Source organism: Huintestinicola butyrica (assembly GCF_025567215.1).
In the GTDB taxonomy this organism is placed as follows: Bacteria; Bacillota; Clostridia; order Oscillospirales; family Ruminococcaceae; genus Huintestinicola; species Huintestinicola butyrica.
In genome coordinates, this window is sequence record NZ_JAOQKB010000004.1 from 1 (window position 1) to 53,512 (window position 53,512).

General features: G+C 47.6%; 44 protein-coding genes, 1 tRNA gene and 1 pseudogene. 13 read left to right on the top strand and 33 right to left on the bottom strand.

What is annotated here, in order from left to right; all coding sequences use genetic code 11:
• Nucleotides 1–156: 156 nt before the first annotated feature.
• The 27 genes from rpoC to OCV68_RS05660 all read right to left on the bottom strand — a co-directional run bounded on the left by rpoC (nt 157) and on the right by OCV68_RS05660 (nt 31,066).
• Nucleotides 157–4,044 carry a DNA-directed RNA polymerase subunit beta' gene (gene rpoC / locus OCV68_RS05530; RefSeq protein WP_022475522.1) on the bottom strand — a complete coding sequence of 1,296 codons (3,888 nt, stop codon included), beginning with the start codon at nt 4,042–4,044 and terminating at the stop codon, nt 157–159.
• A 97-nt stretch (nt 4,045–4,141) separates the two neighbouring features.
• Nucleotides 4,142–7,936 (bottom strand): DNA-directed RNA polymerase subunit beta, encoded by a 3,795-nt coding sequence (gene rpoB / locus OCV68_RS05535; RefSeq protein WP_022475521.1) that lies wholly within the window; start codon nt 7,934–7,936, stop codon nt 4,142–4,144.
• Between the two features lie 383 nt (nt 7,937–8,319).
• Nucleotides 8,320–8,922, bottom strand: a complete 603-nt coding sequence (locus OCV68_RS05540; RefSeq protein ID WP_262571332.1) for a Fic/DOC family protein — start codon at nt 8,920–8,922, stop codon at nt 8,320–8,322.
• On the bottom strand, nt 8,912–9,142 hold the full coding sequence (locus OCV68_RS05545) for a hypothetical protein (protein ID WP_147622471.1): 231 nt from the start codon (nt 9,140–9,142) through the stop codon (nt 8,912–8,914). The genes OCV68_RS05540 and OCV68_RS05545 overlap by 11 nt, the downstream gene beginning before the upstream one ends.
• Nucleotides 9,139–10,665 (bottom strand): YifB family Mg chelatase-like AAA ATPase, encoded by a 1,527-nt coding sequence (locus OCV68_RS05550; RefSeq protein ID WP_147622472.1) that lies wholly within the window; start codon nt 10,663–10,665, stop codon nt 9,139–9,141. The genes OCV68_RS05545 and OCV68_RS05550 overlap by 4 nt, the downstream gene beginning before the upstream one ends.
• A gap of 12 nt (nt 10,666–10,677) precedes the next feature.
• Nucleotides 10,678–11,616 (bottom strand): alpha/beta fold hydrolase, encoded by a 939-nt coding sequence (locus OCV68_RS05555; protein WP_022475517.1) that lies wholly within the window; start codon nt 11,614–11,616, stop codon nt 10,678–10,680.
• A gap of 15 nt (nt 11,617–11,631) precedes the next feature.
• On the bottom strand, nt 11,632–12,606 hold the full coding sequence (locus tag OCV68_RS05560) for a tyrosine recombinase XerC (RefSeq protein WP_022475516.1): 975 nt from the start codon (nt 12,604–12,606) through the stop codon (nt 11,632–11,634).
• Between the two features lie 193 nt (nt 12,607–12,799).
• Nucleotides 12,800–13,438 (bottom strand): hypothetical protein, encoded by a 639-nt coding sequence (locus tag OCV68_RS05565; protein WP_147622475.1) that lies wholly within the window; start codon nt 13,436–13,438, stop codon nt 12,800–12,802.
• A 100-nt stretch (nt 13,439–13,538) separates the two neighbouring features.
• Nucleotides 13,539–13,994 (bottom strand): hypothetical protein, encoded by a 456-nt coding sequence (locus OCV68_RS05570; protein WP_147622476.1) that lies wholly within the window; start codon nt 13,992–13,994, stop codon nt 13,539–13,541.
• A 389-nt stretch (nt 13,995–14,383) separates the two neighbouring features.
• Complete coding sequence (locus OCV68_RS05575; RefSeq protein WP_262571336.1) at nt 14,384–16,516, bottom strand: polyribonucleotide nucleotidyltransferase; 2,133 nt, start codon at nt 16,514–16,516, stop codon at nt 14,384–14,386.
• Between the two features lie 249 nt (nt 16,517–16,765).
• The gene (gene rpsO / locus OCV68_RS05580; protein WP_022475512.1) at nt 16,766–17,032 is read right to left on the bottom strand and encodes a 30S ribosomal protein S15; all 267 of its coding nucleotides are present in this window, start codon (nt 17,030–17,032) and stop codon (nt 16,766–16,768) included.
• A gap of 167 nt (nt 17,033–17,199) precedes the next feature.
• Nucleotides 17,200–18,072, bottom strand: a complete 873-nt coding sequence (locus OCV68_RS05585) for a DegV family protein (RefSeq protein WP_262571338.1) — start codon at nt 18,070–18,072, stop codon at nt 17,200–17,202.
• A gap of 46 nt (nt 18,073–18,118) precedes the next feature.
• Nucleotides 18,119–18,616, bottom strand: a complete 498-nt coding sequence (gene trmL / locus OCV68_RS05590; protein WP_147622479.1) for a tRNA (uridine(34)/cytosine(34)/5-carboxymethylaminomethyluridine(34)-2'-O)-methyltransferase TrmL — start codon at nt 18,614–18,616, stop codon at nt 18,119–18,121.
• 13 nt (nt 18,617–18,629) lie between these two features.
• Nucleotides 18,630–19,487 (bottom strand): pyridoxamine kinase, encoded by an 858-nt coding sequence (locus OCV68_RS05595; protein WP_022475509.1) that lies wholly within the window; start codon nt 19,485–19,487, stop codon nt 18,630–18,632.
• A gap of 25 nt (nt 19,488–19,512) precedes the next feature.
• Nucleotides 19,513–20,250 (bottom strand): ComF family protein, encoded by a 738-nt coding sequence (locus OCV68_RS05600; protein ID WP_262571340.1) that lies wholly within the window; start codon nt 20,248–20,250, stop codon nt 19,513–19,515.
• A gap of 1 nt (nt 20,251) precedes the next feature.
• Complete coding sequence (recD2, locus tag OCV68_RS05605; protein WP_022475507.1) at nt 20,252–22,462, bottom strand: SF1B family DNA helicase RecD2; 2,211 nt, start codon at nt 22,460–22,462, stop codon at nt 20,252–20,254.
• Nucleotides 22,463–22,629: 167 nt separating this feature from the next.
• On the bottom strand, nt 22,630–23,568 hold the full coding sequence (locus OCV68_RS05610; protein WP_262571343.1) for a conjugal transfer protein TraX: 939 nt from the start codon (nt 23,566–23,568) through the stop codon (nt 22,630–22,632).
• A 121-nt stretch (nt 23,569–23,689) separates the two neighbouring features.
• A complete protein-coding gene (locus tag OCV68_RS05615; RefSeq protein ID WP_262571345.1) occupies nt 23,690–24,151 on the bottom strand; it encodes a VanZ family protein in 462 nt (153 codons plus the stop codon).
• Nucleotides 24,152–24,218: 67 nt separating this feature from the next.
• Entirely contained in the window at nt 24,219–24,851 is a 633-nt protein-coding gene (locus OCV68_RS05620) for a hypothetical protein (protein ID WP_262571347.1), read from the bottom strand.
• Between the two features lie 38 nt (nt 24,852–24,889).
• On the bottom strand, nt 24,890–25,351 hold the full coding sequence (locus tag OCV68_RS05625) for a VanZ family protein (protein WP_262571349.1): 462 nt from the start codon (nt 25,349–25,351) through the stop codon (nt 24,890–24,892).
• Nucleotides 25,352–25,369: 18 nt separating this feature from the next.
• Nucleotides 25,370–26,314 (bottom strand): conjugal transfer protein TraX, encoded by a 945-nt coding sequence (locus OCV68_RS05630; protein WP_262571351.1) that lies wholly within the window; start codon nt 26,312–26,314, stop codon nt 25,370–25,372.
• A gap of 21 nt (nt 26,315–26,335) precedes the next feature.
• Nucleotides 26,336–27,289 carry a hypothetical protein gene (locus tag OCV68_RS05635; protein WP_262571352.1) on the bottom strand — a complete coding sequence of 318 codons (954 nt, stop codon included), beginning with the start codon at nt 27,287–27,289 and terminating at the stop codon, nt 26,336–26,338.
• 36 nt (nt 27,290–27,325) lie between these two features.
• Entirely contained in the window at nt 27,326–28,420 is a 1,095-nt protein-coding gene (locus OCV68_RS05640) for a hypothetical protein (RefSeq protein ID WP_262571354.1), read from the bottom strand.
• A 19-nt stretch (nt 28,421–28,439) separates the two neighbouring features.
• A complete protein-coding gene (locus OCV68_RS05645) occupies nt 28,440–29,177 on the bottom strand; it encodes a papain-like cysteine protease family protein (RefSeq protein ID WP_262571356.1) in 738 nt (245 codons plus the stop codon).
• A 194-nt stretch (nt 29,178–29,371) separates the two neighbouring features.
• Nucleotides 29,372–29,773, bottom strand: coding sequence for a hypothetical protein (locus OCV68_RS05650; protein ID WP_262571358.1), 402 nt, complete (start codon nt 29,771–29,773; stop codon nt 29,372–29,374).
• A gap of 101 nt (nt 29,774–29,874) precedes the next feature.
• Nucleotides 29,875–30,528, bottom strand: a complete 654-nt coding sequence (locus OCV68_RS05655; protein WP_262571360.1) for a DUF4367 domain-containing protein — start codon at nt 30,526–30,528, stop codon at nt 29,875–29,877.
• The gene (locus tag OCV68_RS05660; RefSeq protein ID WP_262571361.1) at nt 30,512–31,066 is read right to left on the bottom strand and encodes an RNA polymerase sigma factor; all 555 of its coding nucleotides are present in this window, start codon (nt 31,064–31,066) and stop codon (nt 30,512–30,514) included. The genes OCV68_RS05655 and OCV68_RS05660 overlap by 17 nt, the downstream gene beginning before the upstream one ends.
• 303 nt (nt 31,067–31,369) lie before the next feature.
• Between OCV68_RS05660 and OCV68_RS05665 the strand changes: the two genes are divergently transcribed.
• The 5 genes from OCV68_RS05665 (at nt 31,370) to OCV68_RS05685 (ending at nt 35,887) form a co-directional block, all read left to right on the top strand.
• The gene (locus OCV68_RS05665) at nt 31,370–31,930 is read left to right on the top strand and encodes a hypothetical protein (RefSeq protein ID WP_147622489.1); all 561 of its coding nucleotides are present in this window, start codon (nt 31,370–31,372) and stop codon (nt 31,928–31,930) included.
• Nucleotides 31,931–32,055: 125 nt separating this feature from the next.
• Nucleotides 32,056–32,781: an N-acetylmuramoyl-L-alanine amidase gene (locus tag OCV68_RS05670; protein WP_022475497.1), complete on the top strand. Its 726-nt coding sequence runs from the start codon at nt 32,056–32,058 to the stop codon at nt 32,779–32,781.
• 111 nt (nt 32,782–32,892) lie between these two features.
• On the top strand, nt 32,893–33,816 hold the full coding sequence (locus OCV68_RS05675; protein WP_262571363.1) for a hypothetical protein: 924 nt from the start codon (nt 32,893–32,895) through the stop codon (nt 33,814–33,816).
• Between the two features lie 295 nt (nt 33,817–34,111).
• Complete coding sequence (locus tag OCV68_RS05680) at nt 34,112–35,359, top strand: 6-phosphofructokinase (protein WP_022475495.1); 1,248 nt, start codon at nt 34,112–34,114, stop codon at nt 35,357–35,359.
• 63 nt (nt 35,360–35,422) lie between these two features.
• On the top strand, nt 35,423–35,887 hold the full coding sequence (locus tag OCV68_RS05685; protein WP_262571365.1) for a superoxide dismutase family protein: 465 nt from the start codon (nt 35,423–35,425) through the stop codon (nt 35,885–35,887).
• Here OCV68_RS05685 and OCV68_RS05690 read toward each other — a convergent pair.
• A complete protein-coding gene (locus tag OCV68_RS05690; protein WP_262571367.1) occupies nt 35,882–36,640 on the bottom strand; it encodes a GNAT family N-acetyltransferase in 759 nt (252 codons plus the stop codon). The genes OCV68_RS05685 and OCV68_RS05690 overlap by 6 nt on opposite strands.
• Before the next feature lie 62 nt (nt 36,641–36,702).
• Nucleotides 36,703–37,509: an AraC family transcriptional regulator gene (locus tag OCV68_RS05695; protein ID WP_262571368.1), complete on the bottom strand. Its 807-nt coding sequence runs from the start codon at nt 37,507–37,509 to the stop codon at nt 36,703–36,705.
• A 112-nt stretch (nt 37,510–37,621) separates the two neighbouring features.
• On the opposite strand from OCV68_RS05695, the gene OCV68_RS05700 reads away from it, so the two are divergent.
• Complete coding sequence (locus OCV68_RS05700; RefSeq protein WP_262571370.1) at nt 37,622–40,621, top strand: glycoside hydrolase family 2 TIM barrel-domain containing protein; 3,000 nt, start codon at nt 37,622–37,624, stop codon at nt 40,619–40,621.
• A gap of 218 nt (nt 40,622–40,839) precedes the next feature.
• On the opposite strand, the gene OCV68_RS05705 is transcribed toward OCV68_RS05700, so the two are convergent.
• Nucleotides 40,840–40,928, bottom strand: a tRNA-Ser gene (locus OCV68_RS05705).
• 192 nt (nt 40,929–41,120) lie between these two features.
• Between OCV68_RS05705 and OCV68_RS05710 the strand changes: the two genes are divergently transcribed.
• The 6 genes from OCV68_RS05710 to OCV68_RS05735 all read left to right on the top strand — a co-directional run bounded on the left by OCV68_RS05710 (nt 41,121) and on the right by OCV68_RS05735 (nt 47,102).
• Nucleotides 41,121–41,537 (top strand): glycoside hydrolase family 3 N-terminal domain-containing protein, encoded by a 417-nt coding sequence (locus OCV68_RS05710; protein ID WP_394803495.1) that lies wholly within the window; start codon nt 41,121–41,123, stop codon nt 41,535–41,537.
• On the top strand, nt 41,494–41,658 hold the full coding sequence (locus OCV68_RS05715; RefSeq protein WP_178086116.1) for a hypothetical protein: 165 nt from the start codon (nt 41,494–41,496) through the stop codon (nt 41,656–41,658). Before OCV68_RS05710 ends, OCV68_RS05715 begins: the two co-directional genes overlap by 44 nt.
• Before the next feature lie 137 nt (nt 41,659–41,795).
• Entirely contained in the window at nt 41,796–42,041 is a 246-nt protein-coding gene (locus OCV68_RS05720) for a hypothetical protein (protein ID WP_022474669.1), read from the top strand.
• Nucleotides 42,042–42,067: 26 nt separating this feature from the next.
• Complete coding sequence (locus OCV68_RS05725) at nt 42,068–42,892, top strand: AraC family transcriptional regulator (RefSeq protein WP_262571372.1); 825 nt, start codon at nt 42,068–42,070, stop codon at nt 42,890–42,892.
• Nucleotides 42,893–43,066: 174 nt separating this feature from the next.
• On the top strand, nt 43,067–45,754 hold the full coding sequence (locus tag OCV68_RS05730) for a glycoside hydrolase family 30 protein (protein WP_262571688.1): 2,688 nt from the start codon (nt 43,067–43,069) through the stop codon (nt 45,752–45,754).
• A 1-nt stretch (nt 45,755) separates the two neighbouring features.
• The gene (locus OCV68_RS05735) at nt 45,756–47,102 is read left to right on the top strand and encodes an MATE family efflux transporter (protein WP_262571373.1); all 1,347 of its coding nucleotides are present in this window, start codon (nt 45,756–45,758) and stop codon (nt 47,100–47,102) included.
• Here the strand turns inward: OCV68_RS05735 and OCV68_RS05740 are convergent.
• Nucleotides 47,053–47,472 (bottom strand): annotated as a pseudogene (locus tag OCV68_RS05740) (DUF3737 family protein). The gene OCV68_RS05735 and the pseudogene OCV68_RS05740 overlap by 50 nt on opposite strands.
• 197 nt (nt 47,473–47,669) lie before the next feature.
• Here OCV68_RS05740 and OCV68_RS05745 point away from each other — a divergent pair.
• The gene (locus OCV68_RS05745; protein WP_262571374.1) at nt 47,670–49,133 is read left to right on the top strand and encodes a glycoside hydrolase family 5 protein; all 1,464 of its coding nucleotides are present in this window, start codon (nt 47,670–47,672) and stop codon (nt 49,131–49,133) included.
• Nucleotides 49,134–49,465: 332 nt separating this feature from the next.
• Here OCV68_RS05745 and OCV68_RS05750 read toward each other — a convergent pair whose 3' ends face one another.
• Both OCV68_RS05750 and OCV68_RS05755 read right to left on the bottom strand, forming a co-directional pair.
• On the bottom strand, nt 49,466–52,585 hold the full coding sequence (locus OCV68_RS05750; protein WP_262571376.1) for a fibronectin type III domain-containing protein: 3,120 nt from the start codon (nt 52,583–52,585) through the stop codon (nt 49,466–49,468).
• Nucleotides 52,582–53,184, bottom strand: coding sequence for a TetR/AcrR family transcriptional regulator (locus OCV68_RS05755; protein WP_262571379.1), 603 nt, complete (start codon nt 53,182–53,184; stop codon nt 52,582–52,584). The genes OCV68_RS05750 and OCV68_RS05755 overlap by 4 nt, the downstream gene beginning before the upstream one ends.
• Between the last annotated feature and the right edge of the window lie 328 nt (nt 53,185–53,512).

Genomic DNA, 53,512 nt, shown 5'->3' on the forward strand with positions numbered 1-53,512 from the left:
TTATAAAAGCACTGTCTGCCTGCTGTCTGCAAAGCCTTGATTTTACTGGTTTTCTACTACCATCCTTATCAAAGCCTTGCTAATGAGGGTAAAATAACGAAAATTCGGAGCAGCATCTCTGCCGCTCCGAACCTTGAACGTTTGTTATTGATGTTATCAGTGAACCGCTGTATGATCAGCATTTTCGGACTTGACGATCTGAACGTTGTTGTAAACATCCATACCGGTACCTGCGGGGATAAGCTTACCGATGATAACATTTTCCTTAAGACCGAGAAGATGGTCGCTCTTGCCCTTGATAGCAGCATCTGTAAGAGCACGGGTGGTCTCCTGGAAGGAAGCTGCGGACAGGAAGCTGTCGGAATTGGAGGAAGCCTTTGTGATACCCTGGATAATAGGCTTGAAGGTAACGAACTTGAGACCTTCTTCTCCTGCTTCCATTCTTGCCTTGATCTTCAGGTTCTCCTCGTAGATCTCCTTGCGGTCAACTACGGAGCCGGGAAGCATGAAGCTGGAGCCTGCCTCCTCAACACGAACCTTCTTGAGCATCTGGCGAACGATTACCTCGATGTGCTTATCGTTGATATCAACACCCTGGAGACGGTAAACCTTCTGAACCTCGGTGATGATGTAGTTCTGAACAGCCTGCTGACCGAGAACCTCGAGGATATCGGAAGGATTAACGGAGCCTTCGGTAAGGGACTCACCCTTTTCAACCACATCGCCCTCACGCACCTTGATCTTGTAGCCGTAAGGAACGGGATAGTACTCTTCAGCGCCTGTTTCCTCATCAGTGATGATAACGTTTCTTGTCTTCTTGATTTCTTCCATACGAACCTTGCCGCCGAACTTGGCAATGATAGCCGCATTCTTGGGACGTCTGCTCTCGAAAAGCTCCTCGACACGGGGAAGACCCTGTGTGATATCTTCTGCGGAAGCGATACCGCCTGTATGGAAGGTTCTCATTGTAAGCTGTGTACCGGGCTCACCGATGGACTGAGCAGCGATTACGCCGACAGCCTCGCCGACAGCAACAAGATTGTTGTTGGACATATTAGCGCCGTAGCACTTAGCGCAAACGCCGTGCTTAGCGTGGCAGTTGAGAACGGAACGGATAGTAACTCTCTCAACGCCTGCGTCAACGATCTTCTTGGCATCGTTCTCGTTGATGAGCTTGTTCTTGCTTACGATAAGGTTGCCTGTCTTGGGATCGTAAAGATCGTCCATAAGGTAACGGCCAAGAAGTCTTTCCTGGAGAGGCTCGATCATCTCGTTGCCGTTCTTGATGGTGTAGATCTCAATACCCTCATCAGTGCCGCAGTCCTCCTCGTGAATGATAACGTCCTGAGAAACGTCAACCAGACGACGTGTGAGGTAACCGGAGTCAGCGGTACGAAGAGCCGTATCTGCCAGACCCTTACGGGCGCCTCGGGAGGAGATGAAGTATTCCAGAATGTTAAGACCTTCACGGTAGTTAGCTCTGATAGGCATCTCGATGGTCGAACCCGATGTATTGGCGATCAGACCTCTCATACCAGCCAGCTGACGGATCTGGTTGATAGATCCACGGGCACCGGAGTCAGCCATCATGAAGATGGGGTTGTACTTGCCAAGGTCATTCTTCAGAGCAGTTGTTACATCATCTGTAGCGCCGTTCCAGATCTGAATGAAGCGCTTGGACTTTTCAGCTGCGGAGATGAAGCCTCTGCGGTACATTGCGTTGATCTTCTCGACCTGCTTGTCGGCATTTGCGAGGATCTCAGCCTTTTCCTTAGGAATTTCGGCATCGCATACTGCAACGGTGATAGCAGCCTTGGTGGAGTATTTGAATCCGAGAGCCTTGATCTTATCAAGAACTTCGGAAGTAGTGGTTGTGCCGTGAGTTCTTATGCAGCGCTCGATGATATCGGAGAGCTGGCCCTTCTTAACAAGGAAGTCGATCTCAAGATCAAACTGCTTATCGGAGTTGGTTCTGTCAACATAGCCCAGGTTCTGGGGAATGTTCTCGTTGAAGATAAGACGGCCGACGGTGCAGTCGATTATCTTGGATACCTTTCTGTCGCCGATATCCTTGGAGATACGGACCTTGATAGCAGCGTGAAGTGTCACTACGCCCTCCTGATAAGCCATGAGAGCCTCGTTAACGTCACGGAATACCTTGCCTTCGCCCTTTTCTCCCTCTTTCTTCATGGTAAGGTAGTAGGAACCCAGTACCATATCCTGTGAAGGAACGGCAACGGGACGGCCATCAGAAGGCTTCAACAGATTGTTTGCAGCCAGCATGAGGAATCTTGCCTCAGTCTGAGCCTCTGCGGAAAGGGGAAGGTGAACAGCCATCTGGTCACCATCGAAGTCGGCGTTGAACGCAGTACAAACCAGAGGGTGAAGCTTGATAGCACGGCCTTCAACGAGGATAGGCTCGAATGCCTGGATACCCAGACGGTGAAGTGTAGGCGCACGGTTCAGAAGTACGGGGTGAGACTTGATAACATTCTCCAGTGCATCCCATACATCGTTCTCCGCTCTGTCAACCTTCTTGCGGGCGGACTTTATATTGGTGGACTTGCCTGTATCAACAAGTCTCTTCATAACGAAAGGCTTGAAAAGCTCGAGAGCCATCTCCTTGGGGAGACCGCACTGATACATTTTCAGCTCAGGGCCAACGACGATAACGGAACGTCCTGAGTAGTCAACACGCTTACCGAGGAGGTTCTGACGGAAACGTCCCTGCTTACCCTTAAGCATATCGGAAAGAGATTTCAGCGCACGGTTGTTGGGGCCTGTTACAGGTCTGCCGTGACGGCCGTTGTCGATAAGTGCATCGACAGCTTCCTGGAGCATTCTCTTTTCGTTTCTGATGATGATGTCGGGAGCTTCCAGCTCCAGCATCTTTTTAAGACGGTTGTTACGGTTGATAACACGTCTGTAAAGGTCGTTCAGGTCGGAGGTAGCATATCTGCCGCCGTCCAGCATTACCATAGGACGAAGATCGGGAGGGATTACGGGAACAACGTCCAGTACCATCCACTCGGGCTTGTTCTCGGAGAGACGGAAGGACTCGATGATGTCCAGTCTCTTGAGGAGCTTTATTCTCTTCTGACCTGCGGGCAGATCCTTCAGCTCGTCTTTCAGCTCGTCGGATACCCATTCAAGGCAGTTGATCCACTTGGACTTGTCAGCGATCTCATCATACTCGCCGTTCTTGTTAGCCTCAGCGATCTTTTCATCAAACAGCTTCTCGATGTACTTGGAGCCGTAGATTACCTTGATGCAGTTGTCGCTTCTCTTTTCCTCTTCCATCCAGTTGTATCTGGTGATGGCGTAGTTATACTCATCTCTGGAAACGAACTGACCAACTTCATATTTCTCATTGTTGCCGTTGTCGGTGATAACGAGAAATCTCTTTGCAAGAGTGTCTCTGATCTGCTGCTCGGTAAGACCTGTTACAGCAGCGAACTGGTCAATGTACTTGACGATGTACTGATTGTATCTCTCAGGGTCATAGTCCTCAAGGAGATCCTTAATAGCCTCCGCACCCATTGCAGCATAGAAATCGTCCTCGTACTTCTCGCACATATCGGAATATTCCTTTTCTGTGAGAAGCTGCTTCTTGACAAGCTCGGTGTTACCAGCGTCAACAACGATATATTTTGTAAAGTAAAGGACCTCTTCAAGACGCTTCTGGGAAACCTCAAGCACCTGACCGATTCTGGAAGGTGTGCCCTTGAAGTACCAGATGTGGGAGCAGGGAGCAGCAAGAGCAATGTGACCCATACGCTCACGTCTTACCTTTGCACGGGTAACTTCAACGCCGCAGCGCTCGCAGACCTTGCCCTTAAAGCGGATCTTCTTATACTTACCGCAGTGACACTCCCAGTCCTTGGTAGGGCCAAAGATCCTTTCGCAGTAAAGACCGTCTCTTTCGGGCTTCTGTGTTCTGTAGTTGATGGTTTCAGGCTTTTCAACAGCGCCGTATGACCAGCTTCTGATTTTTTCGGGGGAAGCAAGACCTATCTTAATAGACTCAAAAGTTTTTAATTCCAAAAGCTTACACTCCTTATCAATAGAGTTTTGGATATCTAATATTTCTTTCCCGCATAAAGCGGGAAAGAAACTCAAAATTGTGCTTTAAACCGGTTTATCAGATAAGATCGTCTGAATCGTCGTGCATGAAGTCGGAATCATCGTCATCGTCCAGACTTCCGAAATCCTCTTCATCGTCGTCAACCAGCGAGAAGCCCTCGTCCAGATCGCCGTCGTTGAGATCGTCCTCGGTGTAATGGCTGTCGTCGGAGGAAGAAAGATCCTCGTAATCGTCAGCATCTGAAACAGGCTGTGGGATAACATCGTCGTCGTCCTCAAATGTGGACTTAAGATCGATCTCCTCGTTGTTTTCATCAAGAACACGGATATCAAGGCAGAGTGACTGGAATTCCTTGATAATAACCTTGAATGCCTCGGGGATACCGGGCTTGGGAACGTTCTGTCCCTTAACGATAGCCTCATAGGTCTTTACACGGCCGACGGTATCATCGGACTTAACGGTAAGGATCTCCTGAAGAGTATAAGCTGCGCCGTAAGCCTCCAGCGCCCAAACTTCCATCTCTCCGAAACGCTGACCGCCGAACTGAGCTTTACCGCCCAGAGGCTGCTGTGTTACGAGAGCGTAAGGACCTACGGAACGTGCGTGGATCTTATCATCAACAAGGTGGTGGAGCTTCAGGTAGTACATGATACCAACGGTAACTCTGTTATCGAAAGGCTCACCTGTACGTCCGTCACGAAGAACGATCTTGCCGTCCTCGTCCATGCCTGCTTCCTTGAAGCACTCACGGATATCCTCCTCGTGTGCGCCGTCGAATACAGGGGTCATTACCTTCCAGCCAAGCTTTCTTGCAGCCATACCGAGATGAACTTCAAGCACCTGACCGATGTTCATACGTGAAGGTACACCCAGAGGGTTAAGAACGATATCCAGAGGAGTACCATCGGGAAGGAATGGCATATCTTCGGACTTAAGGATACGTGAAACGACACCCTTGTTACCGTGACGGCCCGCCATCTTATCGCCGACGGAGATCTTACGCTTCTGTGCGATATAGCATCTTACCAGCTTGTTAACTCCGGGAGAAAGCTCATCGCAGTTCTCACGGGTGAATATCTTGACATCGACAACAACGCCCGATTCGCCGTGGGGGACCTTCAGGGAGTTGTCTCTTACTTCCTTGGCCTTTTCACCGAAAATAGCTCTCAGAAGTCTTTCTTCAGCGGTAAGCTCGGTCTCTCCCTTAGGAGTTACCTTTCCGACGAGGATATCGCCGGCTCTTACCTCTGCACCGATACGAATGATACCACGGTCATCGAGGTCCTTAAGAGCGTCCTCACCAACGTTGGGGATATCTCTTGTGATGGTCTCGGCACCGAGCTTTGTATCTCTTTCCTCGATCTCATACTCTTCAATATGGATAGAAGTGTAAATATCTTCACGGACAACACGCTCGTTAAGAAGAACGGCGTCCTCGTAGTTGTAGCCTTCCCAGGTCATGAAGCCGATAAGAGCATTCTTACCGATAGCAAGCTCGCCGTTGCTGGTTGCGGGACCGTCCGCAAGAACCTGACCAACGTGAACTTCCTCGCCCTTGTCAACGATAGGTCTCTGGTTTACGCAGGTACCCTGGTTGGAGCGCTTGAACTTGGTGAGCTTATAGGTGTGAGTTGCGCCTGTGCCTTCCTTGACAACAACCTCGTCAGCGGAAACACGCTCAACAACACCGTCATGCTTGGAAACGATGCACACGCCTGAGTCAACAGCAGCCTTGTACTCCATACCTGTTCCAACGATAGGAGCTTCGGTCTTGAGAAGAGGCACAGCCTGACGCTGCATGTTCGCACCCATGAGGGCACGGTTAGCATCATCGTTTTCCAGGAAGGGGATCATTGCAGTCGCAATGGAAACGACCATCTTAGGAGAAACGTCCATGTAGTCGATACGTTCTCTCTCGCACTCGAGGATCTGGTCTCTGTAACGGGCATTTACTCTGGGACGTGCAAACTTGCCTTCCTCGGTAAGAGGCTCGTTAGCCTGAGCAACGGTATAATTATCCTCTACATCGGCAGTCATATATACAACTTCATCGGTTACAATACCTGTAGCCTTATCCACCTTTCTGTAAGGTGCTTCGATGAAGCCGTACTCATTTATCCTTGCGAAAGATGCAAGGTAGGAGATCAGACCGATGTTAGGTCCTTCAGGAGTCTCGATGGGGCACATTCTTCCGTAGTGGGAGTAGTGAACATCTCGAACCTCGAATCCTGCACGGTCTCTGGAAAGACCGCCGGGGCCCAGTGCGGAAAGACGTCTCTTATGAGTAAGCTCAGCAAGAGGGTTGTTCTGATCCATGAACTGTGACAGAGGCGAGGAGCCGAAGAACTCCTTGATAGCCGCAGTTATGGGACGGATATTGATAAGGCTCTGAGGTGTAATGGTCTCAACGTCCTGAGCCTGTGTGTTCATTCTTTCACGAATGCTGCGCTCCATACGGGCAAAACCGATCCTGAACTGGTTCTGGAGCAGCTCACCAACGGAACGGATACGTCTGTTGCCAAGGTGGTCGATATCGTCAACAGTACCAACGCCCTCGCAGAGGTTGATGAAGTAGCTGATCGTGGAGAAGATATCGTCAAGTGTGATGTGCTTGGGAACAAGCTCATCAACACGCTTCTTTACCATTTCCTCCAGCTCGTCCTTGTCGGCAGCGCTTTCAAGGATATCCTTCAGGACCTTGAAGGAAACAAGCTCGTTGATGCCGTACTGAGCGGTATCGAAATCAACATAGCCGTTGATATCTACCATGCCGTTGCCGATGACCTTGACTTCCTTTTCCTCAACACGGCTCATAGGCTCGCCGCCTGCAGGATTGGAATAGATCTCCTTGTGAACGACCTTCAGCCATACCTCGCTTACGCCTGCCTGCTGGATCTCCATAGCCTTGTCGTAGGAGAGAAGCTCTCCCTCGTCAGCCATGATCTCGCCTGTCAGGGGGTTAGCGATAGGTCTTGCAACGTAGTGACCTGCGATTCTGGAGCCAACGCCCAGCTTCTTGTTGTACTTATATCTTCCGAAACGGGAAAGATCATATCTCTTTGCATCGAAGAACAGCATATTCAGGTGAGAGATAGCGCTGTCAACTGTAGGAGGCTCGCCGGGGCGGAGCTTCTTATAAACCTCAAGAAGAGCTTCCTCGGTGTTCTTGGTAGCGTCCTTCTGGAGGATAGTCTGGCTAAGTCTCTCATCGTGGCCGAACATTTCCTCGATCTCAGGGTCAGTTCCGACGCCGAGAGCACGGATAAATGTGGTAAGAGGTATCTTTCTGTTCTTATCGATACGAACATAAATAACATCGGCGGAGTCCATCTCGTATTCGAGCCATGCGCCTCTGTTGGGGATAACTGTAGTCTTAAAAAGGTCCTTACCGGTCTTATCCTTTTCAAAGGAATAGTAAACGCCGGGTGAACGGACCAGCTGTGATACGATAACACGCTCGGCGCCGTTGATAACAAAGGTGCCGCTTTCGGTCATAAGCGGGAAATCGCCCATGAACACTTCGTTTTCCTTAACGTCGCCGGTCTCCTTGTTCCAAAGGGTAGCCTTTACTCTGAGCGGAGCGGCGTAGGTAACGTCTCTTTCTTTACACTCCGCAACGGAATACTTAGGTGTTTCATCAAGATGATAATCGACAAAGTTAAGAACTAAGTTGCCGTTATAATCCGTGATAGCGGCAACGTCACGGAATACTTCTTTAAGTCCCTCCTCAAGAAACCATTTGTAGGAATTTTTCTGCACCTCGATAAGGTTTGGCATCTCCAGAGCTTCGTTGATCTTACCGAAGCTCATACGAGTGGTCTTGCCGAGCTGCACCGGCTTTACATTCACCATAGGCGGACTCCTCCTCATAATTTTAGAAGAAATAATGTCTATCTTTGCCCTTACAAAGATTATTGGCTTAAAAAACGATTCTGAAACTGCGCCGCATAACGTTTTTACGCAGCTGCCGCAGTGTCGGCAAAACAAGCCATGATAAGCATAAGCCGCAATTAACTTTAGTAAAACAGGCATAAGTTTACATTATGATACAGTATATTATTATATAACATCTGTCAGCCCTTGTCAAGGGATTTCATTCTCATTTCCTCAGATTTTACATTTTGTACAATTCCGTTGGTATAAATATTAACACCATTGCGCAATTACACATAAACAATAAGAGGACTTCGGACAATTTGTTCCGAAATCCTCTTAAATTTATATGATCTATAAATTCACCTGTCAATTTTTCCAATCAACTCTATATTCTCTGCAAAGAAATCAACAAGGTGATCCATTACCCCCTGAGCTGCAAATATAGTTGCTATGGTCAAATAATCCTTGTCGCAATTATAAAAGTCAATACTATATCCAATGTTTTTAAGCAATGCGGATATAAAAGCTTTTTCAGTCCTTCCATTGCCTTCTCTGAAAGGGTGAAGAATATTGAGACTATCAAAAAGCTCAGCAATACAGCTTGGAAGCTCCCGCTCTGAAACATCTTTATAATAATTATTATGTTTAAGCTTATGAAAAATAGCTTCCCCTGTTTCACGGATAAATTCATAAGGGCAGAAACAAGTCCCCTTTTTGGAAATATTTGTGGTACGTATCTGACCTGCCCAATCATATATATCCTGAAACAAATATTTGTGAATGGATAAATAAAAGTCAAAATCCACATTTTCAAACTTTATACCATTCTCTAATTCCATTAGCCGCATTGCCGAATAGTAGCTTTCCGCCTGCATTAACGTCCGGTCATCACGTAGGCCAAGTTTATTTATAAGAACAGCTGAATTCGGGTAACAATTTGCAGTTGTAGGGTCATAAGGCATTGGCTTTTCTTATCCTTTCCTCAGACATCTTTTTTAGGCTTTCTGCCAGTTCCGACTTTTTAAGTCTGCCGTCAAAAAGCCGCATACATATATCCTTGTCCTTTTCGGAAAAGCAATACCCTTCCATTTCAACTATAGCCACCGCATTATCCAGCAGCTTCCTTTTTTCATCATTGGTCGCCGCTTTCTTTTCAACTACCACAAGAGCACCTCCAGTCATTCACTCCAGTATTTCCTGTCAAGGCTCCTGAACTGAACGGCACGGGCGATATGGCTCTTGCCGATGACCTCTTCACCCTCCATGTCCGCAACAGTTCTTGCCACCTTTAAAATGCGGTCATATGCCCTGGCGGAAAGTCCCATTTTCTCAAAAACATTTTTGAGCATAACGCTTGCCTCATCTGTCATGGGGCAGACATCGTGCAGGATATCGGGAGTGATCATTGCATTGCAGGTGATGTCTGTTCCCGCAAAACGCTTCTGCTGGATCTCTCTTGCCGCCTGAACACGCTCTCTTATGGCTTCAGAGGATTCTTCTTTCGCCCCCGAGGACAGATGCTCATACTCAACAGGAGCCACTTCAACCTGAATATCGAACCGATCGAGCAAGGGGCCGCTTATGCGGTTTATGTAAGCGTGAGCCTGCTTTTTGCCGCAGATGCACTTGCGTGTGGGGTGTCCGAAATATCCGCAGGGACAGGGATTCATGGCAGCCACCAGCATGAACGAGCATGGATATGTCACCGTGCCCGATGCCCTTGAAATAGTAACCTGCTTGTCCTCCAGAGGCTGGCGGAGTATCTCCAACGCCTGACGTGAAAACTCGGGCAGCTCATCAAGAAAAAGTATGCCGTTGTGCGCAAGGGATATCTCACCCGGGCGTGGTATGGTTCCACCGCCTGAAAGTCCCGCACCCGAAATGGTGTGGTGAGGCGAGCGGAAAGGCCTTTTTGTCACCAGCGGGTTTTCCTTTGAAACAAGCCCGCAGACAGAATGTATGTTCGTCGTCTCTATGGACTCCTTAAAAGTCATTGCAGGCATTATGGTGGAAAGCCTTTTTGCCAGCATGGACTTTCCGCTTCCCGGCGGCCCGATCATAATCAAATTATGACCGCCGGCAGCCGCATATTCCATTGCCTTTTTAGCCGTCTGCTGACCCTTTACATCTGCAAAATCCACCGTATCAAAGCGTTTTTCGGGCAGCACCTCATATTTTCTCTGGGGAATAAGCACCGCTTCCCTGTTGAAATGCCCGATAAGCTCGGAAACATTGTCGATGCCGTAAACAGTCACGCCCTCCACAACGCTTGCCTCATAGGCATTGGCAGAGGGAACGAAAACCGTGTCAAAGCCAGATCTTTCAGCGCACAGCACCATAGGCAGAACGCCGTTCACATGGCGCACGTCACCGTTCAGCGAAACCTCTCCGATAAAAGCGGTCTTGTCGATATTTTCCTCTATATTGCCCGTTATTTTGAGCAGTGCCGCAAAAATGGCAAGGTCGTGCATACTTCCCGTCTTTTTAGTGTCCGCAGGAGCAAGGTTCACTATCACCCTTGCCAGAGGAAAGGAAATGCCCGCACTCCTGAAAGCCGCTCTTATTCTTTCACGGCTCTCCTTGACGGAAGTATCCGCCAGACCTACTATATCAAAGCATGGCGTTCCCCTGCTGACCTCCGTTTCGACCTCAACGGGAAAGGCGTTCAGACCGAAAAGCCCCAGACTGTTTACCTTGGCAAACATATTATCCCTCCGTTAGCCCAGCTTTTCTTCCAGCCAGTCGGAAATGTTTTTATAAACCTCCAGGCGGTTTGTCTCGTTGAGCAGCTCATGGCGGCAGCCGTCCCAGAGCTTCAGCTCAACATCATCGAAGCCGTGGCGTTCCATGCTCCTGAATATCTGCATAACTCCCCTGCCGAAGGTTCCCACAGGGTCGTCTGTTCCGCCCATGATAAGCACAGGCAGGTCATGGCGCACCTTTTTGTACCATGAACGGTCGGAGCAGTACTGCACCAGCATGAAAAGATCCCTGAAAGCAGAAGATGTAAAGATAAAGTTGCACTTCTTGTCCGCAACATAGCTTGCCACAACGTTTTCATCACGGGATATCCAGTCAAATTCAGTCCGCTTGTCATCGACCATAACGTTGCTCATGCCGAAAAGCAGATGATTTATCTTTCTTGAACGGCTCTTTACACCGTGGAGCATTATCTCCGAATCAGCCAGAGCGATGCCGAAAGGCAGGGCAGGGTGAATGCCCACAGTTCCCAGCAGAATTGCTCCGTCCGTATCACCGCTGTACTTGCCCAGAACGCAGCGGACGATGATAGAACCCATGGAGTGACCGAGGAAATAGTGAGGTACATCGCCGAATATAGACTTTCCGATAAGCTGTACCTTTCTTACGTCCTTTAGCAGATATATCCAGCCGTCCTCCAAAGCAAAATAGCCCAGATCGTCATTGTCCGAAACGGAATTGCCGTGACCCAGATGGTCGTTTGCGATAACCGCATAGCCCAGTCCGCAAAGGTAGTCGATAAAATGCTCGTATCTGCCGATGTACTCGCACATTCCGTGACAGATCTGGATAAGCGCCTTGGGCTTCCGTGCAGGCTCGGGGGTGTAGATGTAATAAGCTATCCTGTCAACTCCGTTGGAGCTTTTGAAAAAGTGTTCTGATTTATTAAAGTTCATACCGATCCGCCCTTTCTATTTTTTCATTTTAAAGCCCTCGTCCGAAAGAGGGTTTGATTCCATGGCAGTGCGCACGTTATCGTTGGTAAGGTGGGTGTATATCTCCGTGGTGGAAACGCTGGCGTGACCCAGTATTTCTTTGAGCACCATAGGGTCAACGTTGCCGTACTGATACATAAGTGTAGCCGCCGTGTGCCTGAGCTTATGGGTGGAAAGACCCCTGTTGCCCATGCCTATGCGGTCGATAGCGCTCGTAACTATCTGCTCCACACGCCTGTTGCTGATGCGTGTCTTTCGCTTTGAGAGGAAAAGCGCATCTGTGGGAGCCTCGGGGCGGGCTGCAAGATACTGGCGTATAGCCTCTGCACAGCCGTTGTTTATGTGGATTATCCTTTCCTTGTTGCCCTTTCCCAGCAGTCTCATGCTGCGGTCGTCCAGGTCTATGTCGGTGATGTTCAGTCCCACAAGCTCGGAAAGTCTCATGCCGCAGTTAAGGAAAAGCATAAGGATACAGAAATCACGCTCGTAGAAATCTGATGCGGGGCTTACGTTTTCCAGCAGCTTTCTGCTCTCGTCCAGACCCAGATATTTGGGTTGAGCCTTTTTGGGAGAAGGAACGTCCAGCTGTTCCACAGGATTGTTTTCCAGATGAAAGCTTGTGAGCTTGTTGTTGCACAGCGCCTTGTAAAATCCCTTTATGGCAGATATCTTTCTTGCCCTGGTCTTGTCGTTGTTGCCCCTCTCCTCGGCGGAGAAGTTAAGATACTCGTAAACGTCCGCCAGAGTTATCCCTGCCACAGCAGAAAAGGGTACATCTGCTATTATGTCGCAGTTTTCGGCGGATATTATATTTTCCTTGATATATCTGAGAAAAAGCCGCAGGTCGATATAATACGATTCGATAGTTTTTTCCGAACGGTTCCTTATTACTCTCAGATAAAAAATATATTCTCTGAGATAAGGAGGACAGTCCTTCATATCCACAGCCACAGCATTTCACCTCTTCATTGTTTTTATATAATTTTAACATACCTGACCTTTTATGTCAAGCAGCGTGACGGTGTGTCACAGCTTCTTCATCAATGTTTTTTAGAACATTAGCGCCAATATTTTAATTTTTCGGGAGATCTGTAACCAACCCGAATATAAAAACGGCTCATGCCAACGCACAAGCCGTTTTGTATCAGATATTTTCATCGGGGATAGAAAGCTGCATCGACGGGTCGGTGCGGATAACATTGCCCTCCCCCGCTCTGAACGCAGGGGGCATTATATATGCCTTGCCGTCACGGAATGTTACCGAAACGCCGTGGATAACGCTGTATCTGTCCAGCGTTCCGTTCTGCTCCCGTTCCTCGTCGGTGTATTCATGCCACTCGCTGCACAGTATGACACTATCAGCATAATGAAAGGTCACGACCTTGTATTCCCTTTCGCCGCCCCATACACGGTCATCGGAAGCAACACTGCCGTCCTGCCATCTCAGGCAGAATGTGCCGTTCTTTATCTCCATGTAATAATCGGCGTTCCTGTCACCGTTGGGATAATATTTTCCCTCGGGGATAACAGGCTCGGTGAAGCTTTCGTCATGAGTGCAGACGCCGCCCTCTGTCTGTCCCAAATACAGGTCATATATGGAATCAGGCTCCACAAGCCACTTTTCACGAAGCGCAGGGTCAGCCAGCAGTTCTGTACGTGTCGGCGGGTCATCATAATCAAGCCCCTCGGCAGGCTTCGGGTCAAAGGCTGTTCTGAGATAAATGCTTGCGCCCAATGCAGAGCAAAGCAATACCGCAGCGCCGATAATAAATCCCTTTTTCATAAAAATTTCTCCTGCATACTATCCTTCTTAAATCACTTAATGGTAGAATACGCAATATCAGCATAAAAAGCACTTCACTAAACAAAAGAAAAATTTTTCATTAGCTTCTTACATATATTTCGCCATTCGCTAAAATAAAATCTCCTCCACTATATGTTGTTTCAATATATATCCAGTTTGAAGGTCCCGTATGAACCGTTGATTGTCCATAATACGTCCAGCTTGTTAAATAAAACGTAAACGATGGACTTGCTGAATATGTATGTTTACCACTTCCTGACACAAATGAATTTTTTTCAGTCGAATATACATTATTGAAAGTACATGATATTCCATCAGTTGAAATGTTAATATATGAATCAGAGCGACCTGTCGACAGACAATAATAGGTACCCGCAGGCAGTGACACCAAGCCTCTGGGTGTAACTTCTTTCTGTGATAAGCCAGCAGGAATACTCTCAATTGTCTGAGCTGAAACTGTATTTGAAAACAATGATATAGTTCCTATTACAGACAAAAGTACGGCAATAATTCTACTTGTTCCTCTTTTTTTCATAATAATAACCTCCATAGTCACAGACACTTAAGTGATTCCTAAAGTTTCTTTTTTCATTTTATAAACCGTTTAAGCATTAGTCACAGGTGCAACAGCTGTCAGCATCACAGCAGTTGATAGTGCTGCTGCAATCATTCTTTTTAACATTTTTTTTGACTTCATAAAGCGACCTCCTAAACATGTCATATTTGATGAACATTTCATCATTTCTATTATACAATTCAAATTTACAATTGTCAATCATTCCTATTAAAATCGTATATTTGCACAAATGCGCAGCGCTCATATTGTCAAACTGTATGTCGAAAATTGTCGAATTTTTATCATACACACAAAAAGCGCACCCCAAGAAAGCCTTGGAGTGCGCCTCTGAAAATATCGTATTAAACTCAAGCCTGAGAATTCTTCTTTGCCTCAAGGTCAGCAAGAGCGTCCTTGCGGGAAAGATTTATTCTGCCCTGGTTGTCGATCTCCATTACCTTAACAACGATCTCGTCGCCAACGGAAACGATGTCCTCGACCTTTTCAACTCTCTGCTTGTCAAGCTTGGAGATGTGAACAAGTCCGTCCTTGCCGGGAGCAATCTCGACAAATGCACCGAAGTTCATGAGCTTTACTACCTTACCACGGTAGATAGCGCCGATCTCGGGATCGTTTGCAATGGTGTTAACGATCTGGAGAGCCTTGCGTGCGTTGTTGATATCAACACCGCTGATGAATACGTTGCCGTCGTCATTGATATCTATCTTTACCTGGCAGTCAGCGGAGATCTTCTGGATAACCTTTCCGCCCTGACCGATAACTTCTCTTATCTTGTCAACGGGAACCTTGGTCTGGAGCATCTTGGGAGCATACTTGCCAACCTCAGGACGGGGCTCGGGGATAGCCTTGAGCATAACCTCATCAAGGATATAATCTCTTGCCTTGTGAGTCTTTGCAAATGCTTCCTTGATGATATCGTAGGTAAGTCCGTCAACCTTGATATCTACCTGGATAGCGGTGATACCCTTCTTGGTACCGCCTACCTTGAAGTCCATGTCGCCGAAGAAGTCCTCAAGGCCCTGGATATCTACCATAGTCTGGAAGCTTCCGTCGTCACGGGTGATAAGTCCGCAGGAGATACCTGCAACGGGAGCCTTGATGGGCACGCCTGCGTCCATAAGAGCCAGTGTGGAGCCGCAGATAGAACCCTGAGATGTGGAACCGTTGGAGGAAAGAACTTCGGAAACAAGTCTCAGTGCATAGGGGAATTCCTCAACAGGAGGGATAACAGGCTCAAGTGCTCTTTCAGCAAGTGCGCCGTGACCGATTTCACGTCTTCCGGGGCCTCTGGAGGGCTTTGTCTCACCTACGGAGTAGGAGGGGAAGTTGTAGTGGTGCATATATCTCTTGGTATCTTCTTCATCAAGACCGTCGATCTTCTGAGCGTCGCTTACAGGGCCGAGAGTTGCAACTGTAAGAACCTGAGTCTGACCTCTTGTAAACAGACCCGAACCGTGTACTCTGGGAAGAACGCCTACCTCGGCAGCCAGAGGACGGATATCATCGATTCCACGGCCGTCAACACGCTTGCCCTCGTAGAGCCAGTTTCTTACGATCTTCTTCTGGAGCTTGTAGATGCACTCGTCGATTATAGCGGTCTTTTCGGGATAAAGCTCATCAAACTTAGCGTGGATATCGTCCTTGATAGGATTGAGCATTTCCTCACGCTTGTTCTTGTCATCTGTATCGAGAGCAACCTTTACTCTGTCAGCAGCAAATTCCTCGATGGCATCGAACATATCGTGGTCAACTTCCATGGACTCGAACTCGAACTTCTTCTTGCCGATCTGAGCCTGGATATCGCTGATGAAATCGACCAGCTTCTTGATTTCGGTGTGGCCTGCAATGATGGCGTTGAGCATAGTGTCATCGTCAACCTCGTTAGCGCCTGCTTCGATCATAACGACCTTGTCCTTGGTACCTGCAACAGTAAGGTTAAGGTCATTTCTTGCTCTCTGCTCGAGAGTGGGGTTAAGAACGATCTCGCCGTCAACCAGACCAACGCTGATGCCGCCGATAGGGCCGTTCCAGGGAATATCGGAAATTGAAATAGCGATAGATGTTGCGATCATGCCCACGATCTCGGGGGAGTTGTCGGGATCAACAGCAAGAACAGTCATAACAACGGAAACGTCGTTTCTCATGTCCTTGGGGAAAAGAGGACGGATAGGACGGTCAACAACACGGGAAGTAAGGATAGCCTTTTCGGAAGGCTTGCCCTCTCTCTTCATGAAGGAACCGGGGATCCTGCCTACGGAATAAAGTCTTTCCTCGTAGTCAACGGAAAGAGGGAAGAAGTCAACGCCCTCTCTGGGCTTAACGCTTGCGGTAACGTTTGCCATAACTACAGTTTCGCCGTATCTTACCCAGCAGGAACCGTTGGAAAGCTCACAGGTCTTGCCTGTTTCAACAACGAGCTCTCTGCCTGCGAACATGGTCTTGAAAACTCTGTAGTTGTCAAATGTTTTCATCTGATTCATTTAATTTACCTCCGTACATTTTATTTTCCGGCGGCTTTAGCAATAAATCCGAAGCAGGAAAGGGCTTCATGCTCCCGATTTAATGCTAAACGACCGCCTTAGATAACGAGTGAAAAACAAGTTATACCGATTTCAAAATGTTCTATAGACAATTACGGCAAGCTGTCGTATCTGTCTATAGTTCGGTTTGAAATTAGTATTAAAGGCAGAGTAAAGGCAAGGCCTTTACATTCTGCCTTTAAGAAAGAATTACTTACGAAGACCGAGCTTCTCAACGATTGCACGATATCTGTTGATATCCTTCTTCTGAAGGTAAGCAAGCAGATTACGTCTGTGACCTACCATCTTAAGAAGACCTCTTCTGGAGTGGTGGTCGTTGTTGTGAGCCTTGAGGTGAGCGTTAAGGTCGTTGATTCTCTTAGTGAGAATTGCGATCTGAACCTCGGGAGAACCGGTATCGTTCTCGCTCATCTTGTTAGCTTCGATAATAGCGTTCTTTTCTTCCTTGAGCATCATAATAAATACACCTCTTTAAAATATTTCCCCTCACCGGGCATACGGCAGGTATGTTCCCTATCGGGCTTTACCCGTAAGCTTAGTGGAGGGCTGTGTCATGCACATACAGCACAACGGAATTATTATATCATACATTTTTGCATTTGTAAAGTGTTTTTTGAAATTTTTCACTCCTGCTTAGCCTTAAATGCCACAGCTACAACATCGGGGCCGCTGTTTGCCGCAACTGCTCCGCCTACTCTGAACGAAAAATCAACGGGAGGATATCCCAGGCGCTTTGTAAGCAGCTCCGAAAGCTCCTTTGCACGGCTCAGGTCTCTGCCGCCGATAATGATGTAAGGCGAATCCTTTTCTATCCTGCTGCAGGCAACGTCGGCAAGCTTGGGAACAACATTCTGCTCTCCTCTGGGCTTTGCCACTACCTTTGTGCCGGCACCCTTGAGCAGGATAATGGGTTTGAGACCAAGCACCTCTCCCGCAAATGCGGCAGCAGCGCTGATACGTCCCGACTTCTTTACAAATCTGAGGGTATAGGTGGCAAGATAAACTTCGTTCACCTCGAACCAGTCTGTAAGATACTTTTCGATATCATCGGCAGAGCTGCCCTCTTCTGCCATCTGCGCCGCACGGATAACGGGATAGCCGTATGCGCCCGAATAGCTGGTGGAATCAAGCACACGTATCCTCAGGGAGCCCTTCTTTTCGGGGTGAGCCTCAAAGAAATTATCCCTTGCCATGCAGGCATTCTGATATGTAGCGGAACCGTGGGCATTTATGGAAACATAGAAGATATCCCCGTAACCCTCTTCCGCATATTTTTCATAAAGCTCCTCGAACTCAAATGCTGTGAGCTGAGAATGAACGGGAAGCTCAGCGGAAGCGTCGATAAGGTCGTAATATTCGTCGTTGGAAATATCGCCGTCACGGAAGCTCTTGTCGCCTACGGTGATGGGGAAGCCCTGAACGTCAATGCCGTACTTTGCGCTGTCAGCCTTAGCGATATCGGCTGCCGAGTCTGTGATGATCTTTATTTTTGCCATGATTTTCTCCATTCCGCCGCTTTTGCGGCATAATTATGATTATATTTTACCATGAAAATTTTGTGAGCTGACCCTTTGTTTCAAGGTCGGGATAGCCCCACTGCCTCAGCACCTCATAAACCGCAATGGCAGCGGAGTTTGACAGATTAAGGCTTCTCAGCGTGCTTCTCATGGGTATTCTTACACATTCATCGGGGTGGGCATACAAAAGCTCTTCGGGAAGCCCAGCGTCCTCACGTCCGAAAATAAGAAAGCTGTTGTCGGGATATTCTGCATCGGAATGTATCTTCCTGCCCTTGGTGGTGAAGAAGAAATAATTCCCGCCGCTGTTTTTCTCAAAGAAATCATCTGTATTGTCATAGTAGCTTATGTCAAGCTTGTCCCAGTAGTCAAGTCCAGCACGCTTCAGCTTTTTGTCATCTATCTGAAAGCCCATGGGACGGACAAGATGGAGCCTTGCTCCCGTAACAGCACAGGTGCGTGCTATATTTCCCGTGTTCTGAGGTATCTGCGGCTCCACAAGAACTATATTCAAAGAAGGCATAGCATATCCTTTCTCACAGTGTTTCGTAATCGCAGAGATTGGGGTTATCAATAAGAAAGCCCAGGCATCTTTCAAGCATGATGCCTTCTCTGGGGTCGGTGCAGTAGCTGTATGTGGTCTTGATTGCAAGCTCCAGGAATGACGCTGCCCTGTTCATGGCAATGGGCAGGCTGTCCCCTCTCAGAACCGCTCCCGTAAGTACGGAAGCAAACACATCTCCTGTGCCGGGATAGCTTGCGTTCACCTGCACATAGGGCACCTTCCAGAACTTGTTGTGCTCACTGTCATAGCCCACATTGCAGCATTCTCCGCAGATAAATGCGCTGGTGATGACGACTATCTTGGGGCCAAGCTTTGAAAGTCTCACCAGAATGCTTTTCATCTCCGAAGCGGAGCGGGGAAGCAGATTGGGATCCTCGCCCAGAAGTATGGCTGCCTCGGTCATGTTGGGCGTGATGATATCCGCCACAGCAACAAGCTCTCCCATTCTGCGGCGCAGCTCGGCGGTGCAGGTCTTATAGGGCTTTCCGTGGTCTGCCATAACGGGATCCACCACTTTGAGCGCCTTGGGATAGTCCGCAAAAAACTCCAGGCAGTGATCTATCTGGTCGGTAGAAGCAAGAAATCCGCTGTAAATGCAGTCAAAATCCATATCGAACCGCTTATAATGCTCCAGTGCAGGGGACATATAATCGGTAAGATCACGCATGACCACATCACCGAAACCGCCCGTGTGCGTGGAAAGTATCGCCGTGGGAACGGGACATACCTGAATGCCCATGGCCGAAAGGGTAGGCAGTATCACCGTCAGCGAACAGCGTCCCACGCCCGAAAGGTCATGGATAGCTGCCACCTTTGTATTGCTTTTCAAATAAAAAACCACCTTATTACTATATTTATACAGTTGCCGCAGCAGCGCATATCACCCTTACCGCTCCCATCTGTTTAAGGAGCGATGCGCAGCAGCTGAGGGTCGAGCCTGTTGTGATAACATCGTCTGCAAGAAGTACCGTCATGCCCGAAAGGTCACGTTCTGTCGCCGAATACTGTTTTCCCACCGCACTCCTGCGCTCCTCAGCGCCGAGAAGATGCTGCGATGTCTTAACGTGCTTTCTGCAAAGCACATCTTCCACAGGCACCTCGCCTGCCGATATCGCCCTTGCAATAAGCTCCGCCTGATTATATCCACGCTCACGCTTCTGCTTTGATGTCATGGGAACGGGGACTATAAGGTCAATACCGCTCAAAACGCCGGCCGTTTCCAGTCTGTCACGCAGCACCCTGCCGAATATGTCGGCACCGTTTGTGTTGCCGTGGAATTTAAGGTTGTGGATACAGTCCCTTACGCTATCCGCATAATATGCCGCCGCATAGCAGCCGTCATAGCTCACATTTCCGCATATGCAACCTTTGAGGAGCGATTTCCCGCAGCCTGTGCATATATTTTCATCAGCCCACAGAGCCTCATGAAAGCACTTTTCGCAGCACAGAATATCATAGGCAATGAACTCACCGCAGAAAGGACAGCGGTTTGGAAAGGCAAGGTCAAGCAGATAGGCTTTCAAATTGCTTTTAAAAGCACTCGAAAAGCAATTTGAAAAAACATCGTCCCCCGCAATAATGCGCCTGTCCATATCAGCCCAGCTCGCTTTCTATCATATGCCGCAGGCAGGTGTAGCGGAGCGTGCGCCTGTCGTTATGCACCATCTTCTCCACAATGGATTTGGAGCCGACGATTATAAGCATCTTTTTGGCTCTCGTTACCGCCGTGTAAAGGAGATTTCTGTAATAAAGCTTGTCAAATCCGCCAAGCAGCGGGATTATCACTGCCGTGAACTCGCTGCCCTGGCTCTTGTGAACGGTAATGGCATAGGCAAGCTCCAGCTGTTCCAGCATTTCAAGGGAGTATTCCGCAATGCGCCCCTCGAAGTCGATGACCACAGTGCCCTCGCCACGCTTTACCTTTACTATAGTGCCGATATCGCCGTTGAAAATTCCCGTGCCGTTCTCGCCGTCCTTTTTCCAGACAATATCGTAGTTATTTTTGGTCTGCATCACCTTATCGCCGTCACGGAAGGTGAAAAGTATGCCCTTTACCTCGGAAAGCTCCTTTTTCGGGGGATTGAGCACCCTCTGGAGCATCTTGTTCATCTCCACCGAACCCAGTATGCCCTTTCGTGAGGGACACAGCACCTGAATATCATCCAGCGGAGAATAGCCGTAAGCATCGGGAAGCCGCCTGCTGCAAAGCTCAGTGACGGTCACTGCCGCCCCCTCCGCATCAAGGCGCTGCATAAAGAAAAAGTCGCTGTCCTTGCGGGAAAGGTCAGGCTCCTCGCCGTTCACTATCTTGTGGGCATTGGTGATGATACAGCTCTGCTGAGCCTGTCGGAATATCTCGTTAAGGGCAACAACAGTCAGCCTGCCGCTGTCTATCATGTCTTTCAGGATATTTCCCGCCCCCACCGAGGGAAGCTGGTCGCTGTCACCTACCATTATGAGCCTGCACGAAAGCTTTAAAGCCCTGAGCAGCGACTCAAAAAGCAGAGTATCCACCATGGACATCTCATCTATTATCATAACATCACAGGAAACAGGATCCTGCTCGTTGTGCTTGAATTTAAGCTGCCCCGACTTGTCGTACATCACTTCCAGCAGGCGGTGAATGGTCTTGGCGGGATATCCCGTCAGGTCGGCGATACGCTTCGCCGCACGTCCTGTAGGAGCAGTTATCATCACCTTCATGCCCCTCTGCTCATAAAGAGAGATTATGGCTTTGAGGGTAGTGGTCTTACCTGTACCGGGGCCGCCCGTCAGGATAAGAAAGCCCTTTGAAAGTGCAAGAGATATAGCCTCTCTCTGCTTGTCCGCATAGGTGATTATCTTTGTTTTCTCTTCAATGTCGATAAGCTTGCTGTAATCCGTTCCCGTGTCCTTGAAACAGTCGTTCATCACGGAAAGTCGGGTGCTTATGTACTGCTCCGCACGGAAAAAGTCCTGCAAAAATACGAAGCTCCTGCCGTCCTTGTCATAAACGCACAGCTCGTCATCATCGCAGGCAGCGGAAAGATTATCGTCAAACACCTCTTCGCCCACGTCCAGCAGCTTTACGGCAGTTTCTTTCAGCCTGTCCTCCGGCAGACAGGTGTGACCGTTAAAAGCATTGTGGGTAAGGATATAGCAAATGCCCGCCCTTATGCGTCCCGGGCTGTCCTTGGGTATCTCCAGCTTTGCTGCCATTTCCTCAGCCTTGGAAAATTCCAGCTCAATGCCCTGGGAGCAGAGAATGTAGGGGTTCGCCTTTATCTGCTCCACCGCAAACTGCCCCCACCGCTTCCATGCGGACACCGCCACAGAGGGGGAAACTCCGTAGCCCGCAAGGAATATCATCAGCGCACGTATGCCGAAAATGCGCCTGAATTCCTGTGATATCTCGTCAGCCTTTTTGGCGGACATTCCCTTGACCTTTATAAGATCCTCGGGGGTGTTTTCAATGACCTCCAGAGTTTTGTCGCCGAACTCCTCCACCATGCGCTTTGCAAGGGTGGGGCCGATGCCCTTTATAACTCCCGAGGAAAGATATTTCAGTATGGCGGTCTCAGTGGCAGGCAGCTTCCGCTCGCACGCCTCTGCCCTGAACTGAGCGCCGAATTTGGGGTGAGTGACATATTTTCCCGTGAGCCGCAGCTCCTCGCCCTCTTCGATAGTTCCCAGCTCACCCACCACGGTAACATAGTCGCCGCCAGTGTCAAGGTCGAGGACGATATAGCCGTTCTGTTCATTGCAGAACAAAACGGTCTCCACAGTGCCCTCAATATGGATAAGCTCATTTTCGGTGTTCGGCATAAAAATTCCTCTGTTTTAACGGTTTCATTGAATTTTGCATAATATCGTATTTTATCATTATATCATAGCGCTGCGGAAATTGCAACCGTTTTATAAGTATCTGTCAGGGTAAAATAAAGCTCAGGCTGACGAAATACTAATGTCCGTCAGCCTGAGATTATTATGGGTCATATTATCGCCGATATAATGTGAATGATAACAAGATGAACAGGGTAATATATGTAAAACAGCCTGCCCAAGCCCTTTCCCTTTTTGCCGTTATACATAAGCATAAACGGGAGCGCAAATATCATCATCCACTGAAAATTTATCCTAAGCAGAGAGTCGGTAAAGTTTCTCGCCGTATCTATCCTCATAGTCGGTATGCCCAGTGCATTTATCGGCAGCGCAAGCAGATAAACCAGCTTGCTTGGCAGCCCGCACCTTTGCAGGAAATTGAAAAAATGTATTCCGATCTGCGGCACAAATATAAGGAAATACAGAGCGCAGTATGTCGAATACCACACCGCCAGCCGCTTTTTATTTTCACGGCAGAAATAAAACAGAACTATGGAAGCTGTAAGAACAGCAGGTCCCTCACTGTGCCACAAAGAGCCGAGCAGGGTGAACACTATACTGTCCCAGTCCCTTAGTATGGGGATAAGGTTTATATCTATGCCTGCCGCCATGATCGGGTCATTGACCTCAACAGTATATGAAAGCACTGCCAGTATAAACTGATATCCACCATAGCACAGAAGATATTTTGTCCTTTTCCGACTGTCGTTTTTCGTGCTTTCAAGTATGGAGATAATAAGCACGCCCTGAAATATGGAAAGAAAAATATTATTATCGAAATCGTACAAGGTTATCCTGAAATACATGGACAAAACCGCAGGCAGTACAGCTTCCAGCATGGCCATGGCAGCGCTTGCCTGCCAGAGCCGTTTAAGATATCTGCGCCTGTCGCTTGTATGCACCGCTCCCTCTGCGGCACAGAAGAAAAACAGTGGCGAGGATATCCGCCCTATCCACCTGAGCCACAGGGGCATATCGGGGATATAGTCCCCGATATGGTCGGCTGTCATAAGTATGAGTGCAATGATTTTTAATGCTGTTCCGCTCATATGCCGCCCTGCTTTCCGAGATCTATGTAGTATATGATGCTATTTTCAGTCCCGAATCATATGTCACTTCCGTGCCGTCAAGTACGTCTCATTCCTTCCGAATATCAGGTACTTGTGTACATCAAACCTGAGCTTTTCTCCTGCCGAAAAGTCTTCCAAAAGCCCACGCCGCCAGCAGTCCCAAAGCCGCACCGAAAATATTCTGTATCACTGAATCAATGTCAAAAAGTCCTATGGAAAGCACAAACTGCACAACCTCAGGCAGAAGCGCATATACCAAAAGCAGTGCGCATCGCTTTTTCATCGGCATATCTTCAAAGGCTGCCGAAAGCAGGAATGCAAGCATCGCAAACATAGCTATATGCCATATAATACGCATGATACTCCCTGTGGGGTCTATCACAAAGCTGCTGTAGGAACTGAACGGAACAAGATTATAGACCTGCCAGCCGCCAGCACGCATATCACGCACCAGCTCTCTTGACATGGTAAGATTTACAGGTTTTGGCAGTATCCTGAAATAAAACAGGAGCATTATTATATTATAAATCCAAAAGATAATTTTCATTATTTTACTTTTCATGATGTCCTCCGATAAATAAGCTTATGAAGCCGATACGTTCTGAAGCATATCGGCTTCATGCAAAACATCATCTGCTTTCAGCCATTTTCATATATATCCCATTCCGAACATCTGACTGATTATATCCTGCGCCCAGATCATAGGGCTGGATATCGACTGAGCCGTCATCGTTAAAAACAACGCCTTTGAGAGTGCCGTCCACAATGATCTTTTCGCCCGGCCACAGTCCCTCAGAAAATCCATCATCATCAGCTGATGTCCTGTCATGCCACTGAGTGCATATGACCACACTGTCGTTTGAATGAATGGTATGAACGATAAACTGCTTTTTTCCGTAATATTCCGATGCTTCATCGCCGTAAAGGCTGCCGTCGGGACTTTTGTATGTCATGTAATACTTTCCGTCCTCGAACGAGACCTCCATATAATGATCCGCCGAAGCATCACCGTCGGGATAATAGCTGCCCACAGGTATGGCAGGCTCCGTATAGCTCAGGTCATGTGTGCATACGCCGCCGTCATTCAGGTGCTGATTAAAGTAATAATCGGTATAATCGCACTCCTCATGTATCCAGCCGCTTTCGGGCTTTTCATCGAAAGCCCCCGCCCTGTCAAAAGATACAAACGCAAACCACGCCGCAGCGGCAGCAGCCGATATTGCAAAAACAGCTGTAATGCTCTTGTGTTTAGTCCATTGCATATGTCTCATTCCTTCCGAATATCAGGTACTTGTGTACATCAAACCTGAGCTTTTCTCCTGCCGAAAAATCTTCCAAAAGCCCACGCTGCCAGCAGTTCCAAAGCCGCACCGAAAATATTCTGTATCACCGAATCAATGTCAAAAAGTCCTATGGAAAGCACAAACTGCACAACCTCAGGCAGAAGCGCATATACCAAAAGCAGTGCACATCGCTTTTTCATCGGCATATCTTCAAAGGCTGCCGAAAGCAGGAATGCAAGCATCGCAAACATAGCTATATGCCATATAATACGCATGATACTCCCTGTGGGGTCTATCACAAAGCTGCTGTAGGAGCTGAACGGAACAAGATTATAGACCTGCCAGCCGCCAGCACACATATCACGCACCAGCTCTCTTGACATTGCCAGATTTACCGGCTTGGGCAGTATCCTGAAATAGAACAGGAGCATTATTATATTATAAATCCAAAAGATTATTTTCGTTATTTTACTTTTCATGCTGTCCTCCGAATAAGCTTATGACTGAAGCAGTGCCCCGATAATGTGCAGTATAATAAGATGAACGGGATAATACACATAGAAAAACCTGCCAAGATCTTTTCCCTTTTTCCCGTTGTAACTCAGAAGGAGCGGGAGAGAAAATATCATCATCCACTGAAAGTTTATCCTAAGCAGAGAGTCGGCAAAGCTCCTCGCCGTATCTATCCTCATAGTTGGTATGCCCAGTGCATTCACAGGCATGGAAAGCACATAAACAAGGTCTTGAGACATTCCGCACCTTTGCAGGAAATTAAAGAAATGTATTCCCATCTGCGGCACGAATATCAGGAAATACAGTCCGCAGTAAGCCGAATACCACACCGCCAGCCGCTTTTTGTTTTCACGGCAAAAATAGAAAAGGACTATGGAAGCGGTAAGTACGGCAGGTCCCTCACTGTGCCACAGTGAGCCGAGCAGTGTAAAAACTATCCTCTGCCAGTCACTCAGCAGCGGGATAAGATGAATTTCTATCCCTGTCGCTGCAATGGGGTCAGCCACATCGGCAGCATAGGACAGCACAGCCATTGCAAGCTGATATCCCCCGTATCCCAGAAGATATTTTTTCCTTTTCCGACTGTCGTTTTTTGTGTTTTCAAGCATAGATATTATAAGCACGCCCTGGAATAATGACAGAAAAATGTTATTGTCGAACCTGCCTATACGGAGCTTGAAATACATGGACATCAGCGGATCAAGAACAGCTTCCGTCAGCACCATGACAGCGCTTGCCTGCCACAGCCTTTTAAGATATCTGCGCCTATTGCTTGTATGCACCGCTCCCTCTGCAGCGCAGAAGAAAAACAGAGGAGAGGACAGCCGACCTATCCACCTGAGCCACAGGGGCATATTGGGAATATATGCCCCGATGTGGTCAGCTGTCATAAGTATGAGAGCGATTATTTTTAAGGCAGTCCCGCTCATCTGTCACCTGCTTTCTGAAATTTATGTAGTATATGATGCTATTTTCAGTCCCGAATCATATGTCACTTCCGTGCCGTCAAGGCGGATATATCCGTCAGTATCATCAAGGGTGAATTTAACAGTGCAGGCTTTTGTCAGCAAAAGTGCATCGGCATAAAAATCAATGATGACTTCGTTTTCATCTTCATACGCAACAGCCTCCTTTTCATAAGCGCCAATCCACAGCGGTTGTATATTATCATCATCAAAGCCTGCGTCTATGCCAAAATATTTCTGAGCGGCATGGTTGAAATTATCCGCACTGTACTCGGTAAACTTGCCAAGAAATCTTGCAAGGGAGCTGTAAAAGGCATCGTCCTTTGCAATCGGCTCGGAATATCTTATGTAAGGCTCCAGCTCCACCATGCACTCATAGCAGAACCGCACCTTATCGGAAACATTGCCGTTTCTCTCAAGCAAGCGGATACTTTCCCGTTCCTCTCCATTCATGGAAAGCGCTCCGAAAAGGGAGTATTCTCCAAGAGGGTCAAGAGCAGTCACCGTCCAAAGATTTTCACCTTTTTCAAAGCGCCCGTCATCGCTTTCGGTCACATTAACGCTGATATGATAGGTCTTTGAAAAATCCGAGGGGTTGGAGCCTTTATTCAGCTCCGATGAAATAATGCTGTACCCCGAAATATCAACTCCGTCAATAAAATCAAACGCCGAGGCACTGTCCGCAGAGCAAAGCATTCGCAATGTTTCCTTGTCCTTTTGGGCAAAGGCGTCCATAAGCTGCGTGATGCGCCCGTCATATTCCTGCTCTATGGCATTGTCATAGTCTGAGGAAGTTTCACTGACCGTATCTGTAACGGAGATACTTTCGGTCAATGCACTTTCGGCTGAACAGCTTACTACCTGTTCATCTGTCCCGCTCCCACAGGCGGCAAGCAGAAGTGCGGCTGCGATGATGGTATATCCGATAGACTTTTTCATTTTTTTGCTCCTGTTATCTGATAGGTTTTGCTATGCTCACACTGCCTCAAAATACCAGTCCTGAGTGTAATAATCATATTTATCGGAATGATATTTCGCAAAAACAAGCTTGCCCTGCTTGTTTATTGTCAGAACAATAAATCTGTCACCGCTTCTTACACCGATAACGGAGCAATATTCGCCGTAGTATGACGTGTTTATTTCAATGCTGTTTCCGCTGCGGCATGACAGCGAGCTTTTCTCTCCCGCAGGCGAAATGGTATATCCGCCCTTGCCATTCTTTATTATTGTAAAATACTGTGACTCACTGTCTGAAAGCTCGGACATACAGAACTTTCCCGACCTTACTGTCAGATACTCACCTGTCTTGCTGCGAATACGGTAAAGCTGATCTTTTCCAAGCTTCATTGCAGTGTCCTTGATTTTATAGTCAAAAGACATCATGCTGCCGCAGTTTGTGAGTGTATTGTTTTTATCCGAAAGCAATTTATAATCCGGTGTTATGCCTGAAAGACCGATATAGTTTTCGTATTCGTTCCGCACCTCTTCGGAATATATGTCATCGCAGCTGTAATATACTCCCGCTGCCTTTCCGCATTTTGCAGCAGAAAATATTCCTGTGGTGCTTACTCCTCCGTCCAAATCATTTATTGCATCTGTCCCCTCTCTTGAAAGGTAAAAGAAAGATATACCGTCTGAAAGCGAACGGCAGCTGCTTTCGGACAGGTAGTAGAAATCAGTATATACCTTTTCCTCATCTCTGCCGTCGGGCGTTTCCGTAATGCTGCGGGTAAATTTCAGCAGACCCAGTGCCTGATCTTCACAGGATATCACCGAGTACATCTCATCACCCGAGCTCATTTTAACATCATCATAATAGCAGCGGTATATGGGCATTGTAAAAGGCTCTCTGATGTCAATAGTACCCGAAACTGTGTTTACGGAATTTTCGTTTACCTCGTCCAGCTTATCGGATATTTTCGATGTTATATCCGCTCTGTTCTCGGACAGATACTTTTCAATGTACTTTTCCGTGAAATTATCATTGTCCGCATACACAGATGCTGATAATGCAAATGCCGACAGGCACACTGCCGATACAAATGCCAACAAACAAATAAGCTTTTTCATAGTTAGTCTCCTTTATATGTTATAAAACAATAGACTTACTCCAAACATATGTATGTGTTTCGCCTGAGCCATTAGCAATAAATGTTACATCACCGCCTGAAGTCGGAAGTGAAGCAGTGCATATTGATCCTGTAGTTGGATCCATAATTGCAATCTTAGTCATCTGATTTGGATTTGCCGAAGATGTAGAATAACCCATAAGAACAACATCATGTTGTCCGACAACGTTACCGTCATTCTTATACAAAGTTATAATAACGGGCATTCGTTTATCAATCTGTTCCTTTATTTGAGCGTTTGTTAATCTGCTATTATATACTCCGCCCAAAGGAAATCCATGGAAATATCCAATCATAAACGGAAGTGCTTCGTGATTTAATGGGACATCCATAACATTGGGATTAGGATTTGCGTCAGAAAGCCCTTCAGCATAAAACGGCTGTCTTCCTGTTGTATTAAAATACTCAGCTCCTGCCTGTACAAAGCTATTGTTTGTTGGAATATAGCCATACCTGAAAGAAATCACAGACTGAATGCAGGTTTTCCAGCAATCATATTTACCTTTTTGTTTCATCTGCGGAAAATTTGGTAATGTATGCCATACATTGCTTGCAGCTAATCGGCTTTCAGTATCAGTGTAAGAAATAGGTTCAATATTAGCGTATTCACTCTCAGCAGACACATTTAAACTTGTAGAAATTGATACAGCTACAGCTAATGCCATTATAATGCTCTTCACACGGTTTAATGTTTTCATTTTAACGTTCCTTTCAAAATATCGGAGGAAAACTATATTCTGCTATTCAAGATGTACTGTTGTAAAACGCAATTTCTTGAATCATTGTAATATCCCCCTATGCTTATGTTCGTTTAATGTGCTTAAATCAGGGAGCAAACCCGAAACAGACACACTTCGCATCTGTCTCGGTCTGCCTTGGAAAAAAATTTGCGTCAAATCGTTACCTCTGTACTGATCGCAGTAACTTCTTCGCTATTGCTGCCGCTGTAAACTGTAAACACAGTTCTCACACGGTATGTACCGCTGGTAAGTCCGCTTTTGTTGTTGCTGACAATCAGCAGGCTATCATTCACCGAATCAGTCCATGTGCCGTCAGTCACTACATACCATTTACTGCCGCTTTTCTTTTCCAGATACTGAACAGCTTCTATTTTGGTTGCAGTGGTTTTTCCTCTCGCCTTGCTCTTGCAGTACGCTGTATTTGATGAAATATATAGTGTACTTGTTGCAGTGGTTGTATAGGAATACCTTGGTTCAACCGCACAAACCGTCACTCCGCAAAGTGTTGACAATATAGCGATGATAAGCATAAATGCCGATATACGTCTTTTCATGTGTGCCCCTCCTCTCATAATATATTAAGATGAATTATATCCATCTGTTAATTTAATCTTTTACCGGGAAGCTTGGGGACACAAAATCGACAAAATATTTTTTATTCTGCTTTTTTCACAGTTTCAGCAATTTCAATTAGTTGATTTTTACCAATATTACCCTCGATATCGAATATATAGTCACCGTTATCCCATGAAATATAGTACGAATCATCATCAAGCCGAATAATATACCCCTCCTTGCCATTTACCGTAATATACTCCATAACCTGATTTTCGGTATCGACCATAACATTGAATGATTTTTTTGAATACTGTGAGAAAATGATATACTTATCGTCCTTTTCATATTCATATGTTATGAACTGTGTGTATTCATACACCTGTTCTTCAAATGTTGTCTCAAACCCCTCAGGCACATCAATAGTATAAATCGCCTCAATAGTCTCGGGAGCCTCTGCGGTATCGGCTGACTGAACGGCAGTGTGGGTGCTGAAAGGCTCAGTGAAAAATCTTTTGAAAAAGTCACGCACAGCACTTACGGACGATGCCGCCAGCGCCGCTGCGATAATTGCCGCCGTCACGCATATAAAAAGCCGCCTTACCGTAAGCTTTTTTGGCGCACCTCCGCTCGCAAGCCGTTTCATCTTTCGCTCAAACTGCGGTGAGAACCGATGATCGGGCATATCCGGCACAGTGCTGATTATGCGGGCTTCCAGCGTTTCCTCAAAGGCTTTTTTAAGTTGTGTATCCACTGCCGTAATGCTCCTTTATCATTTTAACAAAGCACCTTTTTGCACGCTGCAAACGCTTTTTGGCATTATCATAGCTTATTCCAAGACTTTCCGCAGTCTCGGATATGCTCAGCTCCATGTACATTTCCAGAAAAAGCACCTGATAATACTGCTCGGGCAGCTTTAAAAGCAGCTCTTTAAGCTCTTCCGCACTGAGCTTTGAAACAATATCGGCTTCAAGATCGGTGCCGTCAGATATCTCAGTCTCATCAATATTTTCAATGATAACTTTTTTACTTTCGTTGTACATTTTAAGTGCAAGGTTCTTTACTATAATAATCAGATAAGCACGGGTTTGGGGACAGTTTATTTCTGAAATTTTATTTAATTTTCCGATAACGATCATAAATGCTTCGTGTACAGCGTCCTCCGCTGACTGAGGACTTCGCAGGATAGCAAACGCTGTCTTGTACATATCCTGACGGTATGTGAGATAAAGCTCTTCAAATCTGCTTTTGTCCTCCGCAGTGTCCAGAAGAGCAAGATAAAATCCAAGCACAAAATCACACCTCGGATATATTATATAACATTTCCTTAACAAATGTCAAGACATAAAAATCAAGCCGCCCCGGCTGATGAAACGGATCCAAAAGCTGTGGCGGCAGGCGTTTTGCGTCTCACTGTGAGACAATCAAATCATATCACAGGGCAGCTGAATTTGTCAATAAAAACATTTCGACATTCAGGGTCACAAATGAAAATTTCCCCGTATCATCACATAAAAGGTCTTGAAATCATGGACTGTGTGATGTATAATACTAATATTGTATGATACACGCTGATCGAAAGGAATTACCCGAACATGGTTGCTGATACTCAGGAAAAATTCGCCAAAAGAGCCGCAAAGGGAATGCTCTGGTGGCTGGCAGGCGAGTTCATTTGTGCGATATTCAATCTGTGCATGATAATCTTTATGACAAAATTCATGGTGATGAAGCTGTTCACCGCCATTGCCTCGGTGCTTATCGCAAACGGACTTTATTTCAACTTCACCTACAACACCGCTGTCCGTGACAGAAATCTGGTAAAATATCACGGTTGGCAGCAAGATAAGAAAATGAGCCTGAAAATGGCCCTCACCGCTCCCCTGCCCCAGTATGTGATGTGGATAGTCCTGCTGCTGTCAAAGCTGGGCGTTATCGGAGACGTGTTCAACTACTATATCTGGGCGAATATGCAGAGCCTCGCATGGATAGACCTGTTCACCTCGGGCAGGACTATTGACGCTCTCAGCTGGGGCGGACTTTTCGGTCTCCTTGTGCTGGTTCTCATCGCTCCCGCAGTTATAATCGTCACCTATGAATGTACTATCCGTGATATTGATGTAAAGTCACTGCTGCTTTACGGCAAGAAAAACAAATGACAGATGATCGGCTTTAAGTCTTGCCGAAAGATATATGCAAAAATCCCTATCAATAACATAATCCACCCTGTTCTTTCATATGAATTGAATCAGAACAATTCAAAATGAAAGGACAGGGCTTTTTTATGAAGATAAAACTGAGAAAGTACAGAACAGCAATATTCTCCGCCCTTGCGGTAATGGCGTCTGCGGCGATGATACACTACGCCATGGGGCAGATAGACAGCGCCGTTTACACCAACACCGCCGAAAGCGACCCCAACGCCAGGGTCATCGTCCTTGACAGCGGCCACGGCGGCATGGACGGAGGCTGCTCCACTGCCGACGGCGTGACCGAAAAGGGCATCAACCTGAGCATAATGCTGTCGGTGCGTGATATGTGCCGCCTTTACGGCTTTGACACCGCCGTCACCCGTGACAGGGACATTTCCATTCACGACAGCGGCACCACGGGCATACGCAACCAGAAGGTCTCGGACATGGAAAACAGGCTGGAGCTTTTCAACAAATTTCCCAACGCAGTCTGCCTTTCCGTCCACCAGAACACCTACACCGACCCAAAATACAGCGGCGCACAGATGTTCTACTCCCCTGCCAATGCCGACAGCGAGAGGTTTGCTTCAATACTGCAAAATCTTTTCGTGAAAAATCTCCAGCCCGACAATATGCGAGAAACAAAGCTGTGCGGCAAGGAGCTTTACCTGTGCTATTACTGCAATAATCCCGCCGTAATGGCTGAATGCGGCTTTCTTTCCAATCCCGACGAGGCCGCAAAGCTCACCGACCGTGACTATCAGCGGCAAGTGGCATATACCCTTTTTACGGGTCTCAACGAATTTATCTGCGGATAAAATCCAGCACTTTACAATGTCATTTTTCAAATCGCATAAAAAGCTGTTGACTTTTTCTCACAAATGTACTAAAATATGTATGTATATATTTTAGGAAAGGAATATTTAAAAATGAAGAAACTTTTCAAGACAATGTCCGCTGCCGCAGTGGGTATCCTCTCCTGCGCAATACTGGCTGCCACCGCTTATGCGGAAGATTATACGTTTGATGTTTCGGGCGCTTCCGAATCAGGCGGAAAATGGGGTCAGTCCTTTATCTGCTACACCGCTTTGGGAAACGAGGAGTACAGCGAGAACTTCAACCCCATGTGGATGACCTCCGATTCTGAAGTCATCGTTGATTATACATACACGGGCGAAGCAAACGGATCTCCCGTTGAGCTTATCTGGCAGACATGGGGCGACGGTCCAGTAAAGCCTAACCCCGATGTTACCAAGGACTGGAACAAGATAGCTCCATATGAGTACACCGACACTGAGGCAAAGTTCTCATTCAGCGATATTGCAGCATCATACGGCTCGGATAATTTCGACACCGTTTATGCCATTTGCGTGGGCGATACAGGCGTAAACCTTACCGTTACAGGCATGAAGGTAACAAACTGCAATATCACCGCTCCCGTTCAGACTGAGGAGACTGCTGCCGAGGCTGAAACAGAAGCTCAGACCGAGGAAGAAACCGAGGCTGAGACTGAGGAAGCAACCGAAGCTGAGGCCGAAGCCGAAACTCAGGAAGAGGACGAGGCTGAGATCGAAGAAGCTGCAGTCGAGGAAGAGACCGAGGCCGAAACTGAGGAAACTACCGAGACAGAGGCAACCACAGCTGCCGAAACCACTGTCAAGGAGACCACAGCAGAGGAGACCTCCGCTACCGAGCTTACCCGACCCAATGCGGCAGAGATCGCAGCAAACGCACCCAATGGCGACAGCATAGCTCCCATCATTATCATAATCGTGGTAGTTGTTGTAGTTGCAGCTGCGGCTATAGTTATCATTATCATGATGATAAAGAAGAATAAAGGCAAATATTATTGATATTACAGATCACGGCTGCCGAAGCAATTTCGGCAGCCTTTTTATGTCACAGAGCACAAATTGATTTATACTAATCCTCAATCAACCTATAGAACGATTAAAGATTAGTATTAAAGCAGCGCAGAAAAATGTAATGGTTTTCACTAATTTTTCTGTGAAAAACAACCACTTTTCGGCAATATCAACAAAAAATATCGTTCAGTCTGCATATAGCATTATAAGACGGGTATGTGATAAAATAATTATAGCAAATATTGCGACAACGTCGGATAAATTTGAAAAGGATGGTTTTTTTATGTTATCGGACAGCGGTAAATTCAATATAGCAGCAGCACAGTCAGGCGGTCCCACAGCTGCTATCAACGCTTCATTGGCAGGCGTTTTCAGAAGAGCGGCACAATGTCCCGAAATAGGCAGGATATACGGCTCCATCAACGGTATCGAGGGAATGATAAACGGCGACCTTGTTCCTCTCGACAGCATACTTACATCTGATTATGATGTGGAGCTTATGAAAAAGACCCCCTCCACAGTCCTCGGCTCATGCCGCTATAAGCTGGCTGAATATGACCCCAAGGACAGCAAGACCGAAGCCGAATATATGAAGATCATCGAGACCTTCAAGGAATATGACATAAAGGCATTTTTCTATATCGGCGGCAATGACTCCATGGACACCGTTTTAAAGCTTGACCGCTACTGCAAGGCAGTGGGCTGCGACGTAAAGATAATCGGCGTGCCCAAGACCATCGACAATGACCTGCCCGGAACAGACCATACCCCCGGCTTCGGCTCCGCCGCAAAGTACGTTGCCACCACTCTCCAGGAGATAATCCGTGACAGCCGTGTTTACAGTATCCAGTCCATCACCATCGTTGAGATAATGGGCAGAAACGCAGGCTGGCTCACCGCTTCCTCCTGCGTACTCAGAGCCAACGGAGAGCCTGCTCCCCACCTTATCTACGTTCCCGAAGCCTTTCCCAACGGCTTTGATATGGAAGAATTTCTCGCTGATGTGGGCAGAATGATGAAGCGCTACAGGGCTGTTATCATCGCCGTTTCCGAGGGCATCGTGCCCAATGAAAGACAGTATGTGAAAACAGGTGCGGACGCATTCGGTCATACGGACAATTCGGGCGTTGCCAAGTATCTTGAGCACCGCTGCGCAGAGCGTTTCGGCTGCAAGGTACGTTCCATTGAGCTGAACGTTATGCAGAGATGCAGCGCACACATTGCCTCCCTTACCGACCTGAACGAAGCCGAGCAGATAGGTGCAGCCGCTGTGGAATGTGCCCTTAACGGCAACAGCGGCAGAATGATGGGCTTCCGCAGGATAAGCAGCGAGCCTTACCGCATCGAGATAGTTTCCTTTGACGTAAGCGAAACCGCAAACAAGGAAAAATATTTCCCCGCAAACTGGATATCCGCCGACAAGAGCGATGTTACCACCGACGCTCTCAACTACTTCCTACCCCTTATCCAGGGCGAGGTACAGACCGAGTACAGAAACGGCATACCTGTTCATTTCAGACTTAATCAGTAAATTTCAATGTAATAATAAAATCGCCCCCTGCTGCATATTTATGGCAACAGGAGGCGATTTTTTATGTATAACACTTCTTATCAGGCAGCAAGCGCAGTGATAACAGGCTCGGAGAAATATCCAGATATCAGAGGGCTTGCGGTGTTCGTTCCCACGGAGCTTGGGACAATGGTATCTGTCTCGGTTTACGGGCTGCCCAAGTCGGAGGGCGAGTGCCGGTGCGGCGTTTTCGCAATGCACATTCACGAGGGCATGACCTGCACAGGCAATGCGGAAGACCCCTTTGCAGATGTCAAGGGGCATTACAACCCCAACGGCTGTCTTCACCCCTGCCACAAGGGCGATATGCCGCCGCTTTTTGCCGATAACGGCACGGCATATTTTGCTTTCATCACCACACGCTTTACCTCGGAGGACGTTATCGGGCACACAATAATCATTCACAGGAATTTTGACGACCTGCACACCCAGCCCTCGGGCAATTCGGGGGAGAAAATAGCCTGCGGAGAAATTATGCCAATCTTATAATTCAGTCGAAGTCATCTCGCACCATGCGGGGCGATAGCCGCACTTTGCGGCAATGCGCTGGGAAATGATATTTCCGCTCCATGTGCCGTAGTATGGCACATATCCGCTCCTCAGCACCTCGGCGGTGCAGGAAGCAACAAGAGCCGCTCCCACGCCCATTCCACGGAACTCGGGCAGAACGTCAATGCCTATCTGCGCCATGGTGGGGCTGTCCGATGATGCCCCCGCCATGCCCATGATGCTCCTGCCGTTAAAGGCGCAGACGGCAATGATATCACGCCGCTCCCCCTCGGTGCGGTACAGCAGGGCATTGTCAAAGCCCTTGTATTCAAAAAGCTCGGCAATGTTATTCTCGTCGAACACCCTAAGAGTAAAGCCCTCGCTCCTTACCGCAGGACGGTAGGGCACCGCAGGGACATAATACTGATTGAGCAGCCCGATGCAGCAGCCGTGACTGAAAAGCTCACGGTTCAGCGCCGACATTACGGAAGCGGTGAATATCTCCGTTCCCGCTGTGTTTTTAGCCAGCGCCCTTGTGTATTCGGCAATATCGGCGCTTGCGCATATAACAGCGCCCATGCCCATGGTAGCCGCACGAAAAAAAGGCGGCTCATCGGAAAATACACGCCTGCCCCTGCGAATCGCAGGCACAGTGACAGTGTTTTCATTTTTAAAAAAGTCCTGTGGGGTGCAGCTGAAATCAAGGCTCAGCTGTTTTGCCGCCGCCAGTTCCATATCGTTTCGTATTATCAAAGTTTATCACCGTAATTATTTTACCACACAGTACAGGCAAAAATCAAGGGTATAGTTATATTTTATGCGTTTCTGAAATCCGTGGGCGTCATTCCCTCGTAGCGTTTGAAAAGCTTGCAGAAATAACTTTCCGACCCAAAGCCCACTTCCTCAGATATCTCTTCAATGCTTTTGTCCGTGCCCATAAGCAGCGCCTTGGCCTCCTGGATACGCCGCTTTGCCGCATATTCCATGGGGCGCATATTCAGCGTGTTCCTGAAAAGCAGGCACAAATGCTGCTTTGATACTCCCGCTGCGCCGCAAAGGTCGTCCATGGTTATGGGCGACGCATAATTGTAATTGATGTGATCCACCGCTTTCATCAGCGCAGGAGACACGGAAAGAGAGGTATCCTCTGCGGAGATAAGGCGGTAAAACTCGATAAGAAAATCGTACAAATAGCCCGATGCCCTGTAATTGCCGAAAAGGCTGTCCGCTCTTATGGCATCGTGCATTTTCCTGAAAATATGCTCCAGCATTTTAACATTTCCAAGGCTGCACACCCTCGGCTCGGCAAGTCCGAACTGCCTGAGCATATCGTCAATGCCATAGCCCGACGGCACTATCCAGTGGATATCCCACACATCTTCCTCGGCGTAATATTCATGGGGATAGTTTGCAGGCATGAATACAGCGGTATTGGGCGGAATGTGAGTTTTTCGCCCGTCGCATATAAGCGTTCCGCTGCCCTTTGTGCAGTAAAGTATCTGATGATGTGGATATCCCTCGGGACGGATAATATGATCCTGGCAATGCTGCTGACCCATATTCACAAGATAAACAGGCAGCTGTTTTTCACTGCGTATGATAGGATAGTCACAGAAGAACAAAAAATCACTCTCCATATTCATATTGTTATAAATTCATAATATCATCTATTGACTTGCCTGTCAATAGGTGTTACAATACATTCAACGAATATGAAATTACAGGAGGTCGGCTATGGACATTTCAAAAATATCTTCCGTGGGATCACCCAAAAGCAAAATGATATACCATGAAAATACGGAAGCTCTTCACATCGGCACCCTTGATAAGCACTGCTATTTTATCCCCTTTTCAAAAGGACAAGACCCGTTTGAAAGCAGAGAAAACTCAACCCGATTTGAGCTTTTGAACGGCGACTGGGATTTTAAATTTTACGGCAGCATTATTGATATAGAGGACGATTTTATATCATCGGGGTTTGATAAAAAAATACCCGTGCCCTCAAACTGGCAGCTTCACGGCTATGACAAGCCCCAGTACACAAACGTCTGCTACCCTATCCCCTATGACCCGCCGTATGTGCCCGATGATATCCCCGTGGGCATCTATCAGAGGAGCTATAACTATTCCCCCGACGGAAACGACAGGATACTTGTTTTCGAGGGCATAGACAGCTGCGTATATCTGTACATAAACGGCGAATTTGCAGGCTATTCCCAGGTGTCCCACAGCACATCGGAATTTGATATTACTCCCCTGCTCCGTGAGGGCGAAAACAAAATAACCGCAGCGGTGCTGAAATGGTGCGACGGCACTTATCTTGAAGATCAGGACAAGATAAGACTTTCGGGAATTTTCCGTGATGTTTATGTATTGTCCCGACCAAAAGTTCGGCTTGAAAACTATATCGTGAAAACCATTCTCTCCGATGATGCTTCCGCAAAGCTTGAATTTACCCCCTTTGGCTGTGACGTTACGGCGACCCTTACCGACAGAGACGGAAACACTGTAACAAATTTCAGTGCGACTGACGGTGAAAAAACTGTTATCAACATACAAGCCCCAAAGCTGTGGTCGGCTGAAAAGCCATATCTTTATGACCTGACTGTATTTGCAGGCGAGGAGACCATAGGCGAAAAGGTTGGCTTCAGGAGAATATCCGTGGAGAACGGCGTGTTCAAGGTAAACGGTCAGGCTGTAAAATTCAAGGGCGTGAACCGCCACGACAGCTATCCCGACACGGGCTATTATGCTTCGGTATCTCAGATGAAGGCAGACCTTATCTTGATGAAAAAGCACAATATCAACGCCGTAAGAACCTCACATTATCCCAACTCGCCCCTGTTTTATCAGCTGTGCGACCAAATGGGCTTTTACCTTATCGACGAAGCGGATATGGAGTCCCACGGCTGCGTGGAGGTCTATAACAATTTCAAGTGGGACGCTCCCGAGCCATACAACGGCATTGCCCTTATCGCCTGCGACAAGCAGTTCGAGAAAGCCATTACCGACCGTGCGGAAGCTCTTGTGAAGCGGGATATAAACCGCCCCTGCGTTGTGTTCTGGTCACTGGGAAATGAAAGCGGCTGGGGCGAAAATATGCTGGCGGCAGGCAGGCTGGTAAAATCGCTGGACGAAACAAGGCTGCTCCACTACGAAAGCACCCACAGGCTGGACGATACGCCCACCGATATCCTTGACGTGGTATCGGGAATGTACTGGGACACCAAGGAAATGGCAGGCTTCCTTGAAAAGCAGGACGAGCACCGACCCTTTGTGCTCTGCGAATACTGCCACGCCATGGGCAACGGTCCAGGCGACCTGGAGAATTACCACAACGCATTTTATTCAAGCCCACGGTTCTGCGGCGGCTTTGTGTGGGAATGGTGCGACCACACCGTTCCTCAGGGCGTGGCTGACGGCAGGGTAAAATACGGCTACGGCGGCGACTTCGGCGAAAAGCATAACGACAGCAATTTCTGCATGGACGGCCTTGTTTATCCCGACCGCACACCTCACACGGGTCTGCTTGAACTAAAGCAGGCATACCGCCCTGTGAGAGTTCTGGCAGGCAGTGAAAAGGGACATTTCATCTTTAACAGCACCCTTGAATTTGCAAATGCGGGCGATATCCTTGACTGCCGATATGAGATAGCCGATGACAGCGGAATTTTATCCACAGGCTGTGCAGATATTGCAATACCGCCTATGGGCAGCACCGAGGTGATTATTCCGAATGCGGCAAAGGAATATGAGAACGAGACATATATCAGGTTCATTTTCACCGCAAAGGAAGATACACTTTTCTGCTCCAAGGGCTATGAAATTTGCTTTGACCAGCTGAAAATATGCGGCGGCACGGATAAGCAGATGACCGGCAGCAGTGTCACTTCTTTTAAAGAAACCGCCCTTGACATAACAATAACATCGGGCAGCACGATATATCATTTTGACAAGCGCCACGCCGTTTTTGACAGCATCAGCCGCAACGGAACAGAGCTGCTCCAAAAGCCCATGCAGTTCAATTTCTTCCGTGCTCCCACCGACAACGATGTTATGAAGGGCAGCTGGTACAGGGCGCACCTTAACGACTTCACCGTAAAATGCTATGACACGGCTGTCACAAGCAATGACTCGGAAGTTATCATCACCGTGAGCCAGTCTATGGGCTGGAGCATTCATCAGCCATTTGCAAAGCTTAATGTAACATATTCTGTCGGCTGCAAACTGAACATCAGCTGCACCGCAGAATTTTCCAACAAGGTGGAAAATCTGCCACGCTTCGGCATACGTCTTTTCATGCCGAGAAGCTTTGAAGCTGTAGATTACTTCGGATACGGCCCACATGAAAGCTATATTGACAAGCACCTTTCAAGCTATATGGGTCATTTCTCCGCAAATATCGCAGATATGTTTGAGGACTATGTAAGACCTCAGGAAAACTCCTCGCATTACGGCTGCCGATACGTGAATGTAAGCAACGGCGATATCTGCGTGAAGTTTACCTCCGACAATGATTTCTCCTTTAATGCCTCCGAATACACCCAGGAGGAGCTGGCACAGAAGCGCCACAACTACGAGCTTGAAAAAAGCGGCAGCTCCGTTATCTGCATCGACAGCAGAATGGCAGGCGTGGGTTCAAATTCCTGCGGCCCTGCTCTGGCGGACAAATACCGTGTACTTCCCGAAAAGGAAAATAAACTGTCGGCGCATTTTGGAATAGAGATAATATAATACTAATCCCCAATAAAACTACAGACAAAAAATCATCGCATAATCCATATATGCAAGATTATGCTTGATTTTTTGTGTAGTTTTTAATTGGTGCTTAGTATAAAAAAATCTCCCGCTTCTCGATTGAGGGGGAGATTTTTTACTTTATAGGTAAAATTACAGAGTGCGGGCAAGTCAAAAACAAAACGGCTCAGATTATTTATCCAAGCCGTTTATTCTGGCGGAGACGGAGGGATTCGAACCCTCGTCCCTCAGGGGGCATCATGATTTCGAGTCATGTCCGTTATGACCACTTCGATACGTCTCCGTGTGACTGTAATATTATATCACACCCGATGAAAAATTGCAATACCTTTTTTGAAAAAATCCCGAATGCTCATTTCATCAGGCGCAAAATCGCAGAATATTCACCGTCAAAGCATCACATTGCCTTGAATAGCAAAGATTTATGATGTATAATATCAGTAAGATACCAGCGATATTCCGAAAGGTTGATAATATGGAAAAATATCTTGATGAAACTCTCAGCGTGCAGGAACGTGCGGAAGCGCTGACAGATGCCATGACCGTTGAAGAGCAAGCAAGCCAGCTCAGATACGACGCTCCCGAGATAAAAAGGCTGGGCATTCCCGCCTATAACTGGTGGAACGAGGGACTTCACGGACTTGCCCGCTCAGGCACAGCCACCATGTTCCCCCAGGCGATCGGACTTGCCGCCATGTTCGACACAAAGCTTGTGGAAAAGGCAGGCGAGATAACCTCCGAGGAGACCCGAGCAAAATACGCTCAGTACGCAAAGCACGGCGACAGAGATATTTACAAGGGTCTTACCATCTGGGCGCATAAAGCTCAGGGCAGGCGAAAGCAGGAGCGTGACCGTTTCCATTCCCGAAAGGGCGTTCACCTCGGTAGATGAAAGCGGCACAAGAAAGCGCTTTTCCGACAGCTTTACGCTGTATGCAGGCACTCACCAGCCAGATAAGCTGAGCGCAGTTCTCAGCAGTACAGAGTGTGCGGTGACGGAGATAAAATTCTGATAATACAAAACAGCTGCTGCACTTTATGAAATGCAGCAGCTGTTTTTATCTTGCCTGCTCACAGCAATTATAGTACAATAATTATACTATATATCAAGAATTTATTTCTATGATTTAAGAAAGGATATGATTTGACAATGGGCATTCTTGATGAAATATATAATCTTCCTGTTCATGAGCATTCGGAAGAGGAGAAAAAACAGAATGACCTCTTTGCTCAAAAACTTAAAGAATACCAAGAGCATTTTAATGATGATTTTGCAACTGAATTTCTTCCGATGAGCATTGATGAAATTATTGCTAATATCGACAAATGTATCAAGTATAACCGCAAATGGGAAGGCTTTATCGTTCCCGAACTTGAAGAAGATGCACTGATATAAAAAAGCAATGCAAAAGGAGGCATCATATGACTCAGGCAGTATATCCCGTTATAGGCAGGCAGGACAGGCTGCCCTTTTATCTTACAGGCATAGGAATATCCGACCCCGAGTACCGTGTGGCAAGGGAAAAGGGACTTGTCTCCCACCAGTTTTTGTTCACATCATCGGGGGCAGGTGTGCTTACGGTCGATGGCAAAAAATACATACTCCGTGCAGGCTCGGTATTCTACATTGCCCCCGCAAAGCCCCACGAATATCACCCTCTTGCGGGAGAATGGGTCACAAACTGGCTGGTGTTCCGAGGTGAGCACGCAGGCGAGCTTATGGAAGCCATGGGCTTTCAGGGCTTTGCCTACTCCGAGCATTTTGACGAGGACAAATGCGGCAGGATATTCAGCAGGATATTTTCCGCTGCGGCTGACCCCGTAAACGGCGGCGAAAATTCCTCCGCACTTTTATATGAATATATCCTTGCCATGCGAAGCTCCATGTTCTCCCGTGATGAGGAAAAGCGGTCGGGAAATGACATATCCTCGCTGGCGGTAAGGTACATCGACAGCAATTATACGGAGGATATCCGTGCGGAAACCCTTGCGGCACTGTCGGGAGTGTCCGTCCAGCACTTCTGCCGTGTGTTCAGGGCGGAGACCTCTATGCGGCCGCTGGAATATCTGGCAAGGCGGCGGATATCGGAAGCCAAGTCCCTGCTCGTGAACACCGACCGTGAGATAGGCGACATCGGCAAAGCTGTGGGCTATGAGGACAGGAACTATTTCAGCATAGTTTTCCGCAGGATAGAGGGCGTTTCCCCCAGAGAGTACAGGCGTTCAAGGGGCACGGTACTGATGTGATGCTAAAATCGTAATAATATGCAAAATATTTCAGATTGACGTACAGGCACAAAGGCGCTATAATTATTTACAGGAAAAGGATAATTGTGCACGGTTCTCTTTTTCATGAATAAGCATTTTATTATAATAATCTTATAAATGCTCATAATGAGGGGAGAAATTTCTTTGAAAATTATGAAAAGGCTCACGGCCTGCGGAGCTGCTGCGGCAGTTATGCTCACTGCTGCGCCCGTCTGCGAAGCGGAGGAAGAAACTGTGGATAGAAACAACATAATCATTGACGGAACTACTGCAAATCTAAAGGAAAATATGCGCTACAGAGGTGCGGGAATGGTCAGCGGCAACAACTCCTCCCGTCTCCTGCTGGACTACAAGGCAGAAGATCCCGAAGCATATTGGCAGATAATGGAGTATATGTTCGGCAAGGAGGGCATCGGTATAACTCACCTGAAGCTGGAAATGGGCTCCGATGTAAACTCATCATCGGGAACAGAGCCCTCGGTAATGCGCAGCGCTGACGAAAAGGCTGACGTTACAAGGGGCGCAGGCTATCAGCTGGCGGCGGACGCAAAGCAGATAGATCCCGACCTTACCCTTGATATGCTATGGTGGAGCGAGCCACGCTGGATAAGCGAAGCTGACGACACCTACGCCGCAAGATACAAGTGGTACAAGGAGACCCTTGACGCAGCTTATGAGACCTACGGCATAAAGTTTGATTACGTAAGCGCCGTTCAGAACGAAAGAGCTGCCGACCTTGACTGGGTAAAATATCTTTCCGAACACCTGAAAAGCGAAACAGACTGCCCCTATGATTACTCCAAGATAATGATAGTCGGCGGAGAAGAGGTCTGCACCTGGGGCTTTGCTGACAGAATGTATCAGGACGAGGAGCTTATGAATGCGGTAGATGTGGTGGGAAGCCACTACACCAGCAGCTCCACAAACGTTGCAAAGAAGATCGCCGAGGATAACGGCAAGGAGCTGTGGTTCAGCGAGGCAAGCTCCCCCATGGGCTATGCTCAGGGCGCATACAGGTTTGACGGCTCAGGCCTTGCAGGCATAAACGGAGCTCTTGACATCGCAAACCGTATCATCGGAATGTACCCCAACGGCAAAATGACCCTCTATGAGTATCAGCCCGTGGTATCCGCTTATTATGACGGCGCCTGCTACTGCCAGAAGCAGCTTATCACCGCCTGCGATCCATGGAGCGGATATTATCTGCTGGACAGCGGCTTTTACACTTCGCTGCACTTCTCCCGGTTTATCGAAAAGGGCTGGGCATTTATCGACAGCGCCTGCTACAGCGACGGCAAGCCCGGCGGTGACGGTCATGCAATCGTTGATGCAGTTTACAGCTACATGACCGCCGCAGACCCCGAAACAGGCGACTACAGCACGATCATCACCAACACCACCGCCGAGACCATGGACTACACCTTTACCGTTTCCGCACTGGATAAGGCTTCCGCCGATGTTAGCGTGTGGGAAACAAGAGGCCCTGACAGTCCCGAAAGCGGCGAATATGATGAAAACTATTTCAAAAAGATAGCCGATATAACTCCCGTGGAAAAGGACGGAGCATACACATATACAGTTTCCGTAAAGCCCGATTCAATCGTGACCGTTTCCACAGTTTCTCCCGAGAGAACAGAGTATGTTAATATGGATACTTCCGAAAAAACTCTGCTCAGTCTCCCATATTCCGATGACTTTGAGTATGCAGACTATCCCGAGGACTACCTCTCATCAAGAGGCTATGCTCCCAGATACACCACCGACGAGGGCGGCGCATTTGAGGTAGAGGTATCCGACAGCGGAAACTATCTCGTTCAGCAGATAACTCAGGATATCAGAGCAAAGGACTGGGGCTGGACTCCCGACCCTGTTACCACTCTGGGCGATGACAGATGGTACAACTACAGCGTGGCTGTGAATGTTTCCTTTGACCCTGCGGAGGATAAGTCCGCAAACTACGTGGGCGCAGGTCTCAGATACACTCTTGCCTGCAACGCATACAGCGGCTACTGGCTCCAGCTTTATGAGGACGGCAGCTGGAAGCTCAAGTCAGACAACACCGACAGGGCTTCGGGCAAGATCGAGGGCTTTGACGGCTCCGCTTCCCACAGCCTGAAGATCGAAGCTGAGGGCGTGGTTATCCGTGCATATATCGACGGCGCACAGGTAACGGAATATGACAGCTCCGACGCACTTATCGGCGCAGGCAGGGCAGCACTTTACAGCTCATACAACAAGAACCGCTTTGGCGACCTGACAATCGAGCCTGTGGGCGACAACACATACATCACCCGCTATGACAACACCGATGCCTGCTTTGAGTATGAGGGCGAGTGGGAGCACAACACCATGAGCAGCTTCAAGAACTACAAGCGAACCATTTCCAAGGGCAAGGTCGATTCCGTTCTTACCGTAAGCTTTGACGGCACAGGCTTTGCACTTACAGGCGAAACAGGCGGCGGGACAGTCCTCTCCGTTTCCATAGACGGCGGCGAGGCTGAGATAAAGGGTGTTTACAAAACAGGCTCCAGAGGAACATCATACCTTTGCAGCGGTCTGGAAAACACTCATCACACTGCAAAGATAACCGTTGCCATGGGCGACTACAGCGTTGACGGCATGGAGGTCATCGGCGGCGAAGTGCTTCTCCCCGAGAAAGAACCTGTGGAGGAGATACCCGAAGAGACCGAGACATCGGCAACCGATGAAACCACCGCAGAAAATGCAGGCAGCAAAAAGATATCCCCTGCGGCTGTGGCAGGCGTTGCAGGGGGAATTGCTGCAGCAGCTGCCGCTGCTGCAGCCGCAATAGCAGTAACAGTAAAGAAAAAGAAGAAGTAATATGGATACATCAAGAAATATGACCGAGGGCAGCGAAGCGGGGCACATCGTAAGATTTGCCCTGCCCCTGCTGGGCGGCAATCTGCTCCAGCAGACCTATAACATAGTTGACACGGTAATAGTGGGAACCTTTTTGGGAGACAGCGCACTGGCGGCAGTGGGCGCAACAGGCTCAATAACATACCTTTTCTACACCCTCTGCATTGGTCTTTCCATAGGCGCAGGCGTAATAATCGCACAGCTTTTCGGCATGGGCGACCATAAGCGCATGAAAAGCGCCATTTTCAGCTCGGCAGTGGTAACTGCCATATTCGGCATAGCGGTAAGCATAATTTCCGTGCTGCTGGCAGAGCCTGTGCTGAGGCTGCTGAACGTCCCCGATGAGCTTATAGGCACGTCTGCGCTTTATATGCGCATAGCCTGCGGCGGAACGGTTGCCGTAGCGGCATATAACTGGATAAATGCGGTAATGCGTGCCCTGGGCGACTCAAAGACGCCGCTGATATTTTTGGGTGCGGCAAGCATACTCAACGTCCTGCTGGATCTGTTTTTCGTGGTAGTCCTGAATCTTGGCGCAGGCGGAGCGGCATTTGCCACAGTGCTTGCACAGGGACTTTCGGCAGTGGTGTGCATAATATTCTGCTTCAAATGCAACAGCAGCCTGCACCTTTCCCATGAGGATATGCGTGCGGATAAAAAGATGATGTTGCAGTGCATAAAAGCGGGTCTGCCCATAGCTGCCCAGAACGGACTTATATCCGTTTCCATGGTGGCGCTTCAGAGAGTAACAAACGGCTTCGGCGAGACCGTCATGGCGGCATATACCGTTTCCATGAGAATAGAACAGTTCGTCCAGCAGCCCTTTTCATCGCTGAACGCCGCCGTTTCCACCTTTACAGGACAGAACATCGGCGCAGGCAAGGAGGACAGAGCACGGAACGGACTTAAAGCGGCAGTGAAGATATCGACCGTATTCGCCTTTGCGGTGCTGGTAATATTCATACTGTTCGGAAGAAATATCACAGGCTTTTTCGTAAAGGGCACGGACGTTATCAGCATTGCATCAAAAGCAATAGTGATGACTGCCTGCTTCTACTGGGCGCTGGGAATAATACATACCGTCCGAGGCTTTCTGAACGGCGCAGGCGACACAGGCTATGCACTTGTGAACGGCACAGCGGAAGTCATCTGCCGAATAGGACTGTCACTGGTGCTGACGGCTATCCCCGTGATAGGTCACTGGGGAATATGGCTCACCACCTGCTGTACATGGTTTGTCACAGCGGCAGTAAGTCTGCTCAGATATAAGGGCGGAAAGTGGGAGAGCAAATCATTGGTAAGATCATAAACAAATATAAACCAAAATTGGAAAGAAGTCCGGAGTTATGTACCTCCACATTTTTGGCACCGTCAAAGGAATAATTGTCGTAAAGGGTCAGGTCGGTAACGGTCATATTTCCGGTGTACCACACGCCTGCCCGTGCCATCTCGAACCATGTGCAATTTTTCACGGTGATGTTTTCCGAGTACCAAAGAGGATATTTTCACTTGAACATACTGCCGTACAGCTCTATGTTCCTGCTCTCTTTCAGCGGTGATTCGCCGTCATCAAATATAGTATCGGTTATGCGCAGGTCATGTCCCTGAAACAATGCCCGCTCTCCCGTAAGAAATTCCTGTTTTATCTCTTTCATATTATCTGCCTTTCGGTTTTGCATAAAGCCACATAGATATTTTTGTGGATTGCTGTAGTATAATTATATTATAGCTCAGATTTATAAATATAACGAACAACTTTTTAACAATGCAGAAGCCATACTGCACAAAAAGATATCCCGCATTACGAAAAAAGCTATTTACTTTTGCTATAAAAAGATGTATAATTACCATATAATAAACTATAGGAGCGCTGATAATGAAAATAAAAAGAATACCTGCCATAATTCTTGCAGCAGCAATGCTGGGCACAATGCCAATAGTTCCCCCTAAGACCGGGCTCAGCCTTTCCACAGTGGCTTATGCCGCAGAAAAGCTTAATGCCCCCAAGGACTTTACAGCCGCAGTGAACGGAACGGCTGCCGTGCTGTCGTGGTCGGCTGTAAAGGGCGCAGACGCATACCGCATCTATCAGTATGACAAGAGCGCAAAGAAGTTCGTGAAACTTAAAACCGTCACCTCCACCAAGGCCTCGGTAAACGGTCTGGCTGAGGGCAAAAACTATTTCAAGGTCGCAGCTCTTACAAAGTCGGGCAGCAAGTACATCACGGGAAATATCTCCGAAAAGATAACCGTAACCGTTGCCTCCGCCGCTGAGAGCAGTGCAAAAACATCAGGCAAAAATTCCGCTGCGGTGGCTCTGGCAAAGAAAATGGGCGACGGCTGTAATTTAGGCAACACCATGGAATCCGTTGCAACATGGCTGGGCGCAGATGCAACCCCCAAGGACTACGAAAAGGCATGGGGTCAGCCCGAGACCACTGCTGCCATGATAAAGTCCCTGAAAGCCGGCGGATTTGAGTCTGTCCGTGTCCCCGTGGCATGGTCAAACATGATGTCAAAGGACGGCAAATACACCATCTCCCCCGAGTATTTCGACCGAATCGACGAGATCGTGGGCTATATCCTTGACAATGATATGTACTGCATCATCAACATTCACTGGGACGGCGGCTGGTGGGAGGACTTCGGCTCCTCAGATGAAAAGGTCGCTCAGGCAGCCATGGACAAATACACCGCTATGTGGAAGCAGATTGCAAAGCATTACAAGTCCTACTCCGACAAGCTCATATTCGAGTCCGCAAACGAGGAGCTTGGCAGCAAGACAAAGGGCAGCTCCAGCATGAACGAGAGCTATGAAAGAGTAAACAGCATCAACCAGAAATTCGTTGACATAGTAAGAAGCACAGGCGGCAAGAACAAGTCCAGATTCCTGCTCATCGCAGGCTATGACACCGACATTTCCAAGACCGCCGACAACAGGTTCAAAATGCCAGACGACACCGCAAAGGACCGTCTGCTGGTATCGGTACATTACTATTCGCCCGCCACATTCTGCATTGCCGACAAGAAGAGCAACTCATGGGGCTACAGCGGCAGCTGGGGCACCGAAGCCGACTACAAGACAATGCGCAAGGATTTTGAGAAGATGAAAAAATTCACCGACGCAGGCTACGGCGTTATCATCGGCGAATACGGTGTCTGCCTCAACACAGACGGCGAAAAATACGTTATGAAAAAGGGCACCGATAAGTTCTTCCAATCTGTTAAGGATCTTTCAAGCGAAATGGGCTACTGCGCAATGATATGGGACTGCAGCAGCTGGTTCAACAGAAAGACACAAAGCTACAACTACGATTTCCTTAAGGATATTTACGATTAATACTAATCTTCAATCAACCTACAGACAAATCCTCGGCTGAAATAAGCCCATTCTTCGTCAAGCTCCCTTGCCGGGCGGCAAGCCCGCCTGCGGTCACTTTCCTAGACTGGTCTTATTTCATCTGTCGGCTTTGCCTATAGAACGATTGAAGATTAGTATAAAAGATGATATGACACCGCCCCGCTGTATTGATATATCCCAAAAGTTAAGCGGCTTTTGGGATATATCAGATATGGCGGGGCGGTTTTATACTGACCTTTATCGTTCTATAAACAAGGCGTACACCCTACCCTTTTCGGTATGATGTACGCCTTGTTTTGGTTTAAGTGGAATTATTCTGCATCTGTATTGACCGTTACAATATCCGATTTTGTCATAGTAGTCCACTTTCCGTCAACATAAGCACGGACGATGTACTGATACTCGGTATCGGGAGTGAGCTTGTTTATCCTTACTGCAAGCTTCTCGGTTTCGCAAAGCTTTACAGCCTTTCCGTCCACATACTTGCAGATCGCATACTTTTGCGCATTGGGAACTGCCTGCCAAGTAAGCTTTACGCTGTTTTCGGTCGATGCTGCCTTTGCGATCGGCTTGTAGTAAACCTTGACCGTTATCTTGTACGAATAAGTCATAGGCGAGAGCTTTCTGCCGATAGAGTATCTTACAAGGAATTTGTAGGTCTCACCGTTTTTCAGACCTTTAAGCGTTACCGATGTATCGGTGGTGGTCTTTATCTTGACATATCTGCCGTCCTTGTACTGATATACATAGTATTTTTCGGCTTTCTGTACCTCGTCCCAGCTGAGCGTTACCGTACTTCCGTCCGCTTCTGCATTGACGGTCAGCTCTTCGGTGAATACGCTGGGTGTTAAAAATACGGGATATGTGGGGTAAGTCGGATATATGGGATAGCTCGGATATGTGGGATAGTAATCATATCCCGCTGCAGGAATGGTTTCTGTTCTGAAAGCATATCCGCATATGTAGCAGGAATATACTCTTACGCCCGTTGTGGTTGCCGTAGGCGGAACGGTAATTACTCCGCCGTTGGAGATGTGCTGTGAAATATCAGTCTTTTCTCCGCAGGAGCATTCGTGCCAATGGTTTGTGCTGTCATATTTCCAAGCTGTACCGTAGCTGTGGGTATGTTCGGAAGCAAGTGCAGGAACGGTTTCCGTTCTGATAACATATCCGCATACGGTGCAGGAATATACTCTTATGCCCTCTGTGGTTTCTGTAGGCTGAACGGTCACTGTACCGCTGTCCTCTGTATGTGCTTCAAAATCCACCTTTTCGGTACAGCCCGAGCAGGCGTGCCAATGCCCTGTTTCGTCCTTGGAATAATCCACGGAAAGGCTGTGAGTGTGGCTGAGCTTTGGAACAGTTTCCGTCTTTGTATGATGGCATACGGAGCAAGTGTAGGTCTTTACGCCCTCTGTGGTTTCTGTTGCAGGAATGGTTATCATTCCGCTGTCATAGCTATGAGGAGTAACATCTGCTTTACCACTGCACACGGAGCAAACGTGATAGTGATCATCGTCATTATCGCTTTCCCAGTCCGTTCCGTAAGTGTGATGAGCTGCGATTTTCAGACTTTCAAGAGTAACTTCTGTTGCCGCCTGATCGTCTGCGAAAAGCTTTCCGCATTCGCACTCATAATGTGCCTTTACTCCGTCTGCGGTGCAGGTTTCGGGAACCTCTGCAATAAATGTAAGGTGGTTTGCGTGAATATGTCCGAGCGCAGGAGCTAACTCATATCCGCATACGTCACAGGTCTGAGGTGTTGTTTCTGTTGCATCGGCTCCGGGAGTGTGGGCAGCATAACCGACTTTCTGATTATTTTCGGTAATGGGACAATTTGCGTTAACGCAGTCATGCCAGTGTCCTGTTCCATCAGAACTCCAATCGTTTGACCAGGTGTGACCTGTTGCGAAGACAGTCACATCGGCAAGTGTGGTTGGGTTTAAACCTGCGTCATCAGAGAATATATTTTTGCATTCCGTGCAAGTCCAATATGCTCTGTTTCCGTTATCGGTGCAGGTGGGAGCCTTTTCATCTGTCTTAACGAGCGAATGTCTTGCAGGATCATTGGGATCAGCAATATTTGTTATTTCAGCAGTCCCGTTAGGATCGGAGAACTTCTTTCCGCATACGGAACAGTCCCAATATTCTACGGTTCCGTCTGCTGTACAGGTATGAGGCACTGCATTGTGATGGGAAAGGTCGTGGTCACCATAATAATCTTGTCCGCAAATACCGCAAGTTGCCTTTTTTATACAAGTAGGTGTGGTGTTGGTTACACAAGTATGATTACCGACTTTGTGCCGATGATCCTCATCAACGGCTATTACCGTTTTGCCGTCGATTTCTGGCGGAATATCAACCGTATTCCCTGAGGAAAGACTAATGTCTGTTATTTTGACATTATTGCTGCTGTCAACGGTATAGGTTATCTTTGCGGCTGTTGAGTAAAAAGCATCTATTCCAATGGTTATTCCGCCCGGAATATAAATTATAAGATTGAAACAACACCAAAAAGCATTATATTCAATGGAAGTAACGCTGCTCGGGACAATTACGCTTGTAAGTCCGGAACACTCCCTAAAAGCCATTTCTCCGATGGAAGTAACCCCGCTCGGGATAGTTACGCTTGTAAGTTTTGAATTGCAATAAAAAGCATATTGTTCAATGACAGTAACCCCGTCCGGGATAGTGTAACTGCTGTCGTTTTTCCCGAGTGGATAATATATAAGTGTTGTCTTATCTTTATTAAACAGTACGCCGCTTTCCGAGCAAAAGGAAGAATTGTTGCTGTCAACAGTTATGTCTGTAAGTCCGGTACAATTATAAAAAACATTAACTCCAATGGAAGTAACGCTGCTCGGGATAGTTATGCTTGTAAGTCCGGTACAATTCCAAAAAGCACCTGTTCCGATAGAAGTAACGCCGTTCTGGATAGTTATACTTGTAAGTCCGGTACAATTCCAAAAAGCATAATCTCCAATGGAAATAAAACCGCTCGGGATAGTTATGCTTGTAAGTCCGGTACAATTCCCAAAAGCCTGCTCTCCAATGGAAGTAAGACCGCTCGGGATAGTTATGCTTGTAAGATTGGAACATTCATAAAAAGCCAGCGATCCAATGGAAGTAACTCCCGGTTCAATCACCACTGAAGTAATATCCGAACGGTTGCTATACCATGGTTGATCAATATCTGATCGATAATCCTCTATTTTACCCGAGCCTGAAATAGTCAGTGTGCCGTTGTCATCAAGTAACCATGTTACATTGCTGCCACTATCACCGCAATTACCGCTGCTTGCCGCACTTGCCGCAATAGCATTGCCGCCGACACCAAGGTCTGCAAGCCCCAGCTCTGCGGGGAATGTAAAGGATATTGCAAGAGCCGCCGCAGCAGCAACAGCCGTTATTCTTTTTATTTGTTTTTTCATTTCTCATTACCTCCTTCGGATAATTTGCTGTATTTTTCGATAAACAGAGAAACCGTCTGCTTTAAGACCTCCATCTGGCTTTTTAAATAGTATTCGTCCTCAAACATTGCGTAGTGTACGCAGGCACGGACGAAAATGAAAATGAGCGGTGTAATGACTGTATGGGGAATGCCGATCTTCGGCTCAAGCTGCTTAGCGTACTCGGTGTACCGTTCGTTTACGCCCTCGAAAAACTTCTTTCCGTGTTCGATATATTTTGGGTGTGTATAGACCTGATACATCAGCCGATACTTCTTGCCATGCTCTTTCGCCGTCCAGTATGGGATCTCCTCAATAAAGCGAATAACATCTTTTGGGTCGGCAGGGGCTTTCGCCATAAAATCGTCCTCGACCTTTGCCATACAGTATGCGGTGGATTTGATTATCAAGTCGTCGAGATTTTCAAAATACAGATACAGTGTAGCTGCATTGCACCCGCACGCCTTTGCGATCGTTTTTATCCCAACGCCGGATAAACCGTTCTCCGCATAACAGTCATAACATTTTTCCATCAGTTCGATTTTCTTTGCCTGTCTGGCTTCTTCATTAACAGTACGCAATTATCGTTTCCGCCTTTAAATAAACAATCGTTTGATTATATTATATCATACTTTCAGAGATCTTGCAATAGGATTTCATAAAAAGTTTGGATTTTTTGTAACCAATATTAGTACGCAGAACAAAAAGATTCCTTGACTCATAATCAACGGAAAAATAACACCGCCGGGCATGAGTGTCATATTCGGCGGATAATACAATGTATTATCGGCATTGCAAATGCTATGACTATTTGATTATGTGCGTATTTGTTCAATATGTTATGAGGTGTCAAAACTAGCCTTGATATTGAGATCAATAGAAACGAGAGGTGTATGGCAAAAAAATCCG

Excerpts from the sequence above, each read along its gene's own strand:
- rpoB (WP_022475521.1), bottom strand. The coding sequence starts at position 7,936 with ATGGTGAATGTAAAGCCGGTGCAGCTCGGCAAGACCACTCGTATGAGC.
- OCV68_RS05540 (WP_262571332.1), bottom strand. The coding sequence starts at position 8,922 with ATGCCTTATGACCCTACAACTGCAAATTGTTACCCGAATTCAGCTGTT.
- OCV68_RS05545 (WP_147622471.1), bottom strand. The coding sequence starts at position 9,142 with ATGACTGGAGGTGCTCTTGTGGTAGTTGAAAAGAAAGCGGCGACCAAT.
- OCV68_RS05550 (WP_147622472.1), bottom strand. The coding sequence starts at position 10,665 with ATGTTTGCCAAGGTAAACAGTCTGGGGCTTTTCGGTCTGAACGCCTTT.
- OCV68_RS05555 (WP_022475517.1), bottom strand. The coding sequence starts at position 11,616 with ATGAACTTTAATAAATCAGAACACTTTTTCAAAAGCTCCAACGGAGTT.
- OCV68_RS05565 (WP_147622475.1), bottom strand. The coding sequence starts at position 13,438 with ATGAAAAAGGGATTTATTATCGGCGCTGCGGTATTGCTTTGCTCTGCA.
- OCV68_RS05570 (WP_147622476.1), bottom strand. The coding sequence starts at position 13,994 with ATGAAAAAAAGAGGAACAAGTAGAATTATTGCCGTACTTTTGTCTGTA.
- OCV68_RS05575 (WP_262571336.1), bottom strand. The coding sequence starts at position 16,516 with ATGAATCAGATGAAAACATTTGACAACTACAGAGTTTTCAAGACCATG.
- rpsO (WP_022475512.1), bottom strand. The coding sequence starts at position 17,032 with ATGATGCTCAAGGAAGAAAAGAACGCTATTATCGAAGCTAACAAGATG.
- OCV68_RS05585 (WP_262571338.1), bottom strand. The coding sequence starts at position 18,072 with ATGGCAAAAATAAAGATCATCACAGACTCGGCAGCCGATATCGCTAAG.
- trmL (WP_147622479.1), bottom strand. The coding sequence starts at position 18,616 with ATGCCTTCTTTGAATATAGTTCTTGTGGAGCCGCAGATACCTCAGAAC.
- OCV68_RS05600 (WP_262571340.1), bottom strand. The coding sequence starts at position 20,250 with ATGGACAGGCGCATTATTGCGGGGGACGATGTTTTTTCAAATTGCTTT.
- recD2 (WP_022475507.1), bottom strand. The coding sequence starts at position 22,462 with ATGCCGAACACCGAAAATGAGCTTATCCATATTGAGGGCACTGTGGAG.
- OCV68_RS05610 (WP_262571343.1), bottom strand. The coding sequence starts at position 23,568 with ATGAGCGGAACAGCATTAAAAATCATTGCACTCATACTTATGACAGCC.
- OCV68_RS05615 (WP_262571345.1), bottom strand. The coding sequence starts at position 24,151 with ATGAAAAGTAAAATAATGAAAATTATCTTTTGGATTTATAATATAATA.
- OCV68_RS05620 (WP_262571347.1), bottom strand. The coding sequence starts at position 24,851 with ATGCAATGGACTAAACACAAGAGCATTACAGCTGTTTTTGCAATATCG.
- OCV68_RS05625 (WP_262571349.1), bottom strand. The coding sequence starts at position 25,351 with ATGAAAAGTAAAATAACGAAAATAATCTTTTGGATTTATAATATAATA.
- OCV68_RS05630 (WP_262571351.1), bottom strand. The coding sequence starts at position 26,314 with ATGAGCGGGACTGCCTTAAAAATAATCGCTCTCATACTTATGACAGCT.
- OCV68_RS05635 (WP_262571352.1), bottom strand. The coding sequence starts at position 27,289 with ATGAAAAAGTCTATCGGATATACCATCATCGCAGCCGCACTTCTGCTT.
- OCV68_RS05640 (WP_262571354.1), bottom strand. The coding sequence starts at position 28,420 with ATGAAAAAGCTTATTTGTTTGTTGGCATTTGTATCGGCAGTGTGCCTG.
- OCV68_RS05645 (WP_262571356.1), bottom strand. The coding sequence starts at position 29,177 with ATGAAAACATTAAACCGTGTGAAGAGCATTATAATGGCATTAGCTGTA.
- OCV68_RS05650 (WP_262571358.1), bottom strand. The coding sequence starts at position 29,773 with ATGAAAAGACGTATATCGGCATTTATGCTTATCATCGCTATATTGTCA.
- OCV68_RS05665 (WP_147622489.1), top strand. The coding sequence starts at position 31,370 with ATGGTTGCTGATACTCAGGAAAAATTCGCCAAAAGAGCCGCAAAGGGA.
- OCV68_RS05670 (WP_022475497.1), top strand. The coding sequence starts at position 32,056 with ATGAAGATAAAACTGAGAAAGTACAGAACAGCAATATTCTCCGCCCTT.
- OCV68_RS05675 (WP_262571363.1), top strand. The coding sequence starts at position 32,893 with ATGAAGAAACTTTTCAAGACAATGTCCGCTGCCGCAGTGGGTATCCTC.
- OCV68_RS05680 (WP_022475495.1), top strand. The coding sequence starts at position 34,112 with ATGTTATCGGACAGCGGTAAATTCAATATAGCAGCAGCACAGTCAGGC.
- OCV68_RS05685 (WP_262571365.1), top strand. The coding sequence starts at position 35,423 with ATGTATAACACTTCTTATCAGGCAGCAAGCGCAGTGATAACAGGCTCG.
- OCV68_RS05700 (WP_262571370.1), top strand. The coding sequence starts at position 37,622 with ATGGACATTTCAAAAATATCTTCCGTGGGATCACCCAAAAGCAAAATG.
- OCV68_RS05710 (WP_394803495.1), top strand. The coding sequence starts at position 41,121 with ATGGAAAAATATCTTGATGAAACTCTCAGCGTGCAGGAACGTGCGGAA.
- OCV68_RS05720 (WP_022474669.1), top strand. The coding sequence starts at position 41,796 with ATGGGCATTCTTGATGAAATATATAATCTTCCTGTTCATGAGCATTCG.
- OCV68_RS05725 (WP_262571372.1), top strand. The coding sequence starts at position 42,068 with ATGACTCAGGCAGTATATCCCGTTATAGGCAGGCAGGACAGGCTGCCC.
- OCV68_RS05730 (WP_262571688.1), top strand. The coding sequence starts at position 43,067 with ATGAAAAGGCTCACGGCCTGCGGAGCTGCTGCGGCAGTTATGCTCACT.
- OCV68_RS05735 (WP_262571373.1), top strand. The coding sequence starts at position 45,756 with ATGGATACATCAAGAAATATGACCGAGGGCAGCGAAGCGGGGCACATC.
- OCV68_RS05745 (WP_262571374.1), top strand. The coding sequence starts at position 47,670 with ATGAAAATAAAAAGAATACCTGCCATAATTCTTGCAGCAGCAATGCTG.
- OCV68_RS05750 (WP_262571376.1), bottom strand. The coding sequence starts at position 52,585 with ATGAAAAAACAAATAAAAAGAATAACGGCTGTTGCTGCTGCGGCGGCT.